Origin of the sequence: Actinacidiphila glaucinigra (assembly GCF_900188405.1) — a bacterium.
GTDB classification, from domain to species: domain Bacteria; phylum Actinomycetota; class Actinomycetes; order Streptomycetales; family Streptomycetaceae; genus Actinacidiphila; species Actinacidiphila glaucinigra.
The window spans coordinates 1-52,756 of sequence record NZ_FZOF01000042.1 but is presented as its reverse complement, the minus strand read 5'-3'; the positions used below and the strand labels follow the sequence as shown (position 1 = coordinate 52,756).

Genomic DNA, 52,756 nt, shown 5'->3' with positions numbered 1-52,756 from the left:
CAAGCTGCGCGACGACAGCAAGGCGACGGGTTCCGGCCCGTACAAGCTGGACTCCTACGAGGCCGGCAAGGAAGCGGTGTTCTCGGTCAACGGGGACTACCAGGGGTCGGCGGAGATCCTCAATTCCGGTATGACGATGAAGTTCTTCGGTGACGAGCCGACGCTGAAGAAGGCGGTCGAGGACGGGTCGGTGGACCTGGCCTACCGTGGTCTTGACTCGGCCGACATCGCCTCGCTGCAGAGCAGTTCGATAGCCGGCGACACCGGGATCCAGGTCGTGGAGGGCACCGGCGCCGAGGTCCAGCACCTGGTGTTCAACGTCGAGGATCCGGTGGTGGGCAACAAGGCCGTGCGTCGCGCGGTGGCCTATCTGATCGACCGCAAGGCGTTCATCCGCGACGTCTACCAGCGCACCGCGAGCCCGCTGTACTCGATCGTGCCGGCGGGCATCACCGGTCACAACACCGCGTTCTTCGACCGCTACGGCGAGGGCGGGGACAAGGCCGGGGCGCAGGCCGCGCTGTCGCAGGCCGGGATCACCGACAAGGTCTCCTTCACGCTGTGGGCGACGCCGGTGCGTTTCGGCCCGGGCACGGTGGCCGAGCTGAAGGCGATCGCCAAGCAGCTCAACGACAGCGGCCTGTTCGACGTGGACGTCAAGACCACCGACGCCGACCAGTACGCCAAGGACATCGAGGCCGGCAAGTATGCGGTCTACGTACGCGGCTGGGTCCCGGACTACCCGGACCCGGACAACTTCACCGCCCCGTTCTTCGGCGACGGCAACGTCCTGGGCAACAACTACGTCAACAAGAAGATCACCGACGAACTCCTCCCGCGCACCGCCGCCGAGGCCGGCCGCGCCGCCACCTCCACCGACTTCGAGGACCTGCAGAACGCGGTCGCCGACGACGTGCCGATCATCCCGCTGTGGCAGGGCAAGCAGTACGTCGTGTCCAGGGACAACATCAACGGCCTGGAGTGGACCCTCGACCCCTCCACCGTCTTCCGCTTCTGGGAGATCCAGAAGGGCGTCCCGACCTCCTAGGACTCCCGGGGCCGGCCGGCCCCGCGACGACGCGACACACGCCCCGGGGACGCTACTGCGCCCCGGGGCGCACCAGTCCGCTCTCGTACGCGTACACCGCCGCCTGCACCCGGTCGCGCAGCGCCAGCTTCGTCAGCACATGACCCACATGGGTCTTCACCGTCGTCTCGCTCACGAACAGCTCGGCGGCGATCTCCGCGTTCGACATGCCCCGCGCCACCAGCTTCAGCACCTCGACCTCCCGGTCGGTGAGGGTGTGCAGCGCCTGCGGCACCGGCTCCTCGCCCGACGGCAGCCGCCCCGCGTACTTGTCCAGCAGCCGCCGCGTGATGCTCGGCGCGAGCATCGCCTCACCCGCCGCGACCACCCGGATCGCCTGCACCAGCTCGTGCGCCGGGGCGTCCTTCAGCAGGAAGCCGCTCGCGCCCGCGCGCAGCGCCTCCACCACGTACTCGTCGAGATCGAACGTGGTCAGCACCAGCACCTTCGCCGGACCGTCCCGGCCCGGCCCGGTGATCTGCCGGGTCGCCTCCACCCCGTCCATCCGCGGCATGCGGATGTCCATCAGCACCACATCGGGCTGCAGCGCCCGCACCTGCTCCAGGGCCTGCTGGCCGTCCCCCGCCTCGCCGACCACCGCCAGGTCGCCCTCGGCCTCCAGGATCATCCGGAAGCCCGTGCGCAGCAGCGGCTGGTCGTCCACCAACAGGACGCGAATAGCCACAAGATCTCCTTCGCCCTCAGGACTCCCCATTCTTCCCCACGACGGGCAGCGGATACGGTGGGGGAGTCCCCCCGAACGAGGGGCACACCGCCTGGTGGTCGCACCAGTCGCACAGCCGGCTCGGCCGCGGCCGCCAGTCACCCGACTCCGTGGCCCGCCTGATCGCCTCCCACAGTGCCTCCAGCTTCCGGCCCACCGCCCGCAGCTCGGCCTCCGACGGGTCGTACGTCAGCACCTCGCCGCTGCCCAGGTAGACCAACTGCAGCCGGCGCGGCACCACCCCCCGCAGCCGCCACAGCACCAACGCGTAGAACTTCATCTGGAACAGCGCCTCGTCCGCGTACTCCGGTCGCGGCGCCTTGCCGGTCTTGTAGTCCACCACCCGCAGGTCACCCGAGGCCGCCGCGACGTCCAGACGGTCGATGTAACCGCGCAGCGTCAGCCCCGACTCCAGCTCCGTCTCCACGTACAGCTCACGCTCGGCCGGCTCCAGCCGCGTCGGATCCTCCAGCGAGAACCACCGCTCGACCAGCCGGGCCGCCTCCTCCAGCCACTGCGCCAGGCCCTGACCGTCCTCCGCGGCGAACAGCTCCGACAGCTCCGGGCGCTCCTCCAGCAGCCGCTGCCACTGCCCCGGCACCATCGCCCGCGCCCGGTCCGCCGTCCGCTCCACCGCCGGCACGTCGAAGAGGCGCTCCAGCACCGCGTGCACCACCGTGCCCCGCGTCGCGGCCTGGCTCGGCTTCTCCGGCAGCTTGTCGATCACCCGCAGCCGGTACAGCAGCGGGCAGCGCATGAAGTCGGCCGCGCGCGACGGCGACAGGGAGGACGGCGGCCTCGGAGGAACGGCTTCGGTGCTGGTGCCCATGGCAGGACCCTACGGGGTGGCGCCGACAGCCGGTGTCGGGTCCCCGCAACCGGGCAATACCATCGACGTCGGAGCGTCAGCGACACGAGGGGAACCAGTGAGCGAGAGCCAGCAGCCGCCGCCGGGCGGCGAGAGGACTCCCGGACCCGACGACGGGCCCGCCAAACGACCCCCGGGACCCGGCGGCGGCATCCTCATGGGCCGCTTCTTCGGCGTGCCCGTCTACGTCGCGCCCAGCTGGTTCCTCGTCGCCGCCCTCATCACCTGGGTGTTCGGCGGGCAGCTCGACCGCGTCCTGCCCGAGCTCGGCGGCGCCCGCTACCTCGTCTCGCTCTTCTTCGCGGTCGCCTTCTACGCCTCCGTGCTCGTCCACGAACTCGCCCACACCGTGGCCGCCCTCCGCTTCGAGCTGCCCGTGCGCCGCATCCAGCTGCAGTTCTTCGGCGGCGTCTCCGAGATCGAGAAGGAGTCCGAGACCCCCGGGCGCGAATTCGTCCTCGCCTTCGTCGGCCCCCTGCTCTCGCTCGTCCTCGCCGGGGTCTTCTACCTCGGCATGTACGGCGTCGACCCCGACACCGTCCCCGGCGTCCTGCTCGCCGGACTCATGATCAGCAACCTGCTCGTGGCCGTCTTCAACCTCCTGCCCGGCCTCCCGCTCGACGGCGGCCGGATGCTCCGCGCCGTCATCTGGAAGATCAGCGGCAAGGCCATGACCGGCACCGTCGCCGCCGCCTGGACCGGCCGGGCCCTGGCCATCGCCGTCCTCGTCGGCCTGCCCCTGCTGTCGTACGCCGGCGGCATGAGCGACGGCGGCGACGGCGCCACCGGCTTCGACTCCCTCACCGACGCCCTGCTCGCGGCCATCCTCGCCGCCATCATCTGGACCGGCGCCGGCAACAGCCTGCGCATGGCGCGGCTGCGCGAGCACCTGCCCGAACTCCAGGCCCGCACGCTCACCCGGCGCGCCCTCCCCGTCTCCTCCGACACCCCGCTGTCCGAGGCCCTGCGCCGCGCCAACGAGGCCGGCGCCCGCGCCCTCGTCGTCGTCGACGGCCAGGGCACCCCCACCGCCCTCGTCCGCGAGGCCGCCATCGTCGGCGTCCCCGAGCACCGCCGCCCCTGGGTCGCCGTCTCCGGCCTCGCCCAGGACCTCAAGCCCGGCATGAAGCTCTCCGCGGAACTCGCCGGCGAGGACCTCCTGGACACCCTGCGCGCCACCCCCGCCACGGAGTACCTCGTCGTCGAGAACTCCGGCGAGGTCTACGGCGTCCTGTCCACCGCCGACGTCGAGAAGGCCTTCCTCGCCGCCATGGCCAGACCTTCTTAGAGGCTCGGTTCGCCTCCGGGTCGCTCAAGGGTGTCGACGGTCGACCGTGCTCGGTCGCTCGTTCCTCGCGACCGCCGCGCTCCCCCGGCTACCGCCGGGCGGTGCCCCCACCCGTTCGACACCGTCCGCGCCCCTTCGGCTCACTCGCCGAGGAAGCCCTCCCACGTGCTGCACCGGAGCAAGACGCAGGGGCGGCTGCCTCGGCGCGGTGGGGCCGGACGGCGCGCATGCATGCCCCGGCGAGTGAGCCGAAGGGGCGCGCGCCTGTCGAAAGGGAGAGCACGCGCAGGCTCCGAGGGACGAGGAGCCGAGCATGGTCGACCGTCGACAGGTGCAGAGGGCGCCCCGGAGGCGAACCGAGCCCTTGAAGGGGGAGTGGCGCCCCGGAGGCGAACCGAGCCTTGAAAAAACACCGGTAGGCTTGTCCGCATGTCCGAACCGACCGGTGCCGCCCGCCGACGCGGGCCCTTCAAGGTCGGGGACCAGGTCCAGCTCACCGATCCCAAGGGACGCCACTACACGTTCACGCTCGAGGCCGGGAAGAACTTCCACACCCACAAGGGTTCCTTCCCCCACGACGAGCTGATCGGCGCCCCCGAGGGCAGTGTTGTCCGAACCACGGGAAACGTCGCCTACCTCGCGCTGCGCCCCCTGCTCCCCGACTACGTCCTGTCCATGCCCCGCGGCGCCGCCGTGGTCTACCCCAAGGACGCGGGGCAGATCCTGTCGATGGCCGACATCTTCCCCGGCGCACGCGTCGTGGAGGCAGGCGTCGGCTCCGGCTCGCTCAGCATGTTCCTGCTGCGCGCCGTCGGTGACCAGGGGATGCTGCACTCCTACGAGCGCCGCGCCGACTTCGCCGAGATCGCCACCCAGAACGTCGAACGGTACTTCGGCGGCCCGCACCCCGCGTGGCAGCTCACCGTCGGGGACCTGCAGGACAACCTCAGCGACACGGAGGTCGACCGGGTCATCCTCGACATGCTCGCCCCCTGGGAGTGCCTGGAGGCCGTCTCCAAGGCGCTGGTGCCCGGCGGCATCCTCTGCGCCTACGTGGCCACCACCACCCAGCTCGCCCGCACCGTCGAGGCGATCCGCGAGCACGGCACGTTCAACGAGCCGTCCGCCTGGGAGACGATGGTCCGCACCTGGCACATCGAGGGCCTGGCCGTGCGCCCCGACCACCGCATGATCGGGCACACCGGATTCCTGCTCACCGCCCGCCGTCTCGCCGACGGCGTGGAGGCCCCCCTGCGGCGCAGGCGCCCCGCGCCCGGCGCGTACGGCGAGGACTACACCGGCCCGGGCGGCGGCAAGCCGGCCACCGGCGGAGCGTAACCACCCGACCCCGAAGCGCCGTCGCCGGACACCCCGGCGGCGGCGCTTCGTCGCACCCCGCGGACATCTCCCGAAACACGGGCCCCGGTCGTACCAACTGACTGTGACCTGTGGCACGATGCTGGCCACCCCGCTCGACCAACTCCACAGGAGACAGGCGCGTGCAGCCATCCGCAGGGCCGGCCCTCCCGCACACCCGAGCCCGCTCGGTGCACTGGATCACGACCGCCGCGGTGATCGCCGCCGTCATAGGCAGCGCCGCACTCGTGCAGCCCGCCGGCGCCTCCACGGGCAGGCCCGCCGCCGACGCCAAGGCCGCCGAGCCCGCGCCCGCCGCCGTCGCGCCCCCGGACCCCGACGCCGCGCACTTCCCCCTCGAATGCGCCGGCGCCCCCGTGGACGTCGTGGACAGGGCCTCGGCGGACCTCGACGGGGACGGCCGCCCCGAGACCGTCGCCGTCGCCCGCTGCCACTCCGAGACCGGCACCCCGCCCAGTGGCCTGTACGTGCTGTCGGCCGATCCGGCCGCCGGAGCCGACCCCCGCATCGTCGAGACGCTCGTCGACCCCAAGGAGCAGCGCAGCTTCAAGGGGCTGCGGATCGACGGCCGTACCGTACGGGCCACCGTCCTCGGCTACTCCACCGACGACGTCCCCCGATGCTGCCCGGACCAGCAGCGCGACTACAGCTGGGAATGGCGGTCCGGCACCTACTACGAGATCCCCGGACCGCTCGCGAACGGCGTGTGACAGATCACTCCGCGTCGGGTCCGTACAGCTCTACACTGTCCGAAACCCGACGCACGTGAATACAGTCGCCAGGGCAGTCCCTGGCCGAATCCACCACATCGGTCAACAGCGGCAGGGGAACCGGGACGGTCGCCCCGGGTGCCTGACGGAGTTCGGCGTCGTCGCCCTTCACATAGGCGAGTCCGTCGATGTCCAGCTCGAAGACCTCGGGCGCGTACTGCACACAGATGCCGTCCCCGGTGCACAGGTCCTGATCGATCCAGACCTCAAGCGCCTCGACGACTTCGTTGCTCACCGGTACCTCGCCTGCCGTTCATCGTTCGGGAAGGGACAGCCCTTGACGGGCGTTGACCGAACCGACGATACAACCGGCCGCTTTCGGATGGTGATGGCTGGGTATCTCCCTGGCGGGAGGACGTGCGCAAGGGTGAAGATCGGACACACCCAGGACGTCTTTGTGATCTAGGGGTTTCAACCCCTACTGGCCCAGGTAGGGTCTGGAAGCGTCCAGCTCCCCTTGGAGGAGGTGAGGACCGTGGCGGCCCACGACGACGACATCAACCGTGGCGGCCGACCCGCTCGTGGATCGGAAGACCCCATGAGCCAGGTCGCCTTTCTTGAGCAGGAGATCGCCGTCCTGCGACGTAAGCTCGCCGACTCTCCGCGGCACACGAGGATTCTCGAGGAGCGGATCGTCGAGCTGCAGACCAACCTGGCAGGCGTGTCCGCTCAGAACGAGCGGCTGGCGAACACCCTCCGCGAGGCCCGCGACCAGATCGTGGCCCTCAAGGAGGAAGTGGACCGGCTCGCACAGCCCCCTGCCGGATTCGGTGTGTTCCTGCAGGCGAACGAGGACGGAACGGCCGACATCTTCACCGGCGGCCGCAAGCTGCGCGTGAACGTCAGCCCGTCCGTCGAGCTGGACGACCTCCGGCGCGGCCAGGAAATCATGCTCAACGAGGCGCTCAACGTGGTCGAGGCCATGGAGTTCGAGCGCATCGGAGACATCGTCACCCTCAAGGAGATCCTCGAGGACGGCGAGCGGGCCCTGGTCATCGGGCACACGGACGAGGAGCGGGTGGTGCGGCTTGCCGAGCCGCTGCTGGACGGCACCCTCCGCGCCGGCGACGCGCTGCTGCTCGAACCGCGCTCCGGATACGTCTACGAACGGGTCCCCAAGAGCGAGGTCGAGGAACTCGTCCTCGAAGAGGTCCCCGACATCGACTACCGCCAGATCGGCGGCCTCAGCAACCAGATCGAGCAGATCCGCGACGCCGTCGAACTGCCCTACCTGCACGCCGAGCTGTTCAAGGAGTACGAGCTCCGCCCGCCCAAGGGCGTGCTCCTCTACGGCCCCCCCGGCTGCGGCAAGACACTCATCGCCAAGGCCGTCGCCAACTCCCTTGCGAAGAAGGTCGCCGAGGTCACCGGGCAGCCCCAGGGCAAGAGCTACTTCCTGAACATCAAGGGCCCCGAGCTGCTCAACAAGTACGTCGGCGAGACCGAGCGGCAGATCCGCCTGGTCTTCCAGCGCGCCCGCGAGAAGGCCAGCGAGGGCACCCCCGTCATCGTCTTCTTCGACGAGATGGAGTCCCTCTTCCGGACCCGCGGCTCCGGCGTCAGCTCGGACGTGGAGAACACCATCGTCCCCCAGCTGCTCGCCGAGATCGACGGCGTCGAGGGCCTGGAGAACGTCATCGTCATCGGCGCCTCCAACCGCGAGGACATGATCGACCCCGCGATCCTGCGGCCCGGCCGCCTGGACGTGAAGATCAAGATCGAGCGGCCGGACGCCGAGGCGGCCAAGGACATCTTCTCCAAGTACCTGGTGACGACCCTCCCGCTGCACGGCGAGGACCTCTCCGAGCACGGCGGGTCGCCCGGGGCCACCGTCGAGGCCATGATCCAGTCCGTGGTCGAGCGCATGTACTCCGAGTCCGAGGAGAACCGCTTCCTGGAGGTCACCTACGCCAACGGTGACAAGGAAGTCCTCTACTTCAAGGACTTCAACTCCGGCGCCATGATCCAGAACATCGTGGACCGGGCCAAGAAGATGGCGATCAAGGCCTTCCTCGACCACAACCAGCGCGGTCTGCGCGTCTCCCACCTGCTCGCCGCGTGCGTGGACGAGTTCAAGGAGAACGAGGACCTGCCCAACACCACCAACCCGGACGACTGGGCCCGCATCTCCGGCAAGAAGGGCGAGCGGATCGTGTTCATCCGCACCCTCGTCACCGGAAAGCAGGGTGCCGACACCGGTCGCTCCATCGACACCGTCGCCAACACGGGTCAATACCTGTAACACGCGACCACCCTCCGGCTGCGGGTGCCCACGCAGGGGCACCCGCAGCCGGAGCATTTCACCCGGCATCACCCAGGAAAGCGCGTAATGATCTCCCCACCACCGCCATCGCGTTCTAGGCTCAGCGGTACCGCACGAGGGCCGGTCGCGAAGCGGTACTTGAGCGACCGGCCCAGCACGGGCCGCAGCCGGGCAAGGAGGGCCGCATGACCGTACGGCGAGTAATGGGCATCGAGACGGAGTACGGGATCTCCGTCCCGGGCCACCCGAACGCCAATGCCATGCTCACCTCGTCCCAGGTGGTCAACGCCTACGCGGCGGCGATGCACCGGGCGCGCCGCGCCCGCTGGGACTTCGAGGAGGAGAACCCACTGCGGGACGCCCGCGGCTTCGACCTCGCCCGCGAGGCCGCGGACACCAGCCAGCTCACCGACGAGGACATCGGCCTGGCCAATGTCATCCTCACCAACGGAGCCCGGCTCTACGTCGACCACGCCCACCCCGAGTACAGCGCCCCGGAGGTCACCAACCCCCGCGACGCCGTCCTGTGGGACAAGGCCGGCGAGCGCATCATGGCCGAGGCCGCCGAGCGCGCCGCCCAGCTCCCCGGCGCCCAGCCGATCCACCTGTACAAGAACAACACCGACAACAAGGGCGCGTCCTACGGCACCCACGAGAACTACCTGATGAAGCGGGAGACCCCCTTCTCGGACATCGTGCGCCACCTCACGCCCTTCTTCGTCTGCCGCCAGGTCGTCACCGGCGCCGGCCGCGTCGGAATCGGCCAGGACGGCCACGAGCACGGCTTCCAGATCAGCCAGCGCGCCGACTACTTCGAGGTCGAGGTCGGACTCGAGACCACCCTCAAGCGGCCCATCATCAACACCCGCGACGAGCCGCACGCCGACGCCGAGAAGTACCGCCGGCTGCACGTGATCATCGGCGACGCGAACCTGTCCGAGATCTCCACCTACCTCAAGCTCGGCACCACCGCCCTCGTGCTGTCGATGATCGAGGACGGCTTCATCAACGTCGACCTCGCCGTCGACCAGCCCGTACGCACCCTCCACCAGGTCAGCCACGACCCCACGCTGCGACGGCTCATCACGCTGCGCAGCGGCCGGACGCTGACCGCCGTCCAGCTCCAGATGGAGTACTGCGAGCTGGCCCGCAAGTACGTCGAGGACCGCTTCGGCACCGACGCCGACGACCAGACCAAGGACGTCCTCGGACGCTGGGAGGACGTGCTCAACCGCCTCGAGGGCGACCCCATGAGCCTCGCCGGCGAACTCGACTGGATCGCCAAGCGCGAGCTCCTCGAGGGCTACCGGCGCCGCGACTCCCTGGACTGGGACGCCGCCCGCCTCCACCTCGTCGACCTGCAGTACGCGGACGTACGCCCCGAGAAGGGCCTCTACAACCGCCTGGAGGCCCGTGGCCGCATCCAGCGGCTGGTGACCGAGGAGGAGGTGTCACGGGCCATCAGCAAGCCCCCGGAGGACACCCGCGCCTACTTCCGCGGCCGCTGCCTGGAGCAGTACGCGGACGACGTCGCGGCGGCCTCCTGGGACTCCGTGATCTTCGACCTCCCCGGCCGGGACTCCCTGCAGCGCGTCCCCACGCTGGAGCCGCTGCGGGGCACCCGCAACCACGTCAAGGAGCTGCTGGACCGCTGCCGCACGGCCGAGGAGCTGGTGCGGATCCTCTCGGGGGGCTGAGCAGGGCTGAAATCCGTCCGAACCGGGAATCATCGGGGTGGCCCCCGGACGTTGGGCAATACCGGGGGCCGAAGTCAGACCCTCCTTGTAGGGTCTGATCTTGTAGGACATGGACACCGAGCGGGGTGAGGGACACATGGCTACCAAGGACACCGGCGGCGGGCAGCAGAAGGCCACGCGTTCGACCGAGGAGGTCGAGGAGACCGCGCAGGACGCGCAGGCCGCCTCCGACCTCAAGGAGCGGCAGGAGAAGCTGTCGGACGACGTGGACTCCGTGCTGGACGAGATCGATGACGTCCTCGAGGAGAACGCGGAGGATTTCGTACGTTCGTTCGTACAGAAGGGCGGAGAGTAGATCAACTTGGATGCGCCGGAAAAGCGGTGCCGCGACTGCGGCCAGGTGAAAGCGGCATCGGAATTCTGGCGGTCCAAGTCCTCGCCCGACGGACTGGCGTTCTACTGCAGACCGTGCGCGGGCCGGCGCAACGCGGAGTCGGCGCGGCGGCGCGCAGAACGGGAGGGGCGTACGATGCGCCCCTCCCGTGGGTCGCGAGAATCCCTGCCCGAGGGGTACCGGCGTTGCCCGGACTGTGAGCAGGTTCTGCCGCTCGTGGCATTCCCCCGCAACCGGAGCGCGAAGTCCGGCTTCGCCAGCTACTGCAAACCCTGTCAGAACGCGAGATCCCGGGAGTCCAGGGACCGGCTGCACGGTGGGAGCCGCCACTACCACCTGAAGCGCCGGTACGGCCTCGGGGCCGAAGAAGTCGAAGCAAAGATCAAGGAGCAGTTCGGCATCTGTCCGATCTGCCTAACTCCCGGCCCTCAGCATGTGGATCACGATCACCTCACGGGTAAGGTGCGATCAGTGCTCTGCTTCAACTGCAACGGCGGTCTGGGGCAGTTTAAGGACAACCCAGAACTGCTGCGCCGCGCAGCGGATTACGTGGAAGGAAACGTGTGGAAGCCAACACTCGTAGCACCGGGCGTCTACCAGCTGCCTTCCTGACGCCTGGCTCGTCCTCGTTCGTGGACTTCCTGGGGGCGCACCAGCCGGACATGCTCCCGGGCAATCGCACCCTGCCCGCCGTGAAGGGGGCCGTCGAGCTGCCGCACGGGACGACGATCGTGGCGGCGGCCTTCCCCGGCGGCGTGGTGCTCGCCGGTGACCGGCGGGCCACGATGGGCAACGTCATCGCGCAGCGGGACATCGAGAAGGTGTTCCCGGCCGACGAGTACTCGGCGGTCGGCATCGCGGGCACGGCGGGCCTGGCGGTGGAGATGGTCAAGCTGTTCCAGCTGGAGCTGGAGCACTACGAGAAGATCGAGGGCGCCACGCTCTCGCTGGAGGGCAAGGCCAACCGTCTGTCGACCATGATCCGGGGGAACCTGGGGATGGCGCTGCAGGGGCTGGCGGTGGTTCCGCTGTTCGCCGGCTACGACACGGACCGGGAGAAGGGGCGGATCTTCTCCTACGACGTCACGGGCGGCCGTTCCGAGGAGCACGGCTTCGCGGCGACGGGTTCGGGCTCGGTGTTCGCGCGGGGTTCGATGAAGAAGCTGTACAAGCCCGATCTCACGGAGTCGCAGGCGACGACGCTGGTGGTCCAGGCGCTGTACGACGCGGCGGACGACGACTCGGCGACCGGTGGCCCGGATCTGGGGCGGCGGATCTATCCGATCGTCACGGTCATCACCGACGAGGGCTTCCGCAAGCTGACCGAGGCCGAGTCGTCGGAGATCGTCCGGGCCGTCCACGAGCGGCGGCTGGAGCTGCCGGACGGCCCGCGGGCCGAGCTGCTCTGACCTGGTCGCCCGAGATGCACTCGCTACTGACAGAAAGGGACGGATAGCCGGTGTCGACGCCGTTCTATGTCTCACCCCAGCAGGCCATGGCCGACCGTGCCGAGTTCGCCCGCAAGGGCATCGCGCGCGGGCGCAGCGTCGTCGTGCTGCAGTACACCGACGGCATCGTCTTCATCGCCGAGAACCCGTCCCGCGCCCTGCACAAGGTCAGCGAGATCTACGACCGGATCGCGTTCGCGGCGGTGGGCAAGTACAACGAGTTCGAGAACCTGCGGATCGGCGGGGTGCGTTACGCCGATCTGCGGGGTTACACCTATGACCGGGACGACGTGACCGCGCGTGGTCTGGCGAACGTGTACGCGCAGACGCTGGGCACGATCTTCTCGAGCGTGGGGGAGAAGCCCTACGAGGTGGAGCTGATCGTCGCGGAGGTGGGTGCGGACTCCTCGGAGGACCAGATCTACCGGCTGCCGCACGACGGTTCGATCGTGGACGAGCACGGTGCGGTGGCGGTCGGCGGCAACTCCGACCAGATCGGCAGTTACCTGGATCAGCGGCACCGTGACGGTATGACGCTGGCGGAGGCGCTGAAGCTGGCGGTGGAGTCGCTGAGCCGGGACAGCAACGGCAGTGACCGGCAGCTGACGGCGGAGCAGCTGGAGGTCGCGGTGCTGGACCGTACGCGGCCGCAGCAGCGCAAGTTCAAGCGGATCCTGGGCCGGCAGTTGTCGCGGTTGCTGGAGGGGGAGGGGGCGGCGCCGTCGGCGGAGAAGGCGGAGAAGCCCGCTCCGTCCGCCGCTCCGGCCGACGGGGACGACGATCTTCCGGAGCTCGACGAGGACGTGTGACGGGTTCGGGCCCGTTTCCGACGCCCCGGTCGCCTTTCGGCGGCCGGGGCGTCGGCCGTTTCAGGGGTGGCGTGGTGGGGCCGTGGAGCCGCGGACGACGAGCCGGACGGGGAGTTCGGTGCCGGTGGCCGGGTGGTCGGCGAGGGTGTCGAGGAGCGCGGTCATGCCCTGGGCGCCGACGGCGTCGGCGGGGAGGGCGACGGTGGTGAGTTCGGGTTCGACGGCGGTGGCGAGGGCGGAGTCGTCGTAGCCGGTGACGGAGACGTCGTCGGGGACACGGAGTCCGTGGCCGCGCAGTGCCTTGCAGGCGCCGACGGCGAGGACGTCGTCGTCGCAGATCAGGGCGGTGGGGGGTGGGCCGGGGCGGGCGAGGAGGCGTTCGGTGGCCCGGCGGGCGTCCTGGTAGGCGAGGGGGGAGCGTTCGGTGGGCGGGGTGGTGCCGAGGGTGTCGGCGAGGGCCTGGGCGCGTTCGTGGAAGGTCCAGGTGTCGATGTCGGCGGCGAGGTGGGCGATGTCGCCGGGGTGGTGGCCGAGCCCGAGGACGTGCCGGGTGATCTGCCGCATGCCGTCGGCGATGGCGAGGTTGACGGTGGCGGCGGGGCCTGGTGCCGCGGGGTCGGCGTCGAGCATGACGAGGGGGAGTCCGCCGTCGCCGATGGCGGCGAGGGCGTCGGCGGCCATGGAGGAGGCGATGACGCCGTCGAGGGCCGCGCGGGCGGAGCCGAAGGGGTCGCGGGCGGGGCCCACGCCTTCGGGTGAGGGGTAGAGGACGACGCCGAAGCCGTGGTCGTCGGCTACGCGGGCGGCGCCGGTGTAGACGCGGGCGAAGTACTCGTTGGTGATGGTGGGCACGACCAGGAGCGCGGTGCGGGTGCGGCCGAGGCGGAGGTTGCGGGCGGCGAGGTTGGGCCGGTAGCCGAGGTCGCGGGCGGCGGTGCGGACGGTGTCGGCGGTGCGTTCGGAGACGCGGCCGCGCCATTTGTCGCCGAGGACGAGGGAGACGGTGGCCTGGGAGACGCCGGCGGCGCGTGCGACGTCGCGTGAGGTCGGGCGCGCTGTGTCGGTCACCGTGGGGCCTCTCTCGGGTTGGTCGGGGGGAGTCGGCACACGGTCGTGCGGCTGGACCGGTGGACTGGGCTCATGGTACGTATGACCCACGACGTTATACGTACAACCTCCGAAGGGGCGGGCATGGGGACCGGTTACGCGGACCTGTTGCGGGCCCGGCACGCGGTGCGGCTGCTGACCGGCACGCTGGTCGGCCGGCTGCCGAACGCGACGGCGGCCCTGGGCATCGTGCTGCTCACGCGGGCGCAGGGCGGCGACTTCGCCCTCGCGGGGGCGCTGTCGGCCGTCTACGGCCTGGCCAACGCCGTGGGACAGCCGCTGCTGGGCCGGGCGGTGGACCGGCTGGGGCAGCCGCGGGTGATGTTCCCGGCGGCGGTGGCCTCGGCCGCGGGCATGGCCGTCTTCGCGCTCTCCGGGCCCCGTCCGCTGCCCCTGGCGTACGCCGCGATGCTCGTGGCGGGTTTCTTCACCCCGCCCCTGGAGGGCGGGCTGCGGGCGCTGTGGCCGGGCGTGCTGAGGCGGGAGGACCGAATCCACGCCGCGTATGCGCTGGACGCGGCCGCTCAGGAGGTCATGTTCGCGGTCGGGCCGCTGCTGGTGACGCTGCTGGTGGCGGCGTTCTCGGAGACGGCGGCGCTGCTGTGGATCGCGGCGGTCGGTGTGGCGGGGGCGCTGAGCGTGGTGACCTCGCCGCCGTCGCGGGAGTGGCGGACGCAGCCGCGCACCCCGGACTGGCTGGGGCCGCTGCGCGCGCCGGGTCTGCGGGCGCTGGTCGGTTCGTTCTTCTTCGTGGGGCTGGCGCTGGGCTCGATCGCGGTAGCGGCGGTGGCGTACGCCGACGGGCACGGGGGCGGGATGGTCTCCAGCTATGTGCTGTCGGGGATCGGCGCCGGGGCGCTGGCGGGCGGGGTGTTCTACGGGGCGCGGCAGTGGGCGGGGGTCCCTGAGCGGCGGCTGCGGCTGCTGATGGCGGGGCTGGCCGCGGGGTATCTGCCGCTGGCGCTGGTGCCGGGTGTCCCGTTGATGTCCGGTCTGGCGGTGCTGGCGGGCCTGTTCCTGGCGCCCTCGCTGGCCTGCGCGTTCGTGGTGGTCGACCGGCACGCGCCGGTGGGCACGGTGACGGAGGCGTTCTCATGGATCGTCACCACGTTCGGGGTGGGCGCGGCGCTCGGTACGGCGGTCGCGGGACCGGCCGCGCAGTACGGCGGGGCGGCGGCGGCCTTCGGTGTGGCGGGGGCCGGCGGGGTGGTGGCGCTGGCCGTGCTCCTGGCCAGTGGGCGATACCTCATGCCCCCCGAGCCGGCAACCGGGACGGAAAAAGATCGAATCGCCGTGGTCGAACCCGGTTTGAGGTCCACGCATCAGGCGTAAGGTCTCTTCATGGACCGCCGCATTTTCGGGCTGGAGAACGAGTACGGCGTCACGTGCACGTTCAGGGGACAGCGGCGTCTGTCCCCGGACGAGGTGGCGCGGTACCTCTTCCGCCGTGTCGTGTCATGGGGTCGCAGCAGCAACGTCTTCCTTCGCAATGGCGCCCGTCTCTACCTCGACGTGGGTTCGCACCCGGAGTACGCCACTCCCGAGTGCGACGACGTGACGGAACTCGTCACCCACGACAAGGCGGGGGAGCGCATCCTCGAGGGCCTCCTGGTGGACGCCGAACGGCGTCTGCACGAGGAGGGCATCGCGGGTGACGTCTACCTCTTCAAGAACAACACCGACTCCGCGGGGAACTCCTACGGGTGCCACGAGAACTACCTCGTCGCCCGGCACGGCGAGTTCTCCCGTCTCGCGGACATCCTGATCCCCTTCCTGGTGACCCGGCAGTTGCTGTGCGGCGCGGGCAAGGTGCTGCAGACCCCGCGTGGCGCGGTCTACTGCGTCAGCCAGCGCGCGGAGCACATCTGGGAGGGCGTCAGCTCCGCCACCACCCGTTCCCGGCCCATCATCAACACCCGGGACGAGCCGCACGCGGACGCCGAGCGCTATCGGCGGCTGCACGTCATCGTGGGCGATTCCAACATGTCCGAGACGACCATGCTGCTGAAGGTCGGCGCGACCGACCTGGTGCTGCGCATGATCGAGGCGGGCACCGTGATGCGGGACCTGACGCTGGAGAACCCGATCCGGGCGATCCGCGAGGTGTCGCACGACATAACGGGCCAGCGCAAGGTCCGCCTCGCCTCGGGCCGGGAGGCCTCGGCCCTGGAGATCCAGGAGGAGTACTACTCCAAGGCGGTGGACTTCTGCGACCGGCGCGGCATCCGCAGCGGTGTCATCGAGCAGGTCCTCGAACTGTGGGGCCGGACCCTGGAGTCCATCTCCAGCGGTGACCTGGACAAGATCGGCACCGAGATCGACTGGGTGATGAAGTACCGCCTGATCGAGCGGTACCGGGCGCGCGACAACATCACGATGTCGCACCCGCGCATCGCGCAGATAGACCTCGCGTACCACGACATCCACCGCCGCCGCGGGTTGTACTACCTGCTGGAGAAGCGCGGCCAGGCCAAGCGGATCTGCAACGACCTGAAGATCTTCGAGGCCAAGTCCGTGCCCCCGCAGACGACGCGGGCGCGGCTGCGCGGCGATTTCATCCGCCGCGCGCAGGAGCAGCGGCGCGACTTCACGGTCGACTGGGTGCACCTGAAGCTCAACGACCAGGCGCAGCGCACCGTGCTGTGCAAGGACCCCTTCCGGTCGGTGGACGACCGGGTGGAGAAGCTCATCGCCGGCATGTAGCGGCGGTGGCGTGGACGACCCGGGGCCCCGTACGTGTTCGTACGGGGCCCCGCCCACGTCGTAGAGTGGCGCGCACGCCAGACAACGCAAGATCGACCTGATGGGGATCCCCGTGCGCCGACGCTCTCTTCTCCTCGCCGTCCCTGCCGGACTGCTCACCCTCGCAGGCTGCGGTGACGACAAGTCCGGCAAGCCGGCGGCCAGCGCCAGCCCATCGGGTCCCGCGTCCTCGTCCGCGCCGGTGAAGATCGTGGAGGGTCCGCTGCCGGACATCACCGCCGGCACGAAGTTCGGCGAGAAGCCGACGGTCGCCAAGGGCCCCGGCGCGCCGAGCAAGGACCTGGCCGTCAAGACGGTGATCCAGGGCAGCGGCACCACCGTCGCCCAGGGCGACTACCTCCAGGCGAACTACCTCGGGCAGATCTGGGACACGGCCAAGGTCTTCGACAACTCCTGGGACCGGGGCGCGCCGGCCATCTTCCCGATCGGTGTCGGCCGGGTCATCCCGGGCTGGGACAAGGCCCTGGTGGGCAAGAAGGTCGGCGACCGGGTCGAGCTGGCGATCCCCCCGAACCTGGGCTACGGCGAGCAGGGCCAGCCGGACGCCGGCATCAAGGGCACCGACACGCTGGTGTTCGTCGTCGACGTGGTGGACACCTTCAACGGCAAGAGCTCCGCGAAGGGCAAGGCCGTCGCGCAGAACGACGCCAAGCTGCCCAAGGTCGGCACCAACACCGACGGCAAGGCGCCCTCCATCGAGGTGCCCAAGACGGCCGCGCCGACCAAGCTGGTCGCCAACTACGTGCTGGAGGGCGACGGCCGCCCCGTCAAGCCCACCGACACCCTGCTACTGCAGTACAAGGGCGTGGTGTGGGACGGCGGCAAGGAGTTCGACTCCAGCTACAAGAACGGCCAGTTGGCCCAGTTCCCGCTGCAGCAGCTGATCAAGGGCTGGCAGGAGGGTCTCGCGGGCAAGAAGGTCGGCAGCCGCGTGATGCTCGTGGTGCCGCCGGACCTCGGCTACGGCGACAAGGCGCAGCCGGGCATCCCGGCCAAGTCCACGCTGGTGTTCAGCCTCGACATCCTCGCGGTGATGTAAGACTAGGCAGGTTGTCCGCACCTCTTTAGGAGCACGTACGTGAGCATCGAGAAGCCCGAGATCGACTTCCCCGGCGGCGAGCCGCCGGCCGAACTGGTGATCAGGGACATCTGGGAGGGCGAGGGCGCCGAGGCGAAGGCGGGTCAGAACGTCACCGTCCACTACGTCGGTGTCGCCTTCAGCACCGGCGAGGAGTTCGACGCCAGCTGGAACCGCAACTCGCCCTTCACCTTCCCGCTGGGTGGCGGCCGGGTCATCAAGGGCTGGGACCAGGGCGTGCAGGGCATGAAGGTCGGCGGCCGCCGTGAGCTGACCATCCCCGCGCACCTCGCCTACGGCAACCAGAGCCCGAGCCCGCTCATCAAGGCCGGCGAGACGCTGATCTTCGTGGTGGACCTGCTGTCCGTCTGACCGGCACGTCCGGCAGGACCACGCTCCGGAGCCCCCGCCGACCGGCATCGCCGGCCCGGCGGGGGCTCCGTCGTGCGGGGGACGCGGCCGCACCGGCGGGGGCGGTCACCGGAACCGGCCTTCGCTTCAGGCGCGCGGCCCGGTCGCGATAGGGTCTCGAAGGAGAGCTGAAGAAGGAAGAAGGTTGCGTCGAGTGGCGATTGCCAAGGCCGAGCGGCTGATGAACCTGGCGCTGTGCCTGATGAACACCCGGCGCCCGGTCAGCAAGCGGGAGCTGCGGGCGTCCATCGAGGCGTACCACGAGATCGGCTCCGACGAGGCGTTCAACCGCATGTTCGAGCGGGACAAGGACGACCTGCGCGAGCTCGGCATGGTCATCGAGACGGTGGAGAGCCTCGACGGCGAGATCGGCTACCTCGCCCGCCGCGACCGCAACCGGCTCCCCGAGATCGCCCTGGACGCCGAGGAGGCCGCCGCGCTGAGCCTGGCCGCCAAGGTCTGGCAGCAGGCGCGCTTCGCCGAGGCGGCCAGCGGTGCTCTGCAGAAGCTGCGCGCCGCGGGCGTCCCCTTCCACGACGAGGGCGACGGCGACGAGGGCGTACGGGAGCAGTCCGGGCACAGTGCCCTGGAGCCCCGCATCCCCACCCCCGAGCCGGCGTTCGAGCCCCTGATGGTCGCCACCCGCGAGCGCCGCCCCGTCGCCTTCGACTACCGCAAGGCCAACGCCGTGCGCCCCGAGCCCCGCCAGGTCGAGCCGTGGGCGCTGGAGTGCTGGCGCGGCCACTGGTACCTGGCCGGCTGGGACCGCGACCGGACGGCCGTGCGCGTCTTCCGGCTCTCCCGGATCACCGGCCGGGTCCGCACCCGAGGCGGCGCCTTCACCACCGAGGTGCCCGACCACGTCGACGTCCGCGCCGCCGTCGCCAGCTGGGCCGGCGAGGGCGCGACCGCGACCGCCAGGATCCGGCTGCGCCGCGACTCCGGGTACCCGTTGCGGGCCCGCGCGGTGGAGACGATCCCGGTCGACGCCGACTGGGACGAGCTGGAGATCCCGTACGGGCACGGACTGGACGCCTGGCTGGTGGAGTTCGGCCCGGACGTGGTCGTACTGGGGCCCGACGAGTTGCGGGCCGATGTCGTGGACCGGCTGCGCGCCGTCGCCAAGGGCTGAGCGGAGGAGTACGGAGAGATGGCCAACGCGATCGACCAGACGCGCCGGATGCTGTCCCTGGTCACCTATCTGCGTGAGCGCCCCGGCGCCCGCGTGAGCGACGTGGCCCGGGCGTTCGGGGTCACCGAGGCCGAGCTGATCGGCGACCTGAACGTGCTGCCGCTGTGCGGCACGAGTTTCCGGGGCGGCGACCTGCTCGACATCGACACCGACGGCGAGCGGATCTGGTGGCACAACGTGGACGACGTCGCGCAGCCGCTGCGGCTGGCCGCCGACGAGGCCGCCGCGCTGCTGGTCGCCGCCCGCGCCGTCGCCAACCTGCCCGGACTGCGCGAGAGCGACCGGCAGGCGCTGCTGCGGGCCACCGCCAAGATCGAGGGCGCGGCGGGCGAGGCCGCCGGCGCGTCCTCCCGGCTGTCGGTCACCTTCGAGTCCGAGGGCAGTGTCTTCGCCGACGTCGACCGTGCCATCGCCGAGCGCCGGCGCCTGTGGATCCGCTACTACTCGCCGTCCCGGGACGAACTCACCGAGCGCGAGGTCGACCCGATCCGCCTGTTCGCGGTCGGCCACACCTACTTCGAGGGCTGGTGCTACCTGTCGGAGGACCGGCGCACCTTCCGCCTCGACCGGGTCGCCGAGATCCGTCTGCTGGACACGCCCAGCGACCCGCCGCGCATCGAGCCGCGCGACCTGTCGCAGGGGCTGGTGCAGCCGGCCGGCGACGACCCGGAGGTCGTGATCGAGGTCGGCCCCGGTGGCCGCTGGGTCGCCGAGTACTACCCGCACGACCTCGCCGAGGAACTCCCCGACGGCGGGCTCCGGATCACCCTGCGCACCCCCGACCCGGGCTCGCTGCGCCGTCTCGCGCTGCGGCTCGGCCGTGACGGGCGCATCGTGTCCCCGGCCGACCTCTCCGGCAGCGCCCGCGACGCCGCCGCCCAGGCCCTCGCGGCCTACGGCGAGTGAGGGAAGCGCCGGGATGGACGACCTCGACACGCTCGACCCCCTCGGTACCGTCAGCCGGCTCGGCGACCCCGCCGCGACCCCGCCCGAGGTGATCTTCCGGGCCTCGTGCCCGGAGTGCCGCACCAGCTTCGAGTTGTCGGCCGACGCCCTGCGGCTGGCCATCGGCGGCAGCCACCGCACGACCTTCTACTCCTTCACCTGTCCCGACTGCGGCTCCTCCGTGCGCAAGCCGGCGGGCGACCGCATCGTGGAGCTCCTCACCGACGGCGGTGTCCGCACGATGCGGCTGCACACCGGCTGAGCCGCTACGCTCGGCTGTCATGTGGTGGCTCTACCTGTACGTCGGCCTCGCGACCGCCGGCCTGCTCGTGCTCGGTGTCCTCGCTCTTCGTGTGTACGCCGAGGTGCGCGGCCTCGCCCGGCAGGTGGGGCGCAGCAGCGACCGGCTGCTGCAGGCCTCCGAGGACCTGCGGCGCGCCGCCGAGCCGCTGGCGCGCGGCGCCGGCGAACTGTCGCGCTGACGACCGGCCCCGCTGACGACGGCCCCGCCGTCGCCGCCGTGTCGCCGGGGGCGCCCGGAAACACCGGGAAAGCGCTGTACGGAGCACTCTCGTCCTTCCTCGTCCAGGAAGGTACGCTGCTGAGGTTGCCCCGGATGAGCGCGGCGGGGTGGCAACGGCAAGGACGCCGGGGGATTGCCAGGCGTTTACCCCCGCACGTTACGATCGCTGGCAGAGCGGACACCGTGTCCACGGACCCGGAGCCCGCTGCTCAAGAACCCATGCCGCCTCGGTGAGAAGGTAAAGCTTATGTTCGGCAGGCTCGGCGCCCCTGAGATCATCCTCATCCTTGTCGTCGTTCTGCTGCTGTTCGGGGCCAAGCGTCTCCCCGACATGGCCCGCGGCCTTGGGAAGTCGATGCGCATCCTGAAGAGCGAGGCGAAGGCGATGAAGTCGGACGACTCGGCCGCCCCGGCTGCGGCCCCGGCCGACGCGCCCGCCGACGCCCAGGCCGCGCCGAGGACCATCCAGGCCGCGCCCGGTGACGTCAACAGCGCCCGCCCGGTCTCCGACACCCAGCAGCCCCGCCAGACGCAGAGCTGACACGACGGCACAGGTACGGGCCGCCGGCGGGGACGCCGGCCACCGCGTGAGATGAGGACCTGGGTTGCTCAAGTCTGCCCGCGAAAAGCCGTCGAAGGACCCCGACGGGCGCATGCCGCTCGTGGAGCACCTGCGTGAGCTGCGCAACCGGCTCGCCAAGAGTGTGCTCGCGATCGTTGTGGTGGCGATCGTCGCCGCCTTCTACAGCCAGCAGCTCCTGGAGTTCCTGGCCTCTCCGGTACCCAAGTGCGGCCCCGGGGTCGTCAGCAGCGGCGGCAACTGCGCCATCGTCACGTTCGACTCGCTGACGGCGCCGTTCGCCCTCACGATGCAGGTCTGCTTCATGGCAGGCGTCATCGGCGCCAGCCCGGTGTGGCTGTACCAGCTGTGGGCCTTCATCGCCCCCGGTCTGCACCGGCACGAGCGCAAGTACACCTACATGTTCGTGGGTGCGGCGCTCCCGCTCTTCCTGGGCGGCGCCCTTCTCGCCTACAAGATCATGCCGGTCAGCATCAAGGTGCTGATCAGCTTCACGCCCGAGGGCTCCTCCAACCTGCTGAAGCTGGACGGTGTGCTGGACTTCACCATCCGCATGGTGCTGGTCTTCGGCATCGCCTTCGAACTCCCGCTGCTCCTGGTCATGCTCAACCTGGTCGGCATGGTCAGCGGCCGCCGTATGGCGGGCTGGTGGCGCGGTGTGGTCATGGGCGTCTTCGTCTTCGGCGCCGTCGCGACGCCGACCACCGACCCGGTCAGCATGATCGCCCTGTCCGGCCCGATCGTCGTCCTCTACTTCTGCGCGGTCGCCTTCTCGCTGTTCAACGACCGGCGCCGGCGCTGGCGCAACCCCGACGCCGATCTCTCCGACGACGAGGCCTCCGAGCTGGACCTCACCCCGGAGGCGATCGGCCCCGGTGAGCGTGTCTCGGCCTCCGTTCCCGAGCAGCCCGGACCCGTCGAGGACGGACGCCGCTCCGGCGACTTCGACGACGCGACCTGACGCCGCGGAACCCCGACGGGGCCCCGCCCGGACATCCGGGCGGGGCCCCGTCGTCATGCGGCACGGGCCTTTGCCGGCCGTGGTCGCCCCTCGCAAGAAGGGGCGCCGGTGATCTCGACGGCTCGGCTACCGCAGGGTAGGGTCCGCGCGTGACCAGCGAGATCACCATCGTCTCCAACCCCACCGCGGGCCGCGGGCGGGGCGCCGGCGCCGTGGGACCGGCCGCCGACGCACTGCGCCGTGCGGGCTTCGACGTGTGCACCGTCGTCGGCACCGACGCGGCGGACGCCCTCGCGCGGGCCCGAGAGGCCGTGGCGGCCGGTACCGGGGCCCTGGTCGCGGTCGGCGGCGACGGCATGGTGTCGCTGGCCCTCCAGGCGGTGGCGGGAACCGGCACGCCGCTGGGCGTCGTCGCCGTCGGCACGGGCAACGACTTCGCGCGGGCGACCGGGCTTCCGATACGCGAGCCCGCGGCAGCCGGGGAGGCGATCGCGCGGGCCCTGAAGGAGGAGTCCGTCCGCGAGATCGACCTCGGCCGCGCGGGCGAACGGTGGTTCGGCACGGTCCTCGCCTCCGGCTTCGACTCCCGGGTCAACGACCGCGGCAACCGCATGCGCCGGCCCAGCGGGCGGCTCCGCTACGACGTGGCGATGCTGGCCGAACTGGCCGCACTGCGCCCCATCCCGTACCGCATCACCCTCGACGACGGAGCCGAGCAGGAGATCGAGGCCACCCTCGTCGCCGTCGGCAACGGCACCTCGTACGGCGGCGGCATGCGGATCTGCGCCGGCGCCGAACTCGACGACGGGCGCTTCGACATCTGCGTGGTCGGGCCGTGCAGCCGCAGCACACTGCTGCGTGTCTTCCCCCGGGTCTACCGCGGCACCCACCTCGGCCACCCCGTGGTGACCGTGCACCGCGCCGCCGCGATCACGCTCGCCGCCGACGGCATCACCGGCTACGCCGACGGCGAGCCCCTCGGCCCCCTGCCGCTGACCGCGCGGACCGTCCCGCGGGCGCTGCGACTGCTGGCGGCGCCGTAGTTCCGGCCGAGGGGACGGCGGGCCGGCTCAGGTGGCGGCGGAGCGCAGGACGTCGACGGCGAGGGCGAGGTCGACGAGTTCGCGGGGGTGGGCGAGGCGGCGCCCGGTGAGGAGTTCGAGGCGGCGCAGGCGGTTGAGGACCGTGTTGCGGTGGCAGTCCATGCGTTCGGCCGCGGCGCGCGGGGAGCCGTCGCACTCCATCCACGTGGTGAAGGTGAGCAGCAGGGACTCGCGCTCCTCGTCGGGCAGCTCCCGCAGCGGGCCGAGGACGCGCTCGGCCAGCTCGCCGGCGAGCCGCCGGTCCGCGGCGGCCACGACCGTCGGCATCCGGTCCTCCCACAGCGCCACCTCGCCGTCGAAGGCGCACGTGGGCAGGGCCAGTTCGGCGAGCGTCAGGGCCCGGTGCAGTTCGGCCGGACCGTGTACGACCGGGCTGACCCCCGCCCGCAGTCCGGGGACCGCGCCCAGGAGCGCGGCGAGTGCCCCGGGGGAGCGGTCGCCGAGCAGGACGACCAGGACCTCGCCCGTGCCGCGGGGCACCCGCAGCACCCGGCTGCCGGCGCCCGCCGGGAAGGCGTCGTCGCCGGGCGTGCCGGAGGCCGAGGCCCGCACGCTGGTCACCGCCACGACGAAACGGCCGTCACCCGGCACGCCCAGGGCCTGGGCGGCGGCGCGTACACCGAGGCTGTCGGTGCGCCCGTCGAGCAGCGCCTCCAGCACGCGGACGGCCCTTCTGCCGCCGCCGGCCGTGCCGTCGCCCAGGGTCTCCCGATAGGCGTCGGCCAGGATCGCCGTCGTGCGCTCGCGGAACCCCCACATCCGCGGGGCGATGTGCACCATGAGCGGGATGCCGCCGGGGTGGTGCGCGGCGACGGTGTCGACGAGTCCCTGCCACACGACGGCGCCGCCCACGGCGAAGACGTGCGTCAGCAGTTCCGGTGGCATGCCCTGTGCGGCCTGGCGCCGACCGGCCTCGCGCAGGTAACGGGCCGCGTCCGCGTCGCGCTCCGGGTCCACGAGCCGGTCCAGGTGCATGGTGATCATCGTGGCGAAGCCGTCGAGGGAGCAGTCGGGGTCGTCGACGTGGTCCACAAAGCCGGGGACCTCGGTGTGCAGCCGCGCCATGACCTGCTCCGCGAGCTCGCCGACGCGTTCCTTCATGCGCAGCGCCGCCGTCCGCAGCAGCTCCCCGGCCGCCTCGTCCCGCGTCCGCGGACGCGCCGTCACCGGGGCGCCCGGGGGCCGTGCGCCGCGGAGATCCGCTCGGCGTCCAGGGCGAGCGCCAGGTGCACCACGTCGCGCGGCCGCGCCACGGAGCGGCCGGTGAGCTCGTCCAGCCGGCGCAGCCGCCGGCGCACGGTGTTGGCGTGGCAGAACAGGGCGGCCGAGGCCTTCTCGACGGAGCCGCCGGCGTCCAGCCACGCCTCCAGGGTCTCCAGGAGCACGCCGGCCTCCGCGGCCTCCGCCTCCCGCAGCCCGCCCAGCACCGCGGCGGCGACCTCGCTCGCGACGTCCGGGCGGCGGGCGAGCAGCCCGGCCGGGTAGCGGCGGTCCAGGACGGCCACCTCGCCGTCCCGGGTGCAGGTGCGCAGCGCGAGTTCGGCGAGTTCCCTGGCGTGCCCGACCGCGCCCAGCCGGTCCACCTCCGGGCTCAGCCCGGCCCGCGTCCCGGCGGGCACCTCCAGCGCGGCCGCGAAGTCGCCGAGCGTCAGGTCGCCCACGCCCAGGTCGGCCAGGAGCACCTCGCCGCCGGGCGGGAACGCCCGGTGCACCCGCACCCGGGCGGGCACCGCGCTCCGCCGCCGTACGGGCACGGCGGTCCCGGCGGTGCCGCGGACGACGGCGACCGCGAAGCGGCCGTGCTCGGGCAGGCCCAGCGCGTCCGCGGCCTCGGCGAGGCCGGTGGCGTCCACCCGCCCGGCGAGCACTCCTTCCAGCGCCCTGCGGCCGCGCTGCCGGTGGAAGGTCACCTCGCCGCGGGCGCGCAGGTAGGCGTCGGCCATCAGCCGGCTGTCCCGCTCGAACAGGTCCCAGACCTCCGCGGCCGCGCGGGCGATCAGCTGCGTCCCCTCGGGCCCCTGGCCCTCCCCGGCCCGGACCAGCGCGAGCCACAGCGCGTCACCGGCCGTGCGGCAGGCGCCCATCATCGGCTCCAGCGGGAAGCCCTGCCAGGCCCGGCGTTCCCCCACCCACGACAGGTATTCGGCGGACACCGTGGAACGCCCGGGATCGGCGAGCGAGTCGAGGACGGCGGCGACCGACCCCTCGGTCTCCTCCAGCAGGCCGGACGGGGCCAGCGCGGGCTCCCGGTAGGCCGGGTGCCGGTCCCGGATCCGCTCGACGATGTGCGCCGCGACCGGCGCCACCTGTCCGCGGACCTGCAGTGCGGCGGCTCTCAGCACGTCGTGGTGCTCCCGTCCCGAGGCGCCCGTGACGCCCGCGGTGCGCATGGGACGCGTCGGCGCGGGGCTGGCCATCCGACCTTCCTCTCGGCTCTCCGGGCGCGGGGCGGGGGGTGGGGGGTGGGGGGTTGCCCGCTCCGGCATTCCTACCGGCTGGTAGCCCGGCTCGGAAGACAGGTGACGCAAACGTGACCGACATCCGGACAGAACCCACACACCACCGAACACACGGTCGTACGGGACAGTGCGGGCGGTGCCGCTGCACAGCCGGGCCCCGCCGCCGTTGGGAACCGCGACCAGAAACGCACCCGCCCCTCGCCGAACCGGCCGCGGTCTCTTCCCATGGAGCTCCCGCACCACCGGCCCCACGGCGGTGGCCGCCACCGCACCCGCGGTCCCACCCCTCCAGGAGCGAGCACACCGTGACCCGGAAACAGCGCCTCAGGTCCACCGTCGTCCTCACCGCCGCCCTCACCTGCGTCCTCACGGCCTGCGGCGGGGACACCGGTACCACCGCGGACGACGGCCCGGTCGACGCGAACGGCGTCAGGATCGGGCCCGGCGTCACCGACTCCGCCATCACCCTGGGCGTCCTCACCGACCTGTCCGGACCGTACGGCCCCCTGGGCCGCTCCGTGCTGCAGGCCGAGAAGCTCTACGTCGACCAGGTCAACCGCAAGGGCGGTGTGTGCGGCCGCAAGCTCAAGCTGCTCGTCCGCGACCACGGCTACGACGTCGAGAAGGCCGTCGTCCAGTACAACGAGATGGAACCGAGGATCGCCGCGATGCCGGGACTGCTCGGCTCGTCGATCATCAACGTCCTGCTCGACAACATCATGAACGACGACGTGATGACGACCTCGCTGGGCTACTCCTCGAACCTGCTCGGCCAGCACACCCTGACGACGATCAACTCCACGTACGACGTCGACATGGTCAACGGCTTCGAGTACCTCGTGGAAACCCGGGGGCTCGGGCCCGGCGACCGGATCGGCTACCTGTACCTCGACGGGGACTACGGCAACAACGCGCGGCGCGGGGCCCGGTTCGTCGCCGACGAGCGCGGCATGACCCTCGTCGAGAAGAAGGTCCAGGACAGCCGCGAGGACCTGTCGCAGGAGGTGCGGGAACTCGCCGAGTCCGGTGTGAAGGCCATCCTGATCAGCACCAGCCCCCCGCAGACGGCCTCGGCGGTCGGCGCCGCCGCCGCGATCGGTCTCGACGTGCCGTTCCTCGGCAGCGCCGTCGGCTTTGACCCGCGGCTGCTGAAGACCCCCGCGGCGCCGGCGCTGCTGAAGATGCTGGAGCTCGTCGCCCCCACCCCGGCGCTGAGCAGCGACGCCCCCGAGGCCGGGAGGCTCGTCGCGGACTACCGGCGCCGCTACCCGGGGGCCCCGCTGGACCAGGGCCTGGTGACCGGGCACAACACGATGGCGGTGGCCGTCCAGGACCTGAAGTCGGCCTGCGCGGCCAAGGACCTCAGCCGGACGGGCATCATCGAGGCGCACCGCCGGCAGAAGCAGTACGACCCCGGGCTGGGCCCGGCCCTCGACTTCTCCGACCCGTGGGAGCCCAGCGCCACCCAGAGCTACATCGTCAAGCCCGAGCAGGGCGTGCCCGGCGGCCTGGCCGGGGTGAAGGACGCCTTCAAGGTCCCGTTGGTGGACGAGTACATCGCCGTCATGATCTGAGCCGCCCGCAGGTCGGGCGCGGAGCACGGGTGCGGGGGCGCGTCGCGGGGGCCGGTCCCCGCGACACGCCCGGTTCCCGCGCCGTGGGTTTTGCTTCGGCAAAAAGATCATGTCGACTGTCAGTGCGGCCCGGTAGTCTCGTTTTCAAGATGAACGACGAGATGTCTCCCGCCGAGCGTTACGCCGCGTCCAGGCTCCGCGCCGCTGAGCAGGCCACCGCACTCGCGGGCTTCCGCGAGCTGTACGACTTCGGGCTGGACCCCTTCCAGATCGAGGCCTGTCAGGCCCTCGAGGCCGGCAAGGGCGTGCTGGTGGCGGCACCCACCGGCTCCGGCAAGACCATCGTGGGCGAGTTCGCCGTCCACCTGGCCCTCGGCGAGGGCCGCAAGTGCTTCTACACCACCCCCATCAAGGCGCTGTCGAACCAGAAGTTCACCGACCTCGTCAAGCGCTACGGCGCCGAGCGGGTCGGTCTGCTGACCGGCGACAACAGCGTCAACGGGGACGCGCCGATCGTGGTCATGACCACCGAGGTGCTCCGCAACATGCTGTACGCGGGCTCCCAGGCCCTCGACGGCCTCGGCTACGTGGTCATGGACGAGGTGCACTACCTCTCCGACCGCTTCCGCGGCGCGGTCTGGGAGGAGGTCATCATCCACCTCCCGCAGTCCGTGACCCTGGTCTCGCTCTCCGCGACCGTCTCCAACGCCGAGGAGTTCGGCGACTGGCTCGACACCGTCCGCGGCGACACCCAGGTCATCGTCTCCGAGCACCGCCCGGTGCCGCTGTGGCAGCACGTCCTGGCGAGCCGCCGGATGTACGACCTGTTCGAGGAGAAGCGGGGCGCCGGCCCGGGCGCGCAGCGCGCCGTCAACCCCGACCTGGTGCGGCTGGCCCGGATGGAGAACCAGCGATCCTTCAACGGCCGCGACCGGCGCGGCGGCAAGGTGCGCGAGGCCGACCGCGAGCGCGACCGCCGCCAGCAGCGCAGGATCTGGACGCCCAGCCGCGTCGAGGTCATCGAGCGGCTGGACGCGGAAGGGCTGCTGCCCGCGATCACGTTCATCTTCAGCCGGGCCGGCTGCGAGTCGGCCGTGCAGCAGTGCCTCTACGCGGGCCTGCGGCTCAACAACGAGGAGAACCGGGCCAAGGTCCGCGCCATCGTCGAGGAGCGCACCAAGTCCATCCCCGACGAGGACCTGAACGTCCTGGGCTACTTCGAGTGGCTGGAGGGCCTGGAGCGTGGCATCGCCGCGCACCACGCCGGCATGCTGCCGACCTTCAAGGAGGTCGTCGAGGAGCTCTTCGTGAAGGGCCTGGTCAAGGCCGTCTTCGCCACCGAGACGCTGGCGCTGGGCATCAACATGCCCGCCCGCTCCGTGGTCCTGGAGAAGCTCGTCAAGTGGAACGGCGAGACCCACGCCGACGTCACCCCCGGCGAGTACACGCAGCTCACCGGCCGTGCCGGACGCCGCGGCATCGACGTGGAGGGCCACGCGGTCGTGCTGTGGCAGCGCGGCTTCGACCCCGTCCACCTGGCGGGGCTGGCCGGCACGCGTACGTATCCGCTGCGGTCCTCCTTCAAGCCCTCGTACAACATGGCCGTCAACCTCGTCGGCCAGTTCGGGCGGCACCGCTCGCGGGAGCTGCTGGAGACCTCGTTCGCGCAGTTCCAGGCCGACCGCTCGGTGGTCGGCATCTCCCGCCAGGTGCAGCGCAACGAGGAGGGTCTGGACGGCTACCGCGCCTCCATGACCTGCCACCTCGGTGACTTCGACGAGTACATGTCGCTGCGCAGGCAGCTGAAGGACCGCGAGGCCGACCTGTCCCGGCAGGGCGCCAACCAGCGCAGGGCGGCCGCCGCCGAAGCGCTGGAGAAGCTCCGCCCGGGCGACATCATCCACGTCCCGGCCGGCAAGTTCGCCGGCCTGGCCCTGGTCCTCGACCCGGGCGTGCCCGCCGGGCGCAGCCCCGGTCACCACAGCCGGCACGACCAGTTCCACCACGACGGCCCCCGCCCGCTGGTGCTCACCGCGGAGCGGCAGGTCAAGCGGCTCGCACAGATCGACTTCCCGGTGCCGGTCGAGGCGCTGGACCGGATGCGCATCCCCAAGTCCTTCAACCCGCGCAGCCCCCAGTCCCGGCGCGACCTGGCCTCCGCCATGCGCTCCAAGGCCGGTACGGCCGGCATCGCGCCGCAGCGCCAGCGCCGCCAGCGCTCGGCCGCCGCGGACGACACCGAGATCGCCCGGCTGCGCACCGAGATCCGCTCGCACCCCTGCCACGGCTGCGACGAGCGCGAGGACCACGCCCGCTGGGCCGAGCGCTACCAGCGGCTGCAGCGCGACACCAAGCAGCTCGAGCGCCGCATCGAAGGCCGCACCAACACCATCGCCCGCACCTTCGACCGCATCTGCGCCCTGCTCACCGACCTCGGCTACCTCGAGGCCGACAAGGTCACCGCGGACGGCCGCCGGCTGGCCCGGCTCTACGGCGAGCTCGACCTCCTGGCCAGCGAGTGCCTCCGCGACGGCGTGTGGGACGACCTCGGTCCCGCGGACCTCGCCGCCTGCGCCTCGGCGCTCGTCTACGAGTCCCGCTCCGCGGACGACGCCATGCCGCCGCGGCTGCCGTCGGGCGGCGCCCAGCAGGCACTCGGCGAGATGGTCCGCATCTGGGGCCGCCTCGACGCCCTGGAGGAGGAGCACCGGATCAACCAGGCCGAAGGCGTCGGCCAGCGCGAACCCGACCTGGGCTTCGCCTGGGCCGCCCACCGCTGGGCCTCCGGGCACGGCCTGGACGCGGTGCTGCGCGACGTCGACATGCCGGCGGGCGACTTCGTGCGCTGGACGAAGCAGCTCATCGACGTCCTCGGCCAGATCGCCGGTGCCGCCCCCGAGGGCAGCCCGGTGCGCCGCAACGCCCGCAAGGCCGTCGACGCGCTGCTGCGCGGCGTCGTCGCGTACTCCTCGGTGGGCTGACGACCGCGGCGCGCCGCCTCCGGGCGGCGCGCCGGGTCCCGCCCGCCCGCGAAGCACGTCGGCCGACCGCCTACCGCGCCGCAGCGGTTGTGCGAGGATCGGGGCGTGAGCACCACGGGACGGCGCGTCGGGCGCCCGCGTGCGCAGGCGCGGCCGGACAGCGGCCTGACCGCCCGCGAGGAACTGCTGACCGCCGCGGCGGAACTCTTCACCACGCAGGGGTACGCGGCCACCACCACCCGCGCCGTCGCCGAGCGCGCCGGGATGCGGCAGGCCTCGATGTACCACTACTTCGGCGGCAAGGAGGACCTGCTCGCCGCGCTGCTGGAAGGCACCGTCCGCCCGTCCCTGGACCTCGCGCACTCGCTCGTCGCCCGCACGGACGCCCCCGCCGAGGCCCGGCTGTGGGCGCTGTGCCGGGCGGACGTCGCCCTGCTGTGCGGCGGCGCGCACAACCTCGGCGCGCTCTACCTGCTCCCCGAGGTCCGCGCCGGGCGCTTCGGCGGCTTCCGTGCCGTCCGGGACGAGCTGAAGGCCGCGTACGCCGCCCTGCTGGCCGCGACGGCCCCGGGCGCCGCGCTGCCAGCCGAAGGTCTCGCGGTCCGCGCCGACCTCGTCTTCGGCCTCATCGAGGGCGTCATCCTCATCCGGCGCGACAGCCCGATCCCCGACGCGGCCGCCTTCGCCTCCGCGACCGCCGACGCGGCGCTGCGCGTCGCCGGCTGCCCGGACGGCGTCCTGGCCGCCCTGCACCGCGCGGCCGAGGCACTGCCGGCGGTGTGACGAAGCCCGGGGTCAGTCCCCGGTGAGCCGGGCGGACAGGGCGACCAGGTCCGCCAGGCGCAGCACGCGACCCGGGCTGCCGGGCATCGGCACGTGCAGTGCGGCCGTCCAGCGGCCCGGTACGGCGGCCAGGCCGTACGCCGCGCCGGCGAGGGTGCCCGTGACGGCGGCGACGGTGTCCGTGTCGCCGCCCAGGTCGACCGCGGCGCGCAGCGCGGCCTCGAAGCCACCGGTGGTCCGTACGGCCCAGACCGCGGAGCCGAGGCAGGGCCAGACCGCGCCGTTGAACTCCGTGGCCAGGCCCGGGTGCCAGTCGGGTGCGAGGACGGCTGCCCACCGCTCGTGGAAGGGCTCGGGCACCTGCGCCAGGGCGTCGGCCACGACCGCCGGGGCGACGGGATCGCCGCCGTCGAGGGCGACCCGTACGAGGTCGTGCAGGATCGCGCTGCCCTCCCAGGCGGCGCGGTCGCCGTGGGTGAGGGCGGCGATCCTGCGTGCGGCGTCGAGCGAGGCCGTCCTTCCGTGTCCGGCGAAGTGGACGGCGGCGGGCGCGGCGCGCATCAGGGCGCCGTTGCCCGCGGCGCGGTGATGCGTCTGGAAGTGCAGTGCCGCGGCCAGGTTCCAGGGATCGCCGGAGGTGAGCACCACCTCGGTCTGCAGACCGATGTCCTTGGGGTCGGCGGCCGCCCAGCGCACGAAGCGCGCGAAGACGTCGGGCAGCTCCAGCGCGCCCCGCTCCAGCAGGGAGTCGGCGACGAGCACCGCCATCTGCGTGTCGTCCGTGGCCTCCCCGGGATCCCAGCCGCCGCCCCCGCACATCTCGCCACCCGCGCCCGGTTCCGGGAAGCGCACGGAGAACGCGCCCTCCGGGCCGAACTCGAAGGGCGCGCCGAGCGCGTCGCCGACGGCCGATCCGACGATCGCGCCCGCGGCGCGTTCCCCACGCTGTGTCACTTCCGGCCTCCCAGGGGGCCGGTGGCCGGCGCCGAGGGTACGACGGCAGGGGCGAGGCGGTCCTGGGCGAGGTCGCCGGAGACGCGGTTTCGGGGTGTGGGCTGCATGGTTGAACCGTAGGAGCTCGCCGCGCCGCCCGGTGCGGCGGGGCTTCACATACCCGGCAGCCGGTCCTGTTCGACGTCGAAGCGTCCGATGCGCGGGGCCGCGTCGAGCCCGTGCTTGCGCCGGCAGCCGCGGCCCCGGCCCCACAGCCGGGCGTCGTGGGCGCTCAGGGGCCGGTGGCAGTCGGCGCAGAGGACACGCGGACGCTCCCCGGCCGGCTGCGCCTCGGGCATCAGGCCCGGAAGCGGGGAGGGTTCGGGTTCGGGTGCGGCCATGTGGTCAGTGTCCCAGTACCGACCGACGTGCGCGCAGGTGCTCTCTGGGCACGCCGACCGGGGCGTTCGTCGCCGGCGTGCCCCGCGACGCGGTGTCAGGAGGCGAGGGCCTGCGGCGGGGTCTCCTGCTCCTCCTCGATCCGGCGGTTCCAGTCCGGCTTGGAGGCCTGCCAGCCGTCCTCGTCGTGACCGGTGCGCCAGTAGCCCGAGATCGACAGCCGCTCGCGCGGCACCCCGAGTTCGACCCGTAGCAGGTGGCGGAGCCGCTTGACGAAGCCCGCCTCGCCGTGGACGAAGGCCTGCACGTCACCCGGCGGGAACTCCAGCCCGGCCACGAGACGGACCAGTTCCTCGCCGACCCGGCCGGAGCCCCGGTGCACCCAGACGACCTCGGCGTCACCGGGCGTGGAGAGCTTCTGCTCCTCCTCCGGGCCGGAGACCTCGACGAACACCCGGGCGGGAGCGCCCTCGGGCAGCCGCTCCAGCGAGGCGGCGATCGCCGGCAGCGCGCTCTCGTCGCCCACGAGCAGATGCCAGTCGGCGGCGGAGTCGGGTGCGTAGGCGCCGCCGGGGCCGAGGAAGAGCACCTCCTCGCCGGGCCGGACGCGGGCGGCCCACGGGCCGGCCAGGCCCTCGTCGCCGTGGTACACGAAGTCGACCGTCAGCTCGCGTGCCTCCGCGTTCCAGCGGCGCACCGTGTACGTCCGGATGCGCGGCCACTGGTCGCGGGGGAAGTCGGCGCGGATCCGCTGGATGTCGAACGGCTCGGGGTAGCGCACGCCCTCGGCCGGGAAGAGCAGCTTGATGTAGTGGTCGCTGTACTCGCCCACGGGGAACCCCGTGAGGCCCTCACCGCCGAGCACCACGCGGATCATGTGCGGGGTCAGCCGTTCGACGTGCTGCACCCGCGCGCGGTTGAGCTGCGGCTTCCTGCGCACCGGACGGTCTGCCATGAGCACACTCCTCGCATCAAGTTAGGCAAGCCTAACTCATTCGTGCCGTCCTGCGCAGCCCGGTCTCGGAAAGATCACGAGATCCTCGAACGCCGTTTCCGATCCACCGCTCGCCGATTTTGATGGGGCGGACGCGATCAGACGCTACCCGGGAGGCCGGCGCACATGCGTTCCGACACCGCCACCGCGATCACCGCAGGACCGCGCGGGGTGCCGCTGCTGGGGAACCTCCCGCAGTTCGCCAAGGACCCGCTCGCCTTCTTCACCGCGCTCCGCGAGTGCGGGGCCGGGCAGGTCACCTGGGCCATGGGCCGCACCCCCGCGCGCTTCCTCAATGATCCCGCACTCATCGGGGAACTGCTGTCGGCCCGCGAGTCCACCTTCTCCCTGCCGGACCTCGGATGGTCCTTCCGCTACCTGATGGGCGAAGGGGTCGTGGTGGCCAAGGGCGACGACTGGCGCCGCAAGCGGTCTCTCGTCCAGCCCTCGGTGCGGCCCAAGCAGGTGCGCGCGTACGCGGCGACGATGGCCGACTGCGCGCGGGAGACGGCCGAGCGCTGGAGCGGGGGCGAACGGATCGACATCCGCCGCGAGATGACCGGGCTGACCCAGCGCATCGCCGTGCGCACGGTGTTCGGCACCGACGCCGCCGTCCGCGAGGACGTCATCGGGCGCTGCATGGACGTCGCCCAGCGGCAGATGGGCGCCGAGTTCCGCGGCCTCGGCGCGATGCTGCCCGACTGGTTCCGCACCCCGGGGCGGCTGCGCTTCAAGGCCGCCGTCGACACCCTCGACGCCGAGGTCGCACGGATCGTCGCCGCCCGCCGCGAGGCCGGCGGCGAACGCGACGACCTGCTCAGCCGGTTGCTGGCCGCCGTCGACGAAGCGGGCGTCCCGCTCACCGACAGGGAGATCAGGGACGAGACCGTCACCCTCTACAACGCCGGCCACGAGACCACCGCCACCACACTCACCTGGGCCTGGTATCTGCTGTCCCGCAACCCGAAGGCGCGCGAGGCGCTCACCGGGGAACTGGACCGGGTGCTCGGCGGCCGCACCCCCGGCTTCGACGACTACGCGGAACTGCGCTGGACCGAGGCCGTGGTGAAGGAGACCCTGCGCCTGCGGCCGACGGTCTGGCTCAACCTGGCCGTCGCCGAGGAGGGCGCCACCCTGGGCGGGGAGCCCGTCCCGGCGGGCACCCAGGTCTGGATCAGCCCCTGGGCCACCCACCGCGACCCGCGCCGGTGGCCGGAACCGGAGGAGTTCCGCCCCGAGCGCTGGCTGGACGGGGCGCCCGACGCGATCACCGACCACACCTGGTTCCCCTTCGGCGGGGGAACCAGGGCCTGCCTCGGGGCGCGCTTCGCGATGGTCGAGGCGGTGATCGTGCTGGCCACCCTCGGCAGCCGCTTCCACCTGGACACCGGCGACGAGGAGATCCGCCCGACCGTCGGCCTCACCCTCCAGCCCGACCGCGAGGTGCTCGCCGTCACCCGGCCCGTTCCGGCCCCAGCACGCTGAGCAGCCGCTGCAGCGAGCCGCCCAGACCCCAGCGCTCGGCCAGCGCGGCCAGCTCCTCGGGCCGGCGCGGCTCGCGCGGCAGCTCCGGGGTGAACTCCGGCAGCGGCACGTCGGACGCCACCCGCACCACCTTCGGCGCGACCGCCACGTACTCCCGGGCCTCCTGCAGCCGCTTGCGCTGCGCGGGGGTGACCTTGGACGCGGGGTCGTGGGCGGCGGCCATGATCCCGGCCAGGTCGCCGTACGCGTCCAGCAGCTTGGCCGCCGTCTTCTCGCCGATCCCGGGAACGCCCGGCAGGCCGTCGCTCGGGTCGCCGCGCAGCAGCGCCAGGTCCACGTAGCCGGGGCCGTCCACGCCGTACCGGGCGCGCAGCCAGGCCTCGTCCACCAGGTCGAGCGCGCCCACGCCCTTGACCGGGTAGAGCACCCGCACCCCGCGGGCGTCGTCCACCAGCTGGAACAGGTCGCGGTCGCCCGTGACGATGTCCACCGGCCCCGGCGCCAGGCCCGTCAGGGTGCCGATCACGTCGTCCGCCTCGTAGCCGGCGACGCCCACCCGGGCGATCCCCAGCGCGTCCAGCACCGCCTCGATCACCGGGACCTGCGGGGACAGGGTGTCCGGCACCTCCTCGACGTCCGAGCCGCCGGGCACCTCCTCGGCGACGCGGTGCGCCTTGTACGAGGGGATGAGGTCCACCCGCCACTGCGGCCGCCAGTCCGCGTCCATGCAGGCCACCAGGTCGTCGGGGGAGTGGTCGGCGACCAGCCGGGCGATGAAGTCCAGCAGCCCCCGCACGGCGTTGACGGGCGTGCCGTCCGGCGCGCGCACCGAGTCGGGCACGCCGAAGTACGCGCGGAAGTAGAGGCTGGCGGTGTCCAGGAGCATCAGGCGTCGAGTCACACGCCGATGATGCCGCACGCCACCGACACCCCGGCCGCCGTGACCTCCGTCACGGAACGGTTTGCTCCGCTTGGCTCGGGGCAGCCGCCGTCCCGGAGCGGGACAGGAGCGCTCCGCGACCAGCGAGCGGGGGCAGCCGGTCGTTCTCCCTACGACACGTGAGGTGTATGTGTACAGGCTGCAGGCAGAGCATCTGTACAAGGTGTTCGGTGCCGATCCCGAGGACGGCGTGCGCCGTCTGGAGGCCGGGGCCGGACGCGACGAGTTGCGCGAGAGCGGTACGACCGCCGCGGTGATCGACGCGAGCTTCGACGTCCGCGAGGGCGAGATCTTCGTCGTCATGGGCCTGTCCGGATCGGGCAAGTCCACCCTGCTGCGCACGCTCAACGGGCTCAATCCGCCCACCGCGGGACGGGTGCTCTTCGACGGCCGCGACCTCACCGCACTCAGCCCCCGCGAACTGCGCCGCGTGCGCTCGCACGGCATCAGCATGGTCTTCCAGCACTTCGCGCTCTTCCCGCACCGCAGCGTCCTCCAGAACGCCGCGTACGGCCTGGAGGTGCAGGGCGTGGGCCGCAGGGAACGCGAGGAGCGCGCCACGCGGGCCCTGGAACTCACCGGCCTGTCCGGCTGGGGCGACTCCTGGCCCGACGAGCTCTCCGGCGGCATGCAGCAGCGCGTGGGCCTGGCCCGCGCGCTCGCCACCGACGCCGACGTGCTCCTCATGGACGAGTCCTTCAGCGCGCTGGACCCGCTGATCCGCCGCGACATGCAGGACCAGCTGCTCGAACTCCAGCGCAGCCTGAAGAAGACCATCGTCTTCATCACCCACGACCTCAACGAGGCCATGCGCCTCGGCGACCGCGTCGCCGTCATGCGCGACGGGCGCATCGTCCAGATCGGCACCCCCGAGGACATCCTGCTGCGCCCCGCCGACGACTACGTCAGCTCCTTCGTGCACGACGTCGACCGCTCCCGCGTGCTCACCGCCGGCACCGTCATGGAGCCGCCGCGGCGCCCCGACGCGGGCGACTGCCGCTGCGAGACGGTCGCCCCGCGCACCCCGCTCGCCGACGTCCTGCAGGTGAGCGCGCGCGTCCCGCACCCCGTGGCCGTCCGCGACCAGGCCGGCGAGGTCGTCGGCGTCATCGCCAAGGAGCGGCTGCTCGCCGCGCTCGGCGACCACGACGGACCGGTGACCCCCTGCACCGGCGACACGGCCCACGCGGCCCCGCCCGCCGCCGCGCCCGGTGTGCCGGCGCAGCCGCGGAAGGAGGCGGCGAGTGCCTAGGCTGCCCCTCGGCGACTGGACCGACAGCGCCGTCACCTATCTGCGCGACCACTTCGGCCCGCTCTTCGACGTCATCAGCGCCGTCGTCTCCGGCATGTACGACGGCCTGGACGCCGTGCTGCAGGCCCCCGCACCGCTGCTGCTCGCCGGGATCCTCGCGGTCCTCGCGCTGTGGCTGCGCGGCCTGACCGCCGGCGTGCTCGCCTTCGCGGGCCTGGCCGTCGTCGTCTCCGTGCAGCAGTGGGACGAGGCCATGGACACCCTGTCCCTGGTGCTCGTCGCCACCGTGATCACCATCGTGCTCGCCGTGCCGCTCGGCATCTGGTCGGCGCGCAACCGCACCGTCTCCGCCGCCCTGCGCCCGGTGCTGGACTTCATGCAGACGATGCCCGCCTTCGTCTACCTGATCCCCGGCATCTTCTTCTTCGGCGTCGGCCAGGTGCCCGGCATCATCGCCACCATCGTCTTCTCCCTGCCGCCGGGCGTGCGCATGACCGAACTCGGCATCCGGCAGGTCGACGAGGAGCTCGTCGAGGCCGCGGAGGCCTTCGGCACCGCCCCGCGCAGCACCCTGCTGCGGGTGCAACTGCCGCTCGCGCTCCCCACGATCATGGCGGGCGTCAACCAGGTGATCATGCTCGCGCTGTCCATGGTCGTCATCTCCGGCATGGTCGGCGGCGGGGGCCTGGGCGCCTCCGTGTTCACCGCCATCAGCCAGGTCGACATCGGCCTCGGCTTCGAGGCGGGCCTGTCCGTGGTCATCCTCGCCATGTACCTCGACCGCGTCACCGGCGCCCTCGGCACCCGCGTCTCCCCGCTGGGCCGGCGCGCCATGGCCGCGGCCGCCTCCCCGCGCGGAACGCGGCTGTGGAAGTACCGCCCGCAGACCTCCGTCGCCGTCGTCGGAATCGTCGCCCTCGCGCTGACCGCCGGCGGGATGGGCGTCCTCGGCGGCGGGGACGAGAAGGCCGCGGTCCCCGAGGCCGACGACGTCGGCAAGGGCCGCCAGGTCGACATCGGCTACATCCCCTGGGACGAGGGCATCGCCTCCACCTACCTGTGGAAGGAACTGCTGGAGCGGCGCGGGTACGAGCCGAAGGTCACCCAGTACGACGTCGGCGCCCTGTACACCGGCATGTCCGCGGGACGGGTCGACTTCGAGACCGACTCCTGGCTGCCCGTCACGCACCGGTCGTACTGGGAGAAGTACAAGAACGAGCTGGACGACTACGGCTCCTGGTACGGCCCCACCTCGCTCGAACTGACGGTGCCCTCCTACGTCAAGGGCATCGACTCGCTGGCCGACCTCAAGGGCAAGGGCAAGCAGTTCGGCGGCCGCATCATCGGCATCGAGCCCGGCGCCGGGATGATGAAGATGCTCAACGACACCGTCCTGAAGAAGTACGGGCTGGAGGGCGAGTACCAGGTCACCACCGGCTCGACCGCGAGCATGCTCGCCCAGCTCGACCGCTCCATGAAGGCGAAGGAGCCCGTCGTCGTGACCCTGTGGTCCCCGCACTGGGCCTACAGCGAGCACAGCCTGAAGAAGCTGAAGGACCCGCTCGGCGCCTGGGGCAAGGGCGACGGCATCCACACCCTCGCCCGCAACGGCTTCGCCGGCGACGAGCCGAAGGTCGCGAAGTGGCTCCGGGACTTCCGGCTGAGCGAGAAGGAACTGACCGGGCTGGAAGGCGCCGTGCACAAGGCCGGTCAGGGCCACGAGCAGGACGGCGTGCGCGACTGGCTCGACGCCCACCCCGGTCTCACGGACCGGCTCGCCCCGGTCGGCTGACCGGACCCCGGCCCCGGACGGCGCGGCACCCGGCACTTCCCCTCCCTGGTGCCGGAGCCGCGCCGTCCGGCCTCCCCGTCCGGCGGGGATCGATACGGTGGGGACATGACCCGTCGCGACTCCGGCCCCGCACGACGTGTGGTCTCCCTCGTCCCCTCGCTCACCGAGGCGGTGGCGACCACGGCGCCCGCCCTGCTCGTGGGCGCCACCGACTGGTGCAACCAGCCGGCGGACCTGCGTGTCACGCGGGTCCGGGGCACGAAGAACCCCGACATCGCGGAGATCGTCCGGCTCGCTCCCGACCTCGTGATCGCCAACGAGGAGGAGAACCGCCCGCCCGACCTCGACGCGCTGCGCGCGGCCGGGCTGACGGTGCTGGTGACGGAGGTACGCAGCCTTCCGCAGGCCTTCCGGGAACTGCACCGCGTGGTCGTCGAGGCCTGCGGGCTGCCGCGCCCGGCGTGGCTCGACGCCGCGGAGAAGACCTGGGCGTCGCTGCGGCCCGCCGACCACCCCCGCAAGGCCGTCGTGCCCGTCTGGCGCCGCCCCTGGATGGTGCTCGGCCGGGACACCTTCGCCGGCGACCTGCTGGCCCGGCTGGGCGTCGAGAACGTTTACGGCAACCACCAGGAGCGGTATCCGCGGGTGCCGATCGGCGAACTCACCGGCAGCGGGGCGGACCTCGTCGTGCTGCCGGACGAGCCGTACCGGTTCACGGCGGACGACGGTCCCGAGGCGTTCCCGGAGATACCCGCCGCCCTGGTCAGCGGCCGTCACCTCACCTGGTACGGCCCGTCCCTCGCCGAGGCGCCGGCCGTGCTCGCCGCCGCCCTCGCCCCGCCGGCCCCGGCCGGGCCCGCCCCCGCCCGGCGCGGCGGCTGACCCCGGGGAACCGCGCCGTGGACGCTCCCCGGCGCACGCGGGCCCATGGCCGCCACGCACGCCGGGGAGGAACCGGGGTCAGCCGCGCCGCACGGCCGTGAAGACGGTACGGCCCGAACCGACCCGGTAGACGGCCCGTCCGTCCTGCACGCCCAGGTACGCGGCGTGGCTGCCGGCCGCGGTGTAGCGGCCGCCCTCCACGACGGGCAGGGCGACCGTCGCCGTCACGTTGACCGGCACCTCGACCGTCGTGTCCACCCCGTGCCGGTTCCGCCGCCAGTCGACACCGACGGTGCCGCGCTCGGTCCACTGGCTGCCCGAGGCGTGGCTCACGCCCGACTCCGCCGGGGCGATCCGCACCGACGCGCCGCCCGGGCTGGTCACCGTGAGACCGAGGACGCCCTCCAGCACCCCGACGACACCGGCGCCGCCCCAGCCGTGCGACATGCTCTCGCTGCTGCTCTGCGAGACCTGCCCGGGCGCGCAGTCACTGCTCGCGCAACCCGGGGTCCACTGCTCCCACAGGAAGGTGCCGCCCTCGGCGAGCACCTGCGCGGGCCCGTCGGCGGCGGGATCGGTGAGGATCCGCACCAGCGTGTCCGGCCGGTCGGCGACCCGCAGCGCCTCCAGCAGGGTCCGCAGCGTCATCGGCCCCTGCCGCATCCCCTGCCGGGACAGCTCCGCGCCCAGCGCGGCGTACTCGGACGGCTCCGCGACGCCGTAGGCGAGCGGGAAGCTCTGCGCGTGCTCGCTCCGGTGCGCGATCAGGGCGCCGTCCGAGGACAGCCCGTCCGACCACAGCCCACTGTCGCCGTCGCGCAGTCGCTCCCGCATCGCCGCCGTCAGCTTCTGCGCGCGGTCGGCGTAGGCGTCCCGGGTGGCGTGGTCGCCGAGCGCGTCGGCGGCCTCGGCGACCGACCGCATCGCGCCGACGCCCAAGGCGTTGACGACGGTGCGGTTCACGTTGCCGTCGGTGACATAGCCGTACCGCATCGGGGAGGGCCAGTCGATGATGCCGTGCAGGTAGGCGCCGCTGCCGCCGGGCAGGTCGGCGACCAGGCCGCGGTCGTCCACCGCGGAGGAGACATAGTCGGCGACGTTGCGCATCACGGGCAGGGCCCGGGCGAGCAGTTCGCGGTCGCCCGTCGTGCGGTAGTAGCGCATCACCCACTCGGGGAACATCTCGGTGTAGTCGGGGATGTCCCGCTTGGCGTCGCCGTTGGGGTAGACGGAGTTCAGGGCGCCGTTGGGCCAGTAGCGCGCCTGGGAGTTCATGAACGACACGATCGCCTGACGGGTCAGGCTGCGCTCACCGGACGCCGCCATCGTCGCGAAGGACTCGTCCACGGTGTCGCCGAGGAACTGGCCCTTCTCACGGGTCGGCGTGTCCAGGAAGACGTTCTGCGCGGACTGCAGCGCCGAACGCTGCATCAGGGAGAAGACCTCGTCCAGGGTGCCGTCGCTGCTGCGGAACGTGGCGGGGTGCGCCGCGTCGGTGTTCTGGACGACGGCGGTGACGTCCCGCGCGGTCAGCTTCTCGCCCGGGTCGCTGATCTGCAGGTACCGCCAGCCCCAGTAGGTGAAGGCCCGGGCGGTCTGCGGGCCGTCCTTCTCGGTGTAGAAGAAGCGCATGTTGCTGCCCTGGGTGTCCAGACCGGAGGTTCCCGCGCGGGAGTTCTCCACCCAGCTCGCGGCGGCGTGGTCCTTGCCCAGGGGGCGGTCCAGGGTCACCGCCGTGCCGTCCACGGCGCTCACGGTGCGGGTCTCGGGGTGCCCGGCGCCGTACCCGGCGGCGGGGGCGTCCACCACGATCTCGTCACCGGCGTGGACGTTCGCCGCGTTCGCCAGCGTCACGGAGGCGTCCCCGGCCCGCACGGCGGCGGTCAGCGTGGAGTTGCTGCGCCGGTAGCTGGTGGTGAACGTCAGCTGCCGGCCGGCGGTGCCGGAGCGCAGCCGTACCGAGGGCACCGCGGCGTACACCTTGCCGAAGTCGGCGAGGACGGTGCCGTCGGGCAGGTGCAGCAGCGAGACCGGGTGGACGGTCCGCTGCGTGAGGTGGGCCTGCAGCGCCGACAGGTGGGTGAAGGCGCACGGGGACGAACCGCCCTCGTAGGGCGCGCAGTTGTCCGGGTTCGGCCGCGGGTGGGCGCCGACGACGGTGGCGGCGGCCCAGCCGGAGTCGTCGTAGCCGGGGGTGTTCCAGCCGGTCGGCTCGACCGTGGCGTCGTAGTACTCCACGCGGTCGCCGGCGTCGCCGTTGCGGTACGTCAGGGTGTCGACCCGCTGCGGTTCGTAGCGGTGGACCTTCCAGGTGCCGTCGGAGACCGCCACGTCGCGGGTGCCGTCCGCGTGGTCGACCACCACCTTGACCAGCGTCCCGGAGGGGCCCTCGGGGGCGTTCGGGCCGTTGGCCCGGCCCTGGCACTTGCAGGACCAGTAGTGCGTCAGCACGCCCACGGCCAGGTCCCGGCCCGCCTTGACGCCCTTGACGGCGGCGACGTCGTAGAAGCCCTCGCCGGCGTACTCGTAGGACGAACTGCGCTGCACGGTCTCGCCGTTGACGTCGACCTGCCAGTCGCCGGAGGCCGCGACGTACACCCGGGCGCCGACCACGGGGCTGCCCGCGGACACCGGTACGACCTTGCGGGCCGCGGTCCACTCGTTGCTCGCGTCGTTCCCCGTGGCGGGACGGCGGATCCACTGGGCGCCGGACCAGTCCTGGTCCGTCAGGCCCGTGCCGAAGGACGCGCCGGCCGAGTAGGGGGAGACCGCGCCGGCGCGGTCCCAGGTCCGCACCTTCCACTGGTACACGGTCCCGGGGGCGAGGGCGGGCCCGCCGTAGGGCACCCAGGACTGCTCGGAACCGCGGACCTTGCCGCTGTCCCACAGGGTGCGGCCGCCGGGTGCGCGCACGACGACCTGGTAGCCGGTCTGGACCTCGTCGGGGTCGGCGTCCCGGGGCAGCCAGCCGAAGCGTGGGGCGTCGTCGAGGGCGAGGGGGTCGGTGCGGTCGCCCACGGTCAGGCCCGTGGGCGCATCCGGGGCGTGGTTGCGGGGCGCCGGCGCGTGGTCGGCGAAGGCCTGGGGGGTGGCCGCGGCGAGCGTCAGGCCGAGGGAGAGGGCGAGGAGGGTGAGGCGGCGGGGGAGGGGCGGACGGCGTTTCATGAACACCTCTCGATGGGGTTTAAACGTTTCAATCCGCGTGCGTGAGTTATTGATACGTTTCAATCATGTGAACGGGAGCCTAGGGAGGCGTTCGGTGCACTGTCAACGCCTCCCGCGCGGAGCGCGGTTGTGTCCGGGGTGCGTTTTGTGGGGCCCGGTTGTCGTGTGCGGGTTGTCTGCGCCTGCGGCGGGCTGTCTCCCGCCCTCCCTCCCGATTGCCCGGCGCGGTCAGTGACCGCCTCGCGCGTGCGTGGTGGGCCGGGGGCGGGGCCTCCGGGGCTGCACGTCCTGGACTGGGTTATTTACGTGCATGGCGGGCGGTCCAGGTCCTTGCCGTCTCTGCCGCACACAAATATCCCGCAGCGTCCAGAACATCCACCCCTACGACCCCGCCCCCTCCCTTTGACGGGGCGACTGACGGCCGGTGGGGGTGTGACGGGAGGCGCCCCTCCCCACACCGCAAGGAACTGCCCCCAGCAGGGGGTCCCCGGCCGCAGGCCGAGACAGGGTGCCCACACCAGTGGCCCGGGGTACCTCCCACGGGACGACTGGCGCACCTCACCCGCCGGTGCTCGCAGGGCTTTGCCTATGTCACGGCGACGCCGAAGGCCGTCAGGCGGCAGATCACGACGAGCGCCGATGTGGGGACGACCCTGGCACCGTGCGTTCCTGGGCGACGGCCGCCGAAGCGCAGCAGACCGCCGCCAGCAGGGCCGCCGCCAGGGACAGCCGGCGGGCGGTCGACCCGAAACCAGGTTCAGCCTTGGAACCACACCGAATGAGGCCGCCCCCCTGGCCGAAGGCCGAAAAAGGGCGGGAACACGCACACGACAACGGGCCGCTCAGCAGGGCGCCATACCGCCGGGCATCGGCCCGAGCACCCCCTTTGCGTCCGATCGCCGGAGCCGATGCCGGTCTCAGGCACCACCCCCATGGCTGTGGGCGTTCGGTAAGGCGTGTGCGGCAACCCCGGACTGCTCCCAACCCCCCACCGGCCGTTGGTCGCCGAACCGGCCGAGGGGGCGGGGTCGGAGGGGTGGATGTTCTGGACGCTGCGGGATATTTGTGTGCGGCAGAGACGGCAAGGACCTGGACCGCCCGCCATGCACGTAAATAACCCAGTCCAGGACGTGCAGCCCCGGAGGCCCCGCCCCCGGCCCACCACGCACGCGCGCAGGCCCGCACCAACCGCGCCGGGCAATCGGGCGGGAGGGCGGGGGATGCCCGCCGCAGGCGCAACGCACCCGCACACGACAACCGGGCAGCCCGGGGCACCCGGCCCGCAACCACACCGCACCCGCACACACCCACCGGGCAGCCCGGCGCACCCACCCGCACACAACACCCCACCCGCACGGACAAAACCCGTTGGCCCCCGCGGGCGAAGCCCGCCACCCTCGGGGGATGACACGCGCCTCCTGGGCCTCCCTTCCCCATGACCTCGCCGCCGCCGTGGAGGCACGCCTGGGCGCCCCCGTGGCCCGCGCCGCCGACCAGACGGGCGGCTTCTCCCCGGGCGTGGCAGCCCGCCTCACCCTCACCGACGGCCGCCGCGCCTTCGTCAAGGCCGTGAGCCCGACGCAGAATCCGGATTCCCCGCACATCCACCGGGCCGAGGCCCGGATCGCCGCCGACCTGCCCCGGGACATTCCGGCACCACGTCTGCTGGACTCCTTCGAGCAGGACGGCTGGGTCGTCCTGGCCTTCGAGGACGTGCCCGGCCGTCACCCGACGGACCCCTGGGACGCGGAGGAACTGCGCCGCGTCATGGACGCGCTGGACGGCCTGGCCGGCCGGCTGACGCCGAGTCCGGTCGCCGCGCCCCCGGCCGCCGAACGCCTCGCGGGCAGCTTCGGCTGCTGGGCGGAGCTGGCCGCGGACCGGGACGCGGGGACCGACGACCTGGGCGGCCTCGATCCCTGGGCGGCGGCGCATCTGGACGACCTCGCCGCCCTGGAGTCGGGCTGGCCCCAGGCCGTGGCCGGCGACACACTCGCCCACGGCGATCTGCGGGCGGACAACATCCTGCTGACCACGGACGGCCGGGTCGTGTTCGTGGATTGGCCGTGGGCCTGCACGTCCACCCCGTGGTTCGATCTGCTCTGCATGCTGCCGAGCATCGTGATGCAGGGCGGCCCCGAGCCGGAGGGCCTCTTCGCGGCCCACCCGCCGGCGCGCGACGCGCACCCCGAGGCGGTGGACGCGGCGCTGGCGGCGCTCACCGGGATGTTCCTGGTCCACGCCCGCCGCCCGGCGCCCCCGGGGCTGCCCACACTGCGCGCCTTCCAACGGGCGCAGGGGGCGGCGGCCCTGTCGTGGCTGCGCACCAGGCTGCGTCCTACGCTGCACGCATGAGCGACCTCCACTTCCGCCCCGTCACCCGCACCGACATCCCCGACGTCGTCGCCATGTTCGCCGACGACGGGCTCGGCCGGGGCCGAGAGACCCCGGACGACCTGGAGCCGTACTACGCGGCGTACGAGCGCGTCGCCGCCGACCCCGGGCAGCACGTGGTCGTCGCCGAGCGGGACGGCGCGCTCGTCGGGGTGCTGCAGTTGTCGGTCATACCGGGGCTGTCACGGCGCGGGGCGACGCGCTCGGTCATCGAGGCGGTGCGCGTGCACCGCGACGCCCGTGGCGGCGGCCTGGGCACGCAGCTGATCGAGTGGGCGGTCGAGGAGTCCCGCCGCCTGGGGTGCACGCTGGTGCAGCTCACCTCGGACCGGGCGCGCACCGACGCGCACCGCTTCTACGAGCGCCTCGGCTTCACCGCCTCGCACGTCGGCTTCAAGCTGCAGCTCTGACCGCCGCGGCGATCAGGGCCCGCATCACCCGTTCGTCCTCGTCCATCTCGGGATGCCACTGCACCCCCAGCACGAAGCGGTCGCCCGGCAGCTCCACGGCCTCCGGCGTGCCGTCCTCGGCCTCGGCGCCGATCACCAGCCCGCGGCCGAGGGCGTCCACCGCCTGGTGGTGGTAGGTGGGCACGGTCGTGGCCTCCGGCACCGCCTCCGCGTAGCGCGTGCCGGGGACCGGCTTGACGGTGTGGCGGCCGAACACGCCCACCCGGGGGCCGCGGTGGCCGTCGATGTGCTGGGCGAGGGTGCCGCCGAGGGCGACGTTGAGGAGTTGCATGCCGCGGCAGATGCCGAGCAGGGGCACCCCGGCGGCGAGGGCGGCGTCGATGAGGGCGAGTTCCCAGGCGTCGCGCTCCCGCGCGGGCGGGTCCGTGCGCGGGTCGGGCTCGGCGCCGTACCGGGCGGGCTCCACGTCCGGGCCGCCCGCGATCACCAGCCCGTCGAGGCGGGCCACGGCGTCCGCGGCGTGGGCGGGGTCGTCCGGCGGGAGCAGCGCGGCCAGGCCGCCGGAGCGCCGTACGAGCAGCGGGTACCCGGCGGGGAGCAGGGCGGAGGGCAGGTCCCAGCCGCCCCAGCGGGCCGAGCCGACCCAGTAGGTGCTGACACCGATCAGCGGACGGGCCACGGGAGCCTCCCTGCGACGCGCGGATTTCTTCTTGCACCGTACCCAACTGAGCCCCGGGCCCGTACTTTTGGATCACCTGTCGGACGGTAGGAGAGGTGATCACCCGTGGTGCACCGAACAGCCCCGCTCAGCACCGACGACCTGCGACGACGTGTCGACTCGGGGGAGATCGACACCGTGGTCGTCGCCTTCACCGACATGCAGGGGCGCCTCCAGGGCAAGCGCTTCGCCGCCCGGCACTTCCTCGACGACGTCCTGGAGCACGGCACCGAGGGCTGCAACTACCTGCTCGCCGTCGACGCCGACATGAACACCGTGGACGGCTACGCCCTGTCCTCCTGGGAACGGGGCTACGGCGACTTCGCCATGCACCCCGACCTCGGCACCCTGCGGATCACCGCCTGGGACGCCGCCACCGCGCTCGTCATCGCCGACCTGCGGCTGCTCGACCACGGCTCGACGCCGGTCGCCCCTTCGCCCCGGCAGATCCTGCGCCGCCAGACCGAGCGGCTCGCCGAGCGCGGCTGGTCGGCGTACGCCGGTACCGAGCTGGAGTTCATCGTCTTCAAGGACACCTACGAGCAGGCGTGGACGAACGGCTACCGCGACCTGACCCCCGCCAACCAGTACAACGTCGACTACTCCCTGCTCGGCACCGGCCGCGTCGAGCCGCTGCTGCGCCGCATCCGCAACGAGATGGGCGCCGCCGGGATGCGCGTGGAGTCCGCCAAGGGCGAGTGCAACCTCGGCCAGCACGAGATCGCCTTCCGCTACGACGAGGCCCTGGTCACCTGCGACCAGCACAGCGTCTACAAGACCGGCGCCAAGTCGATCGCCGCGCAGGAGGGCTACTCCCTGACGTTCATGGCGAAGTACAACGAACGCGAGGGCAACTCCTGCCACATCCACCTCTCGCTGCGCGACGAGGACGGGCAGCCGGTCTTCGCGGGCGACGAGCCGGGCGGCATGTCGGAGACGATGCGGCACTTCCTGGCCGGGCAGCTCGCCGCGCTGCGCGACTTCTCCCTGCTGTACGCGCCCAACATCAACTCCTACAAGCGGTTCCGGCCCGGTTCCTTCGCCCCCACCGCCGTCGCCTGGGGCCCGGACAACCGCACCTGCGCGCTGCGCGTGGTCGGGCACACCCCGTCGGCGCTACGGCTGGAGAACCGGGTGCCGGGCGGCGACGTCAACCCCTACCTCGCCGTCGCAGGGATGATCGCCGCCGGTCTGCACGGCGTGGAGCAGAAGCTCACCCTCCCCGAGCCCGTCACCGGCAACGCCTACGTCAGCGACGGCGTGACGCACGTGCCGGCCACGCTCCGCGAGGCCGCCGAGTTGTGGGAGGCCAGCCCCATCGCCCGCGCGGCCTTCGGCGACGAGGTCGTCGAGCACTACCTGAACATGGCCCGCGTCGAACAGGACGCGTACGACACCGCCGTGACCGACTGGGAGCGCTACCGCTCCTTCGAACGCATGTGAGGCAGCGAGTGCCCGAAGCACCCGAACCGCTCGAAGCGCTGGACGTGCTCAACCCGGCCACCGAGGAGGTGATCGCCACCGTTCCCGCGGCGGGCCGGGAGGACGTCGACGCCGCCGTCTCCCGGGCGGCCCGCGCCCAGACCGCCTGGGCGGCCCTGGCCCCGGCCGACCGGGCGCGGCTGCTGCGCCGCTTCGCGTCCGCCGTCGACGCCCACGCCGACGAACTCGCCGCCCTGGAGGTGCGCGAGGCCGGGCACACCGCGGGCAACGCCCGCTGGGAGGCCGGCAACGTCCGCGACCTGCTCGACTACGCCGCGGGCGGTGTCGAACGGCTCAGCGGCCGGCAGATCCCGGTGCCCGGGGGTATCGACATCACCTTCCTGGAACCGCTCGGCGTCGTCGGCGTCATCGCGCCCTGGAACTTCCCCATGCCCATCGCGGCCTGGGGGGCCGCCCCGGCGCTCGCGGCGGGCAACGCGGTGATCCTCAAGCCCGCCGAGACCACCCCGCTGACCGCGCTGCGCCTGGCGGACCTGGCGCTGGAGGCGGGGCTGCCCGAGCACCTCTTCCAGGTGCTGCCGGGCGAGGGCCCGGTCGCGGGGGCCGCCCTGGTCGAGCACCCGGGCGTGGCGAAGATCGTCTTCACCGGGTCGACCCGCGTCGGCAAGCAGATCATGGCCACCTGCGCCGGCACGCTCAAGCGGGTCACCCTGGAGCTCGGCGGCAAGTCGCCGAACATCGTCTTCGCCGACGCGGACCTGGAGAAGGCCGCGGCGACGGCGCCGATGGCCTTCCTCGACAACGCCGGGCAGGACTGCTGCGCCCGCACCCGCGTCCTGGTGCAGCGGCAGGTGTACGACCGCTTCATGGAACTGCTGGAGCCGGCCGTCCTGGCCGTCGGCGTGGGCGACCCCGCCGATCCGGCCACCGACATGGGCCCGCTGATCTCCGCCGCGCAGCGCGACCGCGTCCGCTCGTACGTGGCCCCCGACGCGCCCGTCGCGATCCGCGGCACGGCCCCGGAGGGCAAGGGCTTCTGGTACCCGCCGACCGTGCTGACCCCCGCCGGCCCGGCCGAGCGCGTCGCGGTGGAGGAGGTCTTCGGCCCGGTCGCCGTCGTCCTGCCCTTCGAGGACGAGGCCGACGCGCTGCGCCTGGCCAACGCCACCCCGTACGGCCTGTCCGGCTCGATCTGGACCCGGGACGTCGGCCGCGCCCTGCGGCTGGCCCGGGGCACCGCCGCCGGCAACCTGTCGGTCAACTCCCACAGCTCGGTGCGCTACTGGACACCGTTCGGCGGGTTCAAGCAGTCGGGGCTCGGGCGCGAGCTCGGCCCGGACGCGCTGGCCGCCTTCACCGAGACCAAGAACGTCTTCATCAGCACGGAGGAGTGATCCCGGCAATGACGCAAGCAGAAGCAGTGGTGTGCCGCCGCCTGGTGGGCCGGACGGCGGTGGTCACCGGCGCCGGCAGCGGCATCGGGCTCGCCTCGGCCCGCCGGCTCGCCTCCGAGGGCGCGAACGTCGTGTGCGCGGACATCGACGAGGCCGCGGGCAAGGCGGCCGCCGAGGAGACCGGCGGGCTGTTCGTCGAGGCCGACGTGACCGACGCGGGGCAGGTGGAGGCGCTGTTCAAGGCGGCGTACGACACCTACGGCTCGGTCGACGTCGCCTTCAACAACGCGGGCATCTCGCCCCCGGACGACGACTCGATCCTCACCACCGGCATCGACGCCTGGCGCCGCGTGCAGGAGGTGAACCTCACCTCGGTGTACCTGTGCTGCAAGGCGGCGCTGCCCTATATGCAGCGCCAGGGCAAGGGCTCGATCATCAACACCGCGAGCTTCGTCGCCGTCATGGGCGCGGCGACCTCGCAGATCTCGTACACCGCGTCCAAGGGCGGCGTGCTGGCGATGTCCCGCGAGCTGGGGGTGCAGTTCGCCCGGGAGGGCATCCGGGTCAATGCGCTGTGCCCGGGGCCGGTCAACACCCCGCTGCTGCGGGAGCTGTTCGCGAAGGACCCGGAGCGCGCCGCGCGCCGCCTGGTGCACATCCCGGTGGGCCGCTTCGCGGAGGCGGAGGAGATCGCCGCGGCCGTCGCCTTCCTCGCCAGCGACGACGCGTCCTTCATCACAGGGGCGGAGTTCCTGGTGGACGGGGGTATCGCGGGGGCGTACGTGACCCCTCTGTGACCGGACGACTGACGGGAATCTTAAGGCCCGGGCCTTAGGGTGGCGCCGTGACCATGACGACCCCGCCCGGCTGGTACCCAGAACCCGGGCAGACAGGCAACGGGCCCGCTCTGGAGCGCTGGTGGGACGGGACCGAGTGGACCGAGTACACCCGCACCGCTCCACCCCCCGCCCCGGCGTTCGGCGCCGGGCCGGGGGCGCCGGGCTACCCGCAGTACCCCGCCCACCCCGGCGCGTTCCCCGCGGCTCCCCGCAAGGCACGCGGCGGTCTGATAGCGATCGCCGTCATAGCCGCGGTCGTGGTGGCCGGTGCGGTGGTCGGAGGTGTCGTCGCCCTCGGCAAGGGCGGCGGCGGCAGCGCGGACTCGGCCCGGCCCGCGCCGTCCCTCACGGCCCCCGGGCAGAGCCCGGAGGACGGGGGCCCGGACGGCGATGGCCCGCCGAACCTGCCCAAGAGCGAGCCCGGCTTCGCCCTGGACGCCGTCGACGGCGTCAGCCTGCCGGTGCCCGACGGCTGGACCGGAGACACCAGCCGGTACGGGCTCGCGGAGCTCACCGTGGGCGAGTACGCCTGCCCCGGCGACGCCTCGAGCAAGTGCCTGCGCGGCGGCGTCTTCTCGATGCCCGCCGCGTCGGTGAAGCTGAAGTCCACCACCGCCGAGGCCGCGGCCAAGGAGGACATCTCCGGCAACGCCGAGGGGGCCTACGGCGGCAAGATCTACGGCGACATCACCTCGCACACGCAGCTGCTGTCGCAGAAGGTCACGGTCGCCGGCGAGCAGGGCTACCTGGTGCGCTGGAAGGTCGTCACGGAGAGGGGCGACGACGGCTACGTCCAGTCGCTGGTGTTCCCCTCGCCGTCGGACCCCGACAGGCTCGTCCTGGTCCGCTACGGCTTCGACATCAACCCCAAGGCGCCCGGCCTCGCCGTGATGGACGAGATCACCAAGGGCATCAAGGCCGCGGGCTCCGGTGGCGGCACCGGCGTGTGACCCCCGTCCCCGCAGGCGGGCGCCCCGGTCCGGTCCGTCCGGCCGGGGCGTCCGCGCGTCAGAGGAACGTCCTGCCCTCGCCGCGGTAGGTCGGCACCGCCCGCACCACCCGGTCGCCCTCGACCAGCTGCAGCGTGTCGAAGCGCTCGCACAGCTCGCCCGCCTTGGCGTGCCGGAACCACACCTTGTCGCCGATCAGCAGATCGTCGGCGGCCGTCCCGATCAGCGGCGTCTGCACCTCGCCCGGCCCCTCCTGGGGGTCGTAGCGCAGCCCTTGCGGCAGGAAGGGTACGGGCAGCCGGTCCCGGCCGGCCGCGCCCGAGGCCGGATAGCCGCCGCCGAGGACGGTGACGACGCCGACACCCGGGCGCCGCACCACGGGCTGCGCGAACAGCGCCGCCGGACGGCCCCGGAAGGAGGTGTAGTTGTCGAACAGCCGCGGCACGTACAGGCCCGACCCGGCGGCGATCTCCGTCACCGCGTCCTCGGCGGCCGTGCTCTGCACGCTGCCCGTGCCGCCGCCGTTGACGAACTCCAGCCCGGGCGCCACCTCCCGCACCGCCCGTACGACCTCCGCGCGCCGCGCCGCCAGCTCCCGTCGCGCCGCCGCCTGCATCAGCCGCACCGCTCGCGAGCGCAGCGGCCGGCCGGTGACCGAGTCGCCGACGCCGGCCACATGGCCCTCGTACGCCATGATCCCCACCAGCTTGAAGCCGGGCCTCCGGGACACCTCCCGGGCCAGCGCCGCCATCTGCTCCGGCTGGTGGAGCGGGGAGCGCAGCGCGCCGATGCGGAGCCGGCCCCCCAGCATCTTCAGCGAGGTGTCCAGCTCCAGGCAGACCCGGACGATCTCGGAGCCGCCCGCGCGCGAGGAGTCGACGAGGTCGAGCTGTGCCACGTCGTCGACCATGACGGTCACCGCGGCCGCCAGCTTCGGGTCCGCGGCCAGCTCCGCGTAGGCGGAACGATCCGCCGAGGGGTACGCCAGCAGCACGTCGTCGAAGCCCGAGCGCGCCAGCCACAACGACTCGGCGAGGGTGAAGGACATGACGCCCGCGAAGCCGTCCCGCTCCAGCACCCGCTCCAGGAGGGCACGGCAGCGGACCGACTTGGACGCCACCCGGATCGGCTTGCCGCCCGCCCTGCGGACCAGGTCGTCCGCGTTGGCGTCGAACGCCTCCAGATCGACGATCGCCACCGGCGCGTCGAGGTGGGCGGTGGCCCGGTCGTACCGGGTGCGAGCTGCTCCCTGATCAGACATGCGCGAAGCTTGCCAGAATGCCCCTACCGAGCGGTAGGGGCAAGTGATCCGTACTGACGCGTCGTGACGTCGCCGCGCCCAGTAGAGTGACGCCGCAGTCCATCGCGTGAACGGGCCGTCCGCCGTGCGGCCGTGAGGGGGCACCGGGTGAGCGCCGGTTTCGACAACGGGGGAGCGACCCCCCGGCCGAGCTGGTCCCCACCGCGCCCGATACCGCCGCCCCACGCCTCCGCGCCCCACGTCTCCGCGCCGCCCCACGTCTCCGCGCCGCCCCACGTCTCCGCGCCGCCCCACGTCTCCGCGCCGCCCCACGTCTCCGC

At 72.5% G+C, this 52,756-nt stretch carries 47 protein-coding genes; 34 read left to right on the top strand and 13 right to left on the bottom strand.

The window, feature by feature from the left end; genetic code table 11:
* On the top strand, positions 1-1,048 hold a 1,048-nt coding region (locus CHF15_RS41060), incomplete at its 5' end, for an ABC transporter substrate-binding protein (protein WP_245939331.1).
* 52 nt (positions 1,049-1,100) lie between these two features.
* Here the strand turns inward: CHF15_RS41060 and CHF15_RS41055 are convergent.
* Positions 1,101-1,772, bottom strand: coding sequence for a response regulator (locus CHF15_RS41055; RefSeq protein WP_089229049.1), 672 nt, complete (start codon positions 1,770-1,772; stop codon positions 1,101-1,103).
* Between the two features lie 16 nt (positions 1,773-1,788).
* Positions 1,789-2,640: a RecB family exonuclease gene (locus tag CHF15_RS41050; protein ID WP_089229053.1), complete on the bottom strand. Its 852-nt coding sequence runs from the start codon at positions 2,638-2,640 to the stop codon at positions 1,789-1,791.
* Between the two features lie 97 nt (positions 2,641-2,737).
* Here CHF15_RS41050 and CHF15_RS41045 point away from each other — a divergent pair, with 97 nt between their 5' ends.
* From CHF15_RS41045 to CHF15_RS41035, 3 genes are all read left to right on the top strand, one after another.
* Positions 2,738-3,967 carry a site-2 protease family protein gene (locus CHF15_RS41045; RefSeq protein WP_179280209.1) on the top strand — a complete coding sequence of 410 codons (1,230 nt, stop codon included), beginning with the start codon at positions 2,738-2,740 and terminating at the stop codon, positions 3,965-3,967.
* A 429-nt stretch (positions 3,968-4,396) separates the two neighbouring features.
* A complete protein-coding gene (locus CHF15_RS41040) occupies positions 4,397-5,305 on the top strand; it encodes a tRNA (adenine-N1)-methyltransferase (RefSeq protein WP_089229048.1) in 909 nt (302 codons plus the stop codon).
* Positions 5,306-5,466: 161 nt separating this feature from the next.
* On the top strand, positions 5,467-6,054 hold the full coding sequence (locus CHF15_RS41035; protein WP_089229047.1) for a hypothetical protein: 588 nt from the start codon (positions 5,467-5,469) through the stop codon (positions 6,052-6,054).
* Between the two features lie 4 nt (positions 6,055-6,058).
* On the opposite strand, the gene CHF15_RS41030 is transcribed toward CHF15_RS41035, so the two are convergent.
* Positions 6,059-6,349 carry a ferredoxin gene (locus tag CHF15_RS41030; protein ID WP_089229046.1) on the bottom strand — a complete coding sequence of 97 codons (291 nt, stop codon included), beginning with the start codon at positions 6,347-6,349 and terminating at the stop codon, positions 6,059-6,061.
* A gap of 240 nt (positions 6,350-6,589) precedes the next feature.
* On the opposite strand from CHF15_RS41030, the gene arc reads away from it, so the two are divergent.
* From arc to prcA, 6 genes are all read left to right on the top strand, one after another.
* On the top strand, positions 6,590-8,356 hold the full coding sequence (arc, locus tag CHF15_RS41020) for a proteasome ATPase (RefSeq protein ID WP_089229045.1): 1,767 nt from the start codon (positions 6,590-6,592) through the stop codon (positions 8,354-8,356).
* A gap of 206 nt (positions 8,357-8,562) precedes the next feature.
* Positions 8,563-10,074: a depupylase/deamidase Dop gene (gene dop / locus CHF15_RS41015; RefSeq protein ID WP_375820090.1), complete on the top strand. Its 1,512-nt coding sequence runs from the start codon at positions 8,563-8,565 to the stop codon at positions 10,072-10,074.
* 136 nt (positions 10,075-10,210) lie between these two features.
* Positions 10,211-10,429 (top strand): ubiquitin-like protein Pup, encoded by a 219-nt coding sequence (locus CHF15_RS41010; RefSeq protein ID WP_089229052.1) that lies wholly within the window; start codon positions 10,211-10,213, stop codon positions 10,427-10,429.
* 255 nt (positions 10,430-10,684) lie between these two features.
* Positions 10,685-11,080 carry an endonuclease VII domain-containing protein gene (locus CHF15_RS46250; protein ID WP_245939330.1) on the top strand — a complete coding sequence of 132 codons (396 nt, stop codon included), beginning with the start codon at positions 10,685-10,687 and terminating at the stop codon, positions 11,078-11,080.
* Positions 11,032-11,877 (top strand): proteasome subunit beta, encoded by an 846-nt coding sequence (gene prcB / locus CHF15_RS41000; protein ID WP_089229042.1) that lies wholly within the window; start codon positions 11,032-11,034, stop codon positions 11,875-11,877. Before CHF15_RS46250 ends, prcB begins: the two co-directional genes overlap by 49 nt.
* A gap of 50 nt (positions 11,878-11,927) precedes the next feature.
* Positions 11,928-12,725, top strand: a complete 798-nt coding sequence (gene prcA / locus CHF15_RS40995; protein WP_089229041.1) for a proteasome subunit alpha — start codon at positions 11,928-11,930, stop codon at positions 12,723-12,725.
* Between the two features lie 60 nt (positions 12,726-12,785).
* Here prcA and CHF15_RS40990 read toward each other — a convergent pair whose 3' ends face one another.
* Positions 12,786-13,793 carry a LacI family DNA-binding transcriptional regulator gene (locus CHF15_RS40990; RefSeq protein WP_089229040.1) on the bottom strand — a complete coding sequence of 336 codons (1,008 nt, stop codon included), beginning with the start codon at positions 13,791-13,793 and terminating at the stop codon, positions 12,786-12,788.
* 123 nt (positions 13,794-13,916) lie between these two features.
* Here CHF15_RS40990 and CHF15_RS40985 point away from each other — a divergent pair, with 123 nt between their 5' ends.
* The 11 genes from CHF15_RS40985 (at position 13,917) to CHF15_RS40935 (ending at position 23,328) form a co-directional block, all read left to right on the top strand.
* Positions 13,917-15,164 (top strand): MFS transporter, encoded by a 1,248-nt coding sequence (locus CHF15_RS40985; protein WP_089229039.1) that lies wholly within the window; start codon positions 13,917-13,919, stop codon positions 15,162-15,164.
* Positions 15,165-15,173: 9 nt separating this feature from the next.
* Positions 15,174-16,535 (top strand): Pup--protein ligase, encoded by a 1,362-nt coding sequence (pafA, locus tag CHF15_RS40980; protein ID WP_018564343.1) that lies wholly within the window; start codon positions 15,174-15,176, stop codon positions 16,533-16,535.
* A 112-nt stretch (positions 16,536-16,647) separates the two neighbouring features.
* The gene (locus CHF15_RS40975; protein WP_179280210.1) at positions 16,648-17,634 is read left to right on the top strand and encodes an FKBP-type peptidyl-prolyl cis-trans isomerase; all 987 of its coding nucleotides are present in this window, start codon (positions 16,648-16,650) and stop codon (positions 17,632-17,634) included.
* A 39-nt stretch (positions 17,635-17,673) separates the two neighbouring features.
* A complete protein-coding gene (locus CHF15_RS40970) occupies positions 17,674-18,045 on the top strand; it encodes an FKBP-type peptidyl-prolyl cis-trans isomerase (RefSeq protein ID WP_018564341.1) in 372 nt (123 codons plus the stop codon).
* A 193-nt stretch (positions 18,046-18,238) separates the two neighbouring features.
* On the top strand, positions 18,239-19,216 hold the full coding sequence (locus tag CHF15_RS40965; protein ID WP_089229037.1) for a helix-turn-helix transcriptional regulator: 978 nt from the start codon (positions 18,239-18,241) through the stop codon (positions 19,214-19,216).
* Between the two features lie 18 nt (positions 19,217-19,234).
* Positions 19,235-20,182 (top strand): helix-turn-helix transcriptional regulator, encoded by a 948-nt coding sequence (locus CHF15_RS40960; RefSeq protein ID WP_089229036.1) that lies wholly within the window; start codon positions 19,235-19,237, stop codon positions 20,180-20,182.
* A gap of 13 nt (positions 20,183-20,195) precedes the next feature.
* The gene (locus CHF15_RS40955) at positions 20,196-20,483 is read left to right on the top strand and encodes a CpXC domain-containing protein (protein ID WP_245939329.1); all 288 of its coding nucleotides are present in this window, start codon (positions 20,196-20,198) and stop codon (positions 20,481-20,483) included.
* A 19-nt stretch (positions 20,484-20,502) separates the two neighbouring features.
* Positions 20,503-20,703, top strand: coding sequence for a hypothetical protein (locus CHF15_RS40950; protein ID WP_089229035.1), 201 nt, complete (start codon positions 20,503-20,505; stop codon positions 20,701-20,703).
* A 288-nt stretch (positions 20,704-20,991) separates the two neighbouring features.
* Positions 20,992-21,285, top strand: coding sequence for a Sec-independent protein translocase subunit TatA (tatA, locus tag CHF15_RS40945; RefSeq protein ID WP_089229034.1), 294 nt, complete (start codon positions 20,992-20,994; stop codon positions 21,283-21,285).
* Positions 21,286-21,397: 112 nt separating this feature from the next.
* Entirely contained in the window at positions 21,398-22,285 is an 888-nt protein-coding gene (gene tatC / locus CHF15_RS40940) for a twin-arginine translocase subunit TatC (RefSeq protein WP_089229033.1), read from the top strand.
* 149 nt (positions 22,286-22,434) lie between these two features.
* A complete protein-coding gene (locus CHF15_RS40935) occupies positions 22,435-23,328 on the top strand; it encodes a diacylglycerol kinase (protein WP_089229032.1) in 894 nt (297 codons plus the stop codon).
* Positions 23,329-23,355: 27 nt separating this feature from the next.
* Here CHF15_RS40935 and CHF15_RS40930 read toward each other — a convergent pair whose 3' ends face one another.
* Both CHF15_RS40930 and CHF15_RS46530 read right to left on the bottom strand, forming a co-directional pair.
* The gene (locus CHF15_RS40930) at positions 23,356-24,555 is read right to left on the bottom strand and encodes a PucR family transcriptional regulator (protein WP_089229031.1); all 1,200 of its coding nucleotides are present in this window, start codon (positions 24,553-24,555) and stop codon (positions 23,356-23,358) included.
* Entirely contained in the window at positions 24,552-25,805 is a 1,254-nt protein-coding gene (locus CHF15_RS46530; protein WP_143681754.1) for a PucR family transcriptional regulator, read from the bottom strand. Before CHF15_RS46530 ends, CHF15_RS40930 begins: the two co-directional genes overlap by 4 nt.
* 347 nt (positions 25,806-26,152) lie before the next feature.
* Here CHF15_RS46530 and CHF15_RS40920 point away from each other — a divergent pair, with 347 nt between their 5' ends.
* The 3 genes from CHF15_RS40920 (at position 26,153) to CHF15_RS40910 (ending at position 31,185) form a co-directional block, all read left to right on the top strand.
* Positions 26,153-27,421 carry an ABC transporter substrate-binding protein gene (locus CHF15_RS40920; protein WP_089229029.1) on the top strand — a complete coding sequence of 423 codons (1,269 nt, stop codon included), beginning with the start codon at positions 26,153-26,155 and terminating at the stop codon, positions 27,419-27,421.
* Between the two features lie 149 nt (positions 27,422-27,570).
* Positions 27,571-30,402, top strand: a complete 2,832-nt coding sequence (locus CHF15_RS40915; RefSeq protein ID WP_089229028.1) for a DEAD/DEAH box helicase — start codon at positions 27,571-27,573, stop codon at positions 30,400-30,402.
* 105 nt (positions 30,403-30,507) lie between these two features.
* Complete coding sequence (locus CHF15_RS40910; RefSeq protein ID WP_089229027.1) at positions 30,508-31,185, top strand: TetR/AcrR family transcriptional regulator; 678 nt, start codon at positions 30,508-30,510, stop codon at positions 31,183-31,185.
* A 12-nt stretch (positions 31,186-31,197) separates the two neighbouring features.
* Here the strand turns inward: CHF15_RS40910 and CHF15_RS40905 are convergent, their stop codons facing one another.
* The 3 genes from CHF15_RS40905 to CHF15_RS40895 all read right to left on the bottom strand — a co-directional run bounded on the left by CHF15_RS40905 (position 31,198) and on the right by CHF15_RS40895 (position 33,472).
* A complete protein-coding gene (locus CHF15_RS40905) occupies positions 31,198-32,139 on the bottom strand; it encodes an ADP-ribosylglycohydrolase family protein (RefSeq protein ID WP_089229026.1) in 942 nt (313 codons plus the stop codon).
* A 152-nt stretch (positions 32,140-32,291) separates the two neighbouring features.
* A complete protein-coding gene (locus CHF15_RS40900; protein WP_089229025.1) occupies positions 32,292-32,519 on the bottom strand; it encodes a DUF6011 domain-containing protein in 228 nt (75 codons plus the stop codon).
* 95 nt (positions 32,520-32,614) lie between these two features.
* The gene (locus CHF15_RS40895; protein ID WP_089229024.1) at positions 32,615-33,472 is read right to left on the bottom strand and encodes a siderophore-interacting protein; all 858 of its coding nucleotides are present in this window, start codon (positions 33,470-33,472) and stop codon (positions 32,615-32,617) included.
* Positions 33,473-33,637: 165 nt separating this feature from the next.
* Here CHF15_RS40895 and CHF15_RS40890 point away from each other — a divergent pair, with 165 nt between their 5' ends.
* Positions 33,638-34,996, top strand: coding sequence for a cytochrome P450 (locus tag CHF15_RS40890; protein WP_089229023.1), 1,359 nt, complete (start codon positions 33,638-33,640; stop codon positions 34,994-34,996).
* Here the strand turns inward: CHF15_RS40890 and CHF15_RS40885 are convergent.
* Entirely contained in the window at positions 34,965-35,882 is a 918-nt protein-coding gene (locus tag CHF15_RS40885; RefSeq protein WP_089229022.1) for a 5'-3' exonuclease, read from the bottom strand. The genes CHF15_RS40890 and CHF15_RS40885 overlap by 32 nt on opposite strands.
* A 184-nt stretch (positions 35,883-36,066) precedes the next feature.
* Between CHF15_RS40885 and CHF15_RS40880 the strand changes: the two genes are divergently transcribed.
* The 3 genes from CHF15_RS40880 to CHF15_RS40870 all read left to right on the top strand — a co-directional run bounded on the left by CHF15_RS40880 (position 36,067) and on the right by CHF15_RS40870 (position 39,862).
* A complete protein-coding gene (locus CHF15_RS40880; protein ID WP_089229021.1) occupies positions 36,067-37,188 on the top strand; it encodes a quaternary amine ABC transporter ATP-binding protein in 1,122 nt (373 codons plus the stop codon).
* On the top strand, positions 37,181-38,980 hold the full coding sequence (locus CHF15_RS40875; protein ID WP_089229020.1) for an ABC transporter permease/substrate binding protein: 1,800 nt from the start codon (positions 37,181-37,183) through the stop codon (positions 38,978-38,980). The genes CHF15_RS40880 and CHF15_RS40875 overlap by 8 nt, the downstream gene beginning before the upstream one ends.
* 105 nt (positions 38,981-39,085) lie before the next feature.
* Positions 39,086-39,862: a helical backbone metal receptor gene (locus CHF15_RS40870; RefSeq protein ID WP_089229019.1), complete on the top strand. Its 777-nt coding sequence runs from the start codon at positions 39,086-39,088 to the stop codon at positions 39,860-39,862.
* Between the two features lie 78 nt (positions 39,863-39,940).
* On the opposite strand, the gene CHF15_RS40865 is transcribed toward CHF15_RS40870, so the two are convergent.
* Positions 39,941-43,027, bottom strand: a complete 3,087-nt coding sequence (locus CHF15_RS40865) for an alpha-L-rhamnosidase-related protein (RefSeq protein WP_143681753.1) — start codon at positions 43,025-43,027, stop codon at positions 39,941-39,943.
* A 1,404-nt stretch (positions 43,028-44,431) separates the two neighbouring features.
* Here CHF15_RS40865 and CHF15_RS40860 point away from each other — a divergent pair.
* Positions 44,432-45,382 carry an aminoglycoside phosphotransferase family protein gene (locus tag CHF15_RS40860; RefSeq protein ID WP_089229017.1) on the top strand — a complete coding sequence of 317 codons (951 nt, stop codon included), beginning with the start codon at positions 44,432-44,434 and terminating at the stop codon, positions 45,380-45,382.
* Positions 45,379-45,831 carry a GNAT family N-acetyltransferase gene (locus CHF15_RS40855; RefSeq protein WP_089229016.1) on the top strand — a complete coding sequence of 151 codons (453 nt, stop codon included), beginning with the start codon at positions 45,379-45,381 and terminating at the stop codon, positions 45,829-45,831. The genes CHF15_RS40860 and CHF15_RS40855 overlap by 4 nt, the downstream gene beginning before the upstream one ends.
* On the opposite strand, the gene CHF15_RS40850 is transcribed toward CHF15_RS40855, so the two are convergent.
* Positions 45,815-46,510 (bottom strand): gamma-glutamyl-gamma-aminobutyrate hydrolase family protein, encoded by a 696-nt coding sequence (locus tag CHF15_RS40850; protein WP_089229015.1) that lies wholly within the window; start codon positions 46,508-46,510, stop codon positions 45,815-45,817. The two genes, CHF15_RS40855 and CHF15_RS40850, sit on opposite strands and share 17 nt — an antisense overlap.
* 105 nt (positions 46,511-46,615) lie before the next feature.
* On the opposite strand from CHF15_RS40850, the gene CHF15_RS40845 reads away from it, so the two are divergent.
* From CHF15_RS40845 to CHF15_RS40830, 4 genes are read left to right on the top strand one after another with little or no spacing between them, the layout of a single operon-like run.
* A complete protein-coding gene (locus CHF15_RS40845) occupies positions 46,616-47,992 on the top strand; it encodes a glutamine synthetase family protein (protein ID WP_089229014.1) in 1,377 nt (458 codons plus the stop codon).
* Between the two features lie 8 nt (positions 47,993-48,000).
* Entirely contained in the window at positions 48,001-49,386 is a 1,386-nt protein-coding gene (locus CHF15_RS40840) for an aldehyde dehydrogenase family protein (RefSeq protein ID WP_089229013.1), read from the top strand.
* Positions 49,387-49,394: 8 nt separating this feature from the next.
* Complete coding sequence (locus CHF15_RS40835; protein ID WP_089229012.1) at positions 49,395-50,183, top strand: 3-oxoacyl-ACP reductase; 789 nt, start codon at positions 49,395-49,397, stop codon at positions 50,181-50,183.
* A gap of 53 nt (positions 50,184-50,236) precedes the next feature.
* On the top strand, positions 50,237-51,175 hold the full coding sequence (locus CHF15_RS40830) for a DUF2510 domain-containing protein (RefSeq protein WP_089229050.1): 939 nt from the start codon (positions 50,237-50,239) through the stop codon (positions 51,173-51,175).
* A gap of 58 nt (positions 51,176-51,233) precedes the next feature.
* Here the strand turns inward: CHF15_RS40830 and CHF15_RS40825 are convergent, their stop codons facing one another.
* Entirely contained in the window at positions 51,234-52,436 is a 1,203-nt protein-coding gene (locus CHF15_RS40825) for an amino acid deaminase/aldolase (RefSeq protein ID WP_089229011.1), read from the bottom strand.
* Between the last annotated feature and the right edge of the window lie 320 nt (positions 52,437-52,756).

Excerpts from the sequence above, each read along its gene's own strand:
- CHF15_RS41050 (WP_089229053.1), bottom strand. The coding sequence starts at position 2,640 with ATGGGCACCAGCACCGAAGCCGTTCCTCCGAGGCCGCCGTCCTCCCTG.
- CHF15_RS41040 (WP_089229048.1), top strand. The coding sequence starts at position 4,397 with ATGTCCGAACCGACCGGTGCCGCCCGCCGACGCGGGCCCTTCAAGGTC.
- dop (WP_375820090.1), top strand. The coding sequence starts at position 8,563 with ATGACCGTACGGCGAGTAATGGGCATCGAGACGGAGTACGGGATCTCC.
- CHF15_RS41010 (WP_089229052.1), top strand. The coding sequence starts at position 10,211 with ATGGCTACCAAGGACACCGGCGGCGGGCAGCAGAAGGCCACGCGTTCG.
- CHF15_RS40985 (WP_089229039.1), top strand. The coding sequence starts at position 13,917 with ATGGGGACCGGTTACGCGGACCTGTTGCGGGCCCGGCACGCGGTGCGG.
- pafA (WP_018564343.1), top strand. The coding sequence starts at position 15,174 with ATGGACCGCCGCATTTTCGGGCTGGAGAACGAGTACGGCGTCACGTGC.
- CHF15_RS40960 (WP_089229036.1), top strand. The coding sequence starts at position 19,235 with ATGGCCAACGCGATCGACCAGACGCGCCGGATGCTGTCCCTGGTCACC.
- CHF15_RS40955 (WP_245939329.1), top strand. The coding sequence starts at position 20,196 with ATGGACGACCTCGACACGCTCGACCCCCTCGGTACCGTCAGCCGGCTC.
- CHF15_RS40950 (WP_089229035.1), top strand. The coding sequence starts at position 20,503 with ATGTGGTGGCTCTACCTGTACGTCGGCCTCGCGACCGCCGGCCTGCTC.
- tatA (WP_089229034.1), top strand. The coding sequence starts at position 20,992 with ATGTTCGGCAGGCTCGGCGCCCCTGAGATCATCCTCATCCTTGTCGTC.
- tatC (WP_089229033.1), top strand. The coding sequence starts at position 21,398 with ATGCCGCTCGTGGAGCACCTGCGTGAGCTGCGCAACCGGCTCGCCAAG.
- CHF15_RS46530 (WP_143681754.1), bottom strand. The coding sequence starts at position 25,805 with ATGGCCAGCCCCGCGCCGACGCGTCCCATGCGCACCGCGGGCGTCACG.
- CHF15_RS40915 (WP_089229028.1), top strand. The coding sequence starts at position 27,571 with ATGAACGACGAGATGTCTCCCGCCGAGCGTTACGCCGCGTCCAGGCTC.
- CHF15_RS40900 (WP_089229025.1), bottom strand. The coding sequence starts at position 32,519 with ATGGCCGCACCCGAACCCGAACCCTCCCCGCTTCCGGGCCTGATGCCC.
- CHF15_RS40895 (WP_089229024.1), bottom strand. The coding sequence starts at position 33,472 with ATGGCAGACCGTCCGGTGCGCAGGAAGCCGCAGCTCAACCGCGCGCGG.
- CHF15_RS40890 (WP_089229023.1), top strand. The coding sequence starts at position 33,638 with ATGCGTTCCGACACCGCCACCGCGATCACCGCAGGACCGCGCGGGGTG.
- CHF15_RS40885 (WP_089229022.1), bottom strand. The coding sequence starts at position 35,882 with ATGCTCCTGGACACCGCCAGCCTCTACTTCCGCGCGTACTTCGGCGTG.
- CHF15_RS40870 (WP_089229019.1), top strand. The coding sequence starts at position 39,086 with ATGACCCGTCGCGACTCCGGCCCCGCACGACGTGTGGTCTCCCTCGTC.
- CHF15_RS40865 (WP_143681753.1), bottom strand. The coding sequence starts at position 43,027 with ATGAAACGCCGTCCGCCCCTCCCCCGCCGCCTCACCCTCCTCGCCCTC.
- CHF15_RS40860 (WP_089229017.1), top strand. The coding sequence starts at position 44,432 with ATGACACGCGCCTCCTGGGCCTCCCTTCCCCATGACCTCGCCGCCGCC.
- CHF15_RS40855 (WP_089229016.1), top strand. The coding sequence starts at position 45,379 with ATGAGCGACCTCCACTTCCGCCCCGTCACCCGCACCGACATCCCCGAC.
- CHF15_RS40835 (WP_089229012.1), top strand. The coding sequence starts at position 49,395 with ATGACGCAAGCAGAAGCAGTGGTGTGCCGCCGCCTGGTGGGCCGGACG.
- CHF15_RS40830 (WP_089229050.1), top strand. The coding sequence starts at position 50,237 with ATGACGACCCCGCCCGGCTGGTACCCAGAACCCGGGCAGACAGGCAAC.
- CHF15_RS40825 (WP_089229011.1), bottom strand. The coding sequence starts at position 52,436 with ATGTCTGATCAGGGAGCAGCTCGCACCCGGTACGACCGGGCCACCGCC.